Below are 57,671 nucleotides of genomic sequence, written 5' to 3'. Positions count from 1 at the left end.
TGAGTTCATAAAAAGTTAGTGAATGATGAGATTTGCGTTCCTAATTCAATGTGAAATTTATTTAGAATTTGGGGTTGTTCATTTAAAAAATGAATAAGCAAGGCGGAATCTTAACGTCTATTAATTCTATTTTAGGATTAACCTTCGGTTCGACCTACTTTTGTTTTGGCAAAAGTAGGCAAAACCATTTGTCATCCACGAAACCTGCCCAATTATTGTTTTTGATTTATTATCTTGCAAAAACAATAATGAGTTGATACCACGCAGGTTGTGGATGACATTTCCGCGTATCAGATAGCATCATGTTGTTATCAAAATTAGGATTGGCGTATTTATTATGCAATATACGTTTGATTATTTGGTTTTCATTGGCCGCTTTCAGCCATTTCATTTGGCGCATTTGCAAACCATTCAAATTGCGTTAGCACGTAGTCATTATGTGATTTTGGCATTAGGTTCTGCACAAAATGAGCGCAATTTAAAAAATCCGTTTTTAGCCAAAGAACGTGAGCAGATGATTTTGTCTAACTTTTCACCTGAGATGCAAGAACGGATTAAGTTTGTGCATGTCGTAGATGTCTACAATGATGAAAAATGGCAAAAACTAGTCAAATCTTTAGTCGGTGAATTGATTCAACCGCAAGATCGTGTTGGTTTAATTGGGCATTTTAAAGATGACTCGTCTTATTATTTAAAGTTTTTCCCTGAATGGGAGATGGTAGAATTAGACAGCTTGCAAGATGCCATGTCTGCTACGCCTGCACGTGAGGCTTATTATCGTGGGGAAATACAGCCTAATTTTTTCCCGCAAGGCACAATTGATTTCTTAACCGCATTTCAAAACACGGAAATTTATCGTCAATTACAAGACAAATACCAGCAGCAGGACAGCAGTAATTTGACGGAGTAATCCAGTTTTTAAATGAAAAAGGATGATTGAAAAAGCTTTCAATCATCCAGAACATTGTGTTTTTTTAGAGGCTGAAAATTAAGCCTGTAAAGCGGTTAAATCCGCAAGCACTTGCTCGGCATGTCCTGCAGCTTTGACTTTACGATATTCTTTCAGTAATTGACCTTGATGGAAAATAAAAGTAGAGCGTTCAATGCCCATAACTTTTTTGCCATACATATTTTTTTCTTTAATCACATCAAACAACTGACACAATACTTCTTCTTTATCGCTAATCAAGTTGATGCCTAAAGATTGTTTTTCGGTAAAGTTTTGATGGGCTTTGACTGAGTCGCGCGAAATGCCAATGATGGTGGTATTAAGCGCATCAAATTGTGGCTTTAGCGCAGTAAAATCGACAGCTTGTGTGGTGCAGCCTGGGGTAGAATCTTTCGGGTAAAAATACACCACTAACCAATCTGTACCAAGTTCGGTTAAATTGACTTCGCCTGTGGTTGCAGGAAAAGCTTGATTTGGTAATTGAATTGTCGTGCTCATATTTTTCTCCAAAATCATGCACATAAAAAACTAGCCACATAAAGTGGCTAGTTGAAATTGTTAAGAAAAATTATTTTTTCTCAGCCGCTTTCATTGCTTCTTCAGTTAAGGTTTTTAATTTACCTGTAAGCTGAGGACCAAAACAAGTTTGCAAATCTTTATTTTGCTTTTGTACAAAAGCTAAAGTCGCAGGGCTCTTTTTCTGGTTAATTGCGCTTTGAATTTCCCATTTTTGAGCGTTGGTTAATTTACCATCTGCTTCTACTGCACAAGTACAATATTTGCTTACTTCAGCTGTAGTCAGTTTTTTGCCTTTTGCAGTTTCTTCTTTACAAACATTAATTAAAGCTGCTTTTACATTGGTGCTTTTATATGCTTGTTGCAACTTGTCATTATTTGCGTGTGTCGTTGTTGCGAATAATGCAGCAACAGACATAATCGCAGAAACTATAATGTTTGATTTTAAATTTTTCATACACTTTACCTTGTTATGACGGTATATAACGCGTTGGGTCTGCAACACCGGCATCGGCAAAACCTTGTTTGCGTAAACGACAGCTGTCACATTTACCACAAGCACGTCCTTGGTCATCTGCTTGGTAGCAAGAAACCGTTTGACTATAGTCTACGCCATGTTCAATACCTAAGCGAATAATATTTGCTTTGGATAAATGTAACAAAGGTGTCTCAAATTTTAACGGTTTGCCTTCTACACCAACTTTGGTTGCCAAGCGTGCCATATTGGCAAAAGCATCAATAAATTCAGGACGACAGTCAGGATAGCCCGAATAATCTACCGCATTAATACCAATCACAATTGCTTCTGCATCAAAAACTTCGACAGCTGCCAAAGCATAAGACAGGAAGATGGTATTACGCGCAGGCACATAAGTCACAGGAATACCTTCTTGCTCATGATCAGGTACTTCAATGCTGTGATCGGTCAGGGCAGAACCGCCCAAGTTGCCTAAATCAATATTAATCACACGATGCTCAATGCCTGCATTTTTAGTCAAGGCACGTGCAGCATCTAGCTCTGTAGTCGAGCGTTGACCATACATAAAACTAAGTGCAATACATTCATAACGCGCTTGTGCCCATGCCAAACACGTGGTTGAGTCTAATCCACCAGATAACAATACAATGGCACGAGGGCGCATAATTGAACTCCAAATTTTAAAATATAGCGATAGAACTTGAGCAAAAGTGTGAAGATTGACGTCAATACGAATGGGGATTCGTGAGGAGATTAACGACCTGTTTCATCATTCCAAAGCAATTTATGTAATTGCAATTGGAAACGAACAGGGAGATGGTCGGCTAAAATCCACTGTGCCAAATCACGTGCAAGTTGTGGCAAGGCGACTGCACCTTTTTCGACAGCAAATGCAGGGGAGAACCACACTGTATCGACTTTTTTATGCAACTGATATTGCTCAACTTGCTGCTTCGCCCAAAGATAATCGTCATGATTGCAAATCACAAATTTGATTTGATCATGTGGGTTTAAAAAATCTAAATTTGATAATAAATTGCGTGACATTTCACCCGATGCAGGGGTTTTTAAATCCAGCACCTTCGACACACGGTTATCCACTTTAGAAATATCTAAAGCTCCACTGGTTTCCAAAGACACTTCACAACCTAAATCTGCCAAGCGTTGCATGAGTGGCAGTGCATTCGGTTGAGCCAGAGGTTCACCACCTGTCACACATACATACGGTGTTTTAAAATCTAGCGTGGTTTGGATGATGTCATCTAAAGATTGACGTTCGCCACCTTCAAAAGAATAGGTGGTATCACAGTAATGGCAACGCAATGGACAACCCGTAAGACGAATAAAGACTGTCGGTAAACCAGACGTATTGGCTTCGCCCTGCAATGAATAGAAAATCTCCGTGATGCGTAAACCCGCAGACGGATCAGAAACAGGAATAGCGGAAGATCGGAGGGTATTCATAAAATTCATCACAGTATGTAAAAAAACAAAAATCCCTACGGTCATTGCTGGCCGTAGAGATGGAGAAAACTAAAAAAGTTTAGTCTTCGCGTAATAAGTCGTTCAAACTGGTTTTTGCACGGGTTTTCGCATCTACTTTCTTCACAATGATAGCAGCATACAAGCTATAAGTGCCACATTTAGAAGGCAGGTTGCCAGAAACGACCACCGAACCTGCAGGTACACGACCATAATGGATTTCGCCAGTTTCACGGTCATAAATTTTGGTCGATTGACCAATATAAACGCCCATAGAAATGACAGAACCTTCTTCTACAATCACGCCTTCAACAATTTCAGAACGTGCACCAATGAAGCAGTTGTCTTCAATAATCGTTGGGTTTGCTTGAAGTGGCTCAAGTACACCACCAATGCCTACACCACCCGATAAATGCACGTTTTTACCAATTTGCGCACATGAACCTACAGTTGCCCAAGTATCGACCATGGTGCCTTCATCTACATAAGCGCCAATGTTGACATAAGATGGCATTAACACCACATTTTTGGCTTGGAATGAACCTTTACGTGCAACAGCTGGTGGTACAACACGTACACCTGCTTGTTTAAATTGCTCGTCAGTCCAGCCTGTAAATTTCGTGTCTACTTTGTCGTAGAAACGCAAATCGCAAGATTCAATCGGCTTGTTATCATTGAGTTTAAAAGATAACAACACTGCCTTTTTTAACCATTGATGAACGATCCACTCACCATTAATTTTTTCAGCAACGCGTAATGTGCCGTTATCTAAACCTGCAATCGCTTGTTCAACTGCCTGACGAATTTCAGTGGGACAATCTGCAGCGCTGAAATTAGCGCGGTCTTCAAATGCTTGTTCAATGATTGTGGAAAGTTGAGACATCGATGTTCTTACCAGAAATAAAATTTCCAAGATTTTACACTATATTGAGCGAGGAATAGATAAAAATTGGAGTTGATTGCAGTTTATCCTTCGCTAAATAAAACAAGTCAAATTGCGCACTAAATTGTTGAAGTTTTGAAAATAATTGCTTTTGCAATAAACAATAAAAATAAATTTGTATCAAAAGATAACATAAACCTAGCAAATCTTGCATAAATACTGAGTGCAATAAGCTCTATAGTTTTCACATGAAAAACGAACGAATGAAAATTCAAAAAGCTTTATTTTGAGGAGAAACACAATGAAAACTTTACACTCAATTTTAGCCGCATCGGTGTTGGCAGCTGTTGCAGGTTCTGCAATGGCAGACACAGCTGTGGTACAAGATGGTTATGCGTTTGATCGTAACCAACTCATTCCAACAGGTGTGCGTGCTGAAGTTGGTACAACAGGTTATGGCGGTGCCTTACTTTGGACTGCAAACCCTTATGTGGGCTTAGCTCTTGGTTATAACGGTGGCGATATTTCTTGGTCGGATGACGTAGAAGTTGATGATGTTAACTATGATGTTGATATGGACAACAACTTGACTTACTTAAATGCTGAGATTCGTCCATGGGGCGCAAGTCCAAATAAATGGGCACAAAGTGTTTATGTTGCAGCAGGTGTTGGCTACATCGATCAACAATACGGCTTACAAGCTCGTAATGATGGTGGAACCATTAAAGTTGACGGCAAAAATACAGGCTTAGACCAACTTAGCTATGATCTAGATTATAGCAATGACATTGCACCATATTTAGGCCTAGGTTTTGCACCAAAAATTAATAAAAATTGGGGTGTCTTTGGTGAAGTTGGTGCCTATTATACTGGTAATCCCACAGTGACAAATGTGAACTACCATGGTAAACAACCTTCAGATGCTGCTTTAGTTGAGGATCACCTTAATGAAGTTCGTAACGATGATAAATACGAATGGATGCCAGTTGCTAAACTTGGTGTAAGTTACCACTGGTAATATCTATTAGCTTGAGCTAAACCAAAAAACGAGCTTCGGCTCGTTTTTTTTATAGTTTAAAAGCGGTGTGCCAATTTTAAATTATAAACCCAAGCCTCACGTTGTTCGAGTGAAGAAAAACTTGAGATTTGCGTGATTAAGGACTGCGGCTGTAGCGTGTCTGGCTTAGTAAAGTGCAAATAAAGTAGACCTGCAATCATAAACGTTTTGGGGGTGAAGTGATAAACCGCGCCCGTACCAACACCAATATAGCCGTCTACGGGATTTAAGCTTGAGGCAGGATTACCTGCACCAGAATCCCACAATCCTTCCACCGCAGTGATCCATTTGGATGACCATTGATGGGCAACCCCCAAACGGGTCGACCATTGATTCTTTTGGTAATCAATCAGGTTGAACTGATTACCTAGTCCTTCAGATTGCAGAATTGCAGCAAATTGAGTGGGCTGAATTTTAAAATCTTGCCAATTGACCCACCGCAATGATCCATACAGAAAATTTTGCGCAGGTAAACCTGTGTGAAAATCTAAATTCACCGATTCTGGGGTCTGAATTTCCGTTGCTTGTTGTGGTGCAATCTCTAAAGGAAATCCCCAAATACTTTCGCTTGCATTGGTACTGTGCTTGATTTTAGAGCGATAAGTAATTGCTGTATTAAATGCATATTCAGGAATTTGGTAGCTTACACCTGCTAACCAACCCCATGCATGGTCTTTGGGGAAATTTACGTGATAATTAAAAAAGGTATAGTCAACTTGTGTACCAATTTTCAGATCACCTGAAAATGACTGGTAACTCAGACCTGTAAAGAGGTTCCAATGTTGTGTGGGTTGATAGCCAATGAGTGCCGTAATATTTCTAGAATCAAACTTAATATCTGCATTTTCTATAGGTAAGGGTTCACCTGAAAGAATAGGACTATAGTGATAATCCACATCAACAAAATAAGGTTGGTCAAATAATAACGCCACAGAAATTTGTGGATGTGGTTGTAATTTTAATGCAGCTTGAATGAAGTGTTGATTATTGACTAAATTGCCTGTTGAAAAATCTTGAACGCCTAATTCTGCAATATTTTGTTGATGCTGTACCTGACCTGAAATATTGGGATCCACTTGGAGCAAAGCGACTTCCGCATAATTACCTTTTTCAAATAATGCATGTACCGATTGAGCGCTACGTTCTAAAGCTGCGGCAGAGGCATAACTTAGCGGCAGGACATAAGCAATCCGACAAAAATGTGAAATTTCATGTTACGTCCTTGGTCTAAATTATAGAATCGTGTTTAAAATCAAATTAAGTTTTTTATTTTTTGATTATATTTTATTCATTTTTCTTATGAATTAAAATCATTATTTTGATTATTTCTAGGCATTTAGATCAGCAGGAATTTTGCCAGAGAACTAAAAGAGAGCCTAGGCTCTCTTATGTATTACTGTTTTATTCTTCGGGATAGGCGATACGTTTTAAAGCTTTAATATCGGCATTTGGTGCACATAAAGAAATAAACTCATAGCCATAGCCACGCAGTAAATGCCCTTTGCGAACCGCAATCCACGTGGTGTTTACCCCAAAAATATCGGTCTGGATTTGTTTTAGGCGGTAATCACGTTCTGCATCGTATGCCACATTGTTCACCACACCTACGCCCATGCCCAATTCAACATAGGTCTTAATAACATCGGCATCAAGTGCAGACATGACGATATTGACATCAATTCCTGCATCGGTAAATGCTTTGTCAATTTTAGAACGTCCCGTAAAGCCGCCGTGATAAGTGATGATTGGATATTCTGCCAAATCGGTCAGGCTAATCTCAGTTTTACTGGCTAAAGGATGATCTTGCGGGGTAATAATGCTGTGGCGCCAGTCATAATAAGGCACACTTGCCAAGTTCTCTTCAGTGGTTAGAGATTCGGTTGCAATACCAATATCGGCTTCACCTTGTAGCAGCATTTCGGCAATTTCAACAGGGCTGGCTTGTTGCAAAATCAAATGTACTTTAGGGAATTCTTTTTTAAACAAATTCACAATAGGCGGCAGCACATAACGCGCTTGGGTATGTGTAGTCGCAATGGTGAGCGTGCCTTCATCGACTTTATTAAAGTCATCGGCAAGGCGTTTAATGTTATCTGCATCAACCAACATGCGTTCGACAATACTCAGCAAAGCTTGTCCTGGCTCGGTTAAACCTAATAGACGTTTGCCTTTGCGCACAAAAAGCTGCACACCAAGTTCATCTTCAAGGTCTTTAATGTGCTTACTCACGCCCGATTGAGAAGTGTATAGTGCCGCAGACGCTTCGGTTAAATTAAAGTTTTGCCGAACGGTTTCTCTAATAATTCTAAGTTGTTGGAAGTTCATAGTGGTGCAACCCTAAAAAGGATGGAGCGGGTTAGGCTCCATCTTGATGTCCTTATGCGACTTGATTTTCAAATAAATGTAAAGTGGTTACACTTAACCAAACCGTTTGATTTGGGCGGAATTGGTGCAGTTTCGCTTCATCTGCAGTGAGTGCAATTTCAATTAAATTCCCTTGGCGATCTTGCAATTCTGCAACTACTTTACCAGCAATCCAAACCTCACGTAAGAAGGTCGCTTGAATGGTATTTTCCTGTGGTTGGGCATGAATATGCAACTCATCTGGACGCGCAAATGCAATCACTTTGCCTTGTGGTGCATTTGGTTGATTGAGAAGTTGTACGCGATCTTCACCAATTTGCACAACCCCTTGATGATGTTGTCCTTCAAAACGGTTGGCTTGACCTAAGAAGTCAAATACAAACGGAGTTGCAGGCTGTTCATACACTTCACGCGGTGAACCAATTTGTTCGACATTACCTTTGTTCATGACAATAATTTGATCGGCAACTTCGAGTGCTTCTTCCTGATCGTGGGTCACGAAAATTGAAGTGATGTGTAATTCATCATGCAAAGTTCTTAACCAACGACGTAATTCTTTACGCACTTTGGCATCAAGCGCACCAAAAGGTTCATCCAATAACAATACGCGTGGTTCTACCGCTAAGGCACGTGCCAAAGCAATACGTTGACGTTGTCCACCCGATAATTGTGCAGGATAACGGTCTGCTAAAAAGCTTAACTGTACCAAGTCGAGTAAACGCATAACACGCTTTTTAATCTCGGCTTCTGAAGGTCGGGTTGCACGTGGACGTACCCGTAAACCAAATGCGATATTGTCAAATACGGTCATGTGGCGGAATAGGGCATAGTGCTGGAAAACGAATCCAACTTGACGTTCGCGCACATGCACATCGGTTGCATCCTGACCCTCTAATATCACTTGCCCACGATCTGCCGACTCTAATCCTGCAATAATACGCAACAAGGTGGTTTTACCACAGCCTGAAGGCCCAAGCAGCGCCACCAGTTGGCCATCTGGAAAATCGAGGGAGATGTCTTTAAGTGCATGGAATGCACCAAAATTTTTTTCAATATTTTTAACTTGAATACTCATGCGGTCATTCCTTAAGAAACAGTTGAATCTTCATTGCGTTGGTTTTGCTTTTCTTGGCGAATTTCAACCCAAGTTTTTAAAATCAGGGTCACAATCGCGAGAAGTGCCAAGAGAGAGGACACCGCAAACGCAGCACTAAAGGTATATTCGTTATAGAGAATTTCGACGTGCAGCGGTAGGGTGTTGGTTTCTCCGCGAATATGCCCCGATACCACAGATACCGCGCCAAACTCACCCATTGCGCGGGCATTACACAGAATCACGCCGTAAATTAAACCCCATTTTATATTTGGCAAAGTGACTTTCCAGAAGGTCTGCCAACCCGATGCACCTAATACAATCGCAGCTTCTTCTTCCTCTGTGCCTTGCGCTTCCATTAAAGGAATCAATTCACGCGCCACAAAAGGTACAGTAATGAAGATGGTGGCAATCACAATTGCAGGTACGGCATATAAAACTTTGATGTCGTGTTCCATCAACCAGCCGCCCATCCAACCTTGTGTACCAAAAATCAGGACTAGCATTAAACCTGCAATGACAGGAGAAACTGAAAAAGGCATATCAATTAAGGTGGTGAGAATCGACTTACCACGGAAATTGAATTTCGCCACTGACCACGCTGCGGCAATACCAAATACCACGTTTAAAGGTACGGCAATGGCTGCAGTGAGTAAGGTTAATTTCACTGCCGATAAAGTGTCAGGATGCACCAATGCTTGTGCATAGACACCAATGCCTTGTTTAAAGGCTTCTACAAAAACCAAAATCAGCGGCAAAATCAGACAGCTTAAGAAGAAAATGAAGGCAATTGCAATCAGGGTATAGCGTACCCAAGTCGGTTCACGTGTTGCATCGCGTGATTGTAGTTTTTCAGCCAAAGCATTGCTGTTGGTATTTAAACTCATCGTGCAGTTCTCCCTGTGCGACGACTTGCCCATGCTTGTAATAAGTTAATTAAGAACAGCATGACAAAAGAAATCAGCAACATCACCACAGCAATTGTGGTTGCACCTGCGTAGTCATATTCTTCTAAACGAGAAATAATCATTAAGGGTGCAATTTCAGTTTTAAATGGTTGGTTACCTGCAATGAAAATCACCGAGCCATATTCACCCACGCCACGCGCAAATGCGAGGGCAAAACCTGTAATCAGTGCAGGCAATAAAATAGGGAAAATCACTTTGGTGACAATTTGAAAGCGGTTAGCCCCTAGCGCAGATGCTGCTTCTTCCAACTCGGTTTCTAAGTCACTGAGTACGGGTTGCACGGTACGCACAACAAATGGAATACCAATAAAAATCAGGGCAAGGGTAATCCCGATAGGGGTATACGCGACTTTAATGCCTAATGGTTCTAAATATTGTCCAATCCAGCCAGTCGGTGCGTATAAAGAAGTCAGGGCAATACCCGCAACTGCAGTAGGCAATGCAAAAGGTAAATCGACCAAAGAATCTATAATACGTTTGCCCGGAAAGCTGTATCGTACCAAACACCATGCCAATAATAAGCCGAAGACGACATTAATAAAGGCTGCAATGAGCGCAGCGCTAAAACTGAGTTGCAAAGATTTTTGGATACGTTCTGAACTTAAAATTTCCCATAAACCATCCCAACCGATACCCAGCGATTTAATAAATACAGCCGATAAGGGAATAAGAACAATTAAGGATAAATACGCTAGGGTAAAGCCTAGAGAAAGACCAAATCCTGGCAGCACTTTGGATCGCTGCGACATGATGACTCCTCAAAAGAGAGAATGAGTGTTTGAAAACAAACAGATAAAAGTAAAAGATAAATTCGGCACAAGCATAATTTGCGAAGATTAAATTGCAAATTTGAATAAATACTTGTTGTTATCAGAAATACTGATATGTGATTGCATATTTTCTGCAATCAAATAATCATAAATTTCAGGAAATGCCCCAAAGCCTGATGCAACATTAATATGACCCACTTGTCCTAAATTAATCGGTGTTAATTGCCATGCTTGGGCAAGTGCCTGTGCATCTGCAAAACTTAGCCATGGGTCATTTTCACTGATCAATAAGCGTGTCGGTACAGCCAATTTAAGTTGCTGAAAATAAGCCGAATAATTGCTTTGGCTGTGTTGTGCAAAACCAGATTCACCAAAACGGGCAGGGTTAGCAGGTGCAACCAAAACCACATTTTTAATTTTCGCCTGCAATTTAGGTTGCTGTGCTAAGGCTGCCACTGTGGTCAGACAACCAAAGCTGTGCGCCACAATTTGAATATCGTTCTGAATCGGGGCAACTGTTTTGACAAATTCAGCAACCCAGTTCTGTAAAATTGGGCTATTCCAGTCTGACTGTTGTACACGCGAGCAAGACATGAGTTGTCGTTGTAACCAAGATTGCCAGTGCGCATATTCACTGCCACCTACACCTGGAACAATTACGGTATGAATCATGTCGATGCTCCTTCGCATATTTCAGCCTGAAATAATGATCTGAATAACGCTTGAATATGAATTGAACCCATCATTTTCAGCTTTGGCTGTGATCACTTGGATTCAAAACTCAGTAAGATAATGCTGTAAAATTCATGTTTTAAATAATCTGCAACAAGGATAACTAGAGTTTCTATGCAAAAAAAATAATTAAAAATGAATTTTATATGAATAAAAGAGATATATGTGAATCAGGTAAAAATGCGTTTGTGAAAACACCCGCATTTTTCAATTTGGGTGTTTTCAGCTAGCGCTTTGGTATGATTTACCTTTCGGAGTATTATTTGGTTTGGTTGGCTTTGACAATCTGATCGAAAATGCCACCATTTTCAAAGTGTTGCTTCTGAACTTTGCTCCATCCACCAAACTCTTGATCAATAGTCACCAACTTCAATGGTTTAAATTGCGACTTATATTGTGCCAACACCGTAGCATTACGTGGTCGGTAATAATTCTTCGCAGCAATGTTTTGACCCGCAGGCGAATAGAGATAGTTTAAATAGGCTTTGGCTAAGTGTTGATTGCCATCTTTTTGCACATTTTTCTCTACAATCGCCACAGGCGGTTCAGCCAAAATAGATAGAGAAGGTGTGATGATCTCAAATTTACCCGGTTGTTCACGCACGGCTAAATAGGCTTCATTTTCCCAAGCTAACAAAACATCACCAATGCCACGTTCTGCAAAAGTGGTGGTTGAGCCACGTGCGCCTGAATCCAATACTTTGGTTTGTTTATAAATTTGGCGAACAAACTCTTGCGCTTTAGCATCATTGCCCGCAGGTTGATGTTTTGCCCATGCCCACGCTGCCAAATAGTTCCAGCGTGCACCGCCAGATGTTTTTGGATTTGGAGTAATGATTTCCACACCAGGTTTGACCAAATCGCCCCAATCTCGAATACCTTTCGGGTTGCCTTTACGCACTAAAAATACAATTGTGGATGTATAAGGGGGCGAGTTGTGCGGAAATTTCTTTTGCCAGTCTTTAGGTAATAGACCGCGTTTAGCAATTTCATCAATATCGGCAGCCAGTGCCAAAGTCACGACATCGGCACCTAGACCATCAATCACCGCACGTGCCTGTTTGCCCGAACCGCCATGTGATTGTTTAAAGTTAATGTTTTGCCCGGTGGCTTTTTTCCAGTACGCACCAAAATCTTTGTTAAAGTTATCGTATAATTCACGGGTTGGATCGTAGGAAACATTCAGAAAGTCTTTTGCAGAAACGCTCAAGGTTGTTGCCGAAAGTACTGCCGCCAGTAGTCCAATTTTCAGTTTTGTAAAGTTCATGTTTGACCTCAGGTATTAAATCTGTTGTTGAATGAGGCAAGCATATCGGTAGTCTATTTGCTGAAAAAATAATTTAAAATGCGGTGAATATCAGTAAATGATAAATATAAATTTCTTCATTGTTTTCTATATTTAGAGATAAATAACGAGTACTTCTTCCATGCAGTGTTATAAAAATGCCAAGCCTACCGAGCAGATTCATGTGTTAGATCGCGCGTTTCATTATGGTGATGGATGCTTTAGCACTGCACGTTTTCGCCAAAATCAAATTGAATTATTTGACCGCCATTTGGCGCGTTTGCAATATGCCAATCGCCAACTTTCTTTAAATGCCAATCTTGAGTTAATCACTGAAACGCTGACACTTTTAAAGCAGGCGCATGGCGAGTTAAATGGTACTTTGAAGATTGTTTTAAGTCGTGGTGTAGGGCAGCGAGGTTACAGTTTGCCTGATCATCCTGCCGATGTTTGGGTGTTTTTCTATCCACAAGTACAAGCGGCTTTAGATATGGCATATCATTATGACATCATTCAAAGTGGCGTCTTGACTCAAGCGATTGGACTGAGCATGCCGAATTTAGTTGGGCTGAAAAGTCTAAACCGAATTGAACAGGTATTGCTCAAACAAGAAGCCGATCAAAAAGGCTGGACAGAAGCTTTGGTTACTGATGTACAGGGCAGTGTGGTTGAAGGTGTGAGTAGTAATTGTTTCATTCGTATAAACAATACATGGATTACTCCGCAACTTGGTTATAATGGCGTGCACGGTGTCATGCGGGCAGAAATTTTATCGCGCATGCAACAACAGAATTTGCATTGTGAACAGCGTGATATTCATGCTGCGGAAATTGCGCAGATTCAAAGTCTGTTTTTCTGTAATGCTTTAACGCCCATGAAAATTGTCAGCCATTTAGGGCAGCAGGTTTTAGATGTGCAGCCGTGTGTGGAATTATTTAAGCAACTTCAACTGAATCAGATACATTCTTATGTCTAAACCTAAACGCCCATCAAAATCTAAAAAGAAAACTAATACAGTACAGTCTATGCGTGCCTTGAAAGGTGGCATCATTTTTATACTGGGGCTATTACTGGTGCTTGGCGTGATTTTATGGTCAAGTCTGTTTAGAGATTATCCTGTTGAAGGTCAAAAACAATTATTGGCGATTAATAATGGTGATACTTACTCACGTTTTATTGACCGTTTGGCAGAACAAGATCATGTGAATTTTCCAATTGTTTTAAAACTCTATCAACGGGTGATGATTCACGACAGCATGAAAAAAGGCGTGTATGAAGTCCGTCAGGGCATGAGTGTACGTCAGGTTTTGGAAATGATCGCCAATGCTGAAAATGCGCAAATGAACCGTATTTTGGTTATTGAAGGCACGACTTTTAAGCAATTGATTGAGGCATTAAAGAAAGATGATTTGGTCAGTAAAGAAGTAGTGTATTTACCTTATGCAGAATTGCTGAAAGCTTTAAATATTCCTTATGCACATCCAGAAGGGTTGTTTGCACCAAATACGTATTTTTTTGCTAAAGGTGAAACTGATCGTAAAATTTTAACCGATTTATATCAGCGTCAAATGAAAGCATTAGATGATGCTTGGAATAATCGAGCAGCAGATTTACCTTATAAAAATAAATATGAAGCCTTGATTATGGCCTCAATTATTGAAAAAGAAACCAATGTCGATGCTGAGTTGCAGCAAGTGTCTGGGGTATTTGTACGCCGTTTAAAACTAGGCATGCGTTTACAAACCGATCCAACTGTTATTTATGGAATGGGCGATAAATATCAGGGCAATATTACCCGTCAGGATTTACGCACGCCAACGCCATACAATACCTATACCATGAGTGGCTTAACGCCAACACCAATTGCCTTGCCAAGTCAAAAAGCCATTGAAGCGGCGATGCATCCAGACCAATCTGACAACATTTATTTTGTCGCGACAGGTAATGGTGGACATAAATTTAGCACCAATTTGCAAGATCATAACCGTGCCGTGCAGGAATATTTAAATGTACTGCGCGCGAAAAAATCAGGGGAATAAGCATGTTTATCAGTTTTGAAGGCACCGAAGGGGTAGGCAAAACGACACTCATTCGCCGTATTCATGATTATTTTACTGCACAAGGTCAAGAGGTGGTTTTAACCCGTGAGCCAGGTGGAACCCCTATGGCAGAGCAAATTCGTGCTTTGTTACTCGCGGTCAACCATGAAGAAAAAATGTGTTCAGACACTGAGTTATTGTTGATGTATGCAGCGCGTGCTCAGCATTTAGATCAGGTGATTTTACCAGCAATGGCTGCAGGAAAAACTGTACTATGTGACCGTTTTAGCGATGCCAGTTTTGCTTATCAATGTGCGGGACGTGGTTTAAGTGAAAGCAAGTTGATGACTTTAAATAATAACTTTGTCGCACGTATGCCTGACTTAACTTTTTGGCTCGATGCACCGATTGAACTGGGTATGACCCGTGCACGTGCGCGTGGAGCGCTTGATCGTTTTGAGCAAGAGAAAGCCACTTTTTTTGAGAAAGTAAGGGGTGGCTATCAATCTTTGTGGGAGCGACATCCTGAGCGGGTGAAGCGCTTAGATGCAACACAAAGTCCAGATCAAGTATTTGCACAAGCGATGCACTATTTGTAAGCGAAGGCATAAAACGCAAAGGCATATACAAAAAGGCATAACAAGCCATTGGGTTGTAGTTAGACATTTGATTGAATGGAAAAATCTTCTATAGTGGAAACGCTTTAGAAGATTTTTTAAAAAAATAGCGAATAGTAAGTATGACCAAAGAAGAAATTATTGAATTTTTAAAAGTAGAGTTTCCGCAAAGTCTGGAAAAATGTGAAATTGTGTCCATCACGCCACGTGGGGCATTGGTGAATTATCACATCGATGAACGTGATTTACGCCCAGGTGGTACGGTATCAGGGCCGACTATGATGACTGTTGCAGACTATGCACTTTATATCGCCATTTTAGGGGAGTTGGGTTTGGTGGCTTTGGCGGTGACCAGTAATTTAAACATCAACTTTTTACGTAAGCCCGCAGCAGGGCGTAATTTACGTGGTGAATGTCGCTTAATGAAAGTAGGGAAAAACCTCGTGGTCGGTGAGGTTTGGGTATATTCCGAAGGTGTAGATGATGCCGTGGCGCATGTCACAGGGACGTATTCGATTCCACAGATTGGCTGAGAATAAAGTCAGCTTTATCTTAATTTTAGTTACTTATATTTACCATGTGGTTACATATGTACACATACCACATGAAAATCAGGGTTTGATTGGTTAAAAAATAATCACAAATATTTCATTTTATGTTTTTCATATAGATCAAATCTGCTTTTGTCTAAGCTAGCAACCCGTAAGTGATAAAACAAGGGAGCTAAATGCTTAAATTTAAGAACAATATTGTTCATGGAGCAATCTTTGATATGGATGGAACAATGTTTGATACTGAACGATTACGGTTTCAAACATTGAAGCAGGCATCTCAGGAGCTCATTGGCGTTGAATTTTCAGACGTATACCTCATGCAATGTTTGGGTTTGAGTGCAAAGAGCGCTGAACAACTGGCGCAAGCAGAATATGGTGCAGACATTCCTTACCGTGAGATCCGTCAGCGTGCTGATGAACTAGAATTAGAAAGTGTGCGCAATTTTGGTGTGCCCATTAAAAAAGGTTTGTTGCAGGTATTAGAGCGGTTACGAAAGTCTGGCTTGAGAATGGCGGTTGCTACGTCTAGTCGTCGTGCCATTGCCGAAGAATATTTGATTAATGCCAATGTCTATAAGTTTTTTGATGTATTAGTTTGTGGCGATGAGGTGCAACAGGGCAAGCCACATCCTGAAATTTTTATAACAGCTGCACAAAAAATTAATCTAGAACCCAGCGAATGTTTCATGCTGGAAGATTCTGAAAATGGAATCAAATCTGCACATGCAGCGGGTGGCATAACCATACTATTTCGGGATATCAAAAAACCTAATGCTAATATGTTGTTACTCACGCAGCATTATTACGCAAGTATGCAAGCTTATTTAGATGACTTAAATCAAGTTATTCCTGTATTGGAAATGCCGAGTTTACAAGAGGCCTTCCCGCAAACTTTAAATCAGTTGAGTGTGGGGATTCATGGTTTTGGTGCAATAGGTGGGGGCTATTTGGCCCAAATTTTATCGCACTGGGATGGCTATACCCGTCCTAAACGTATTTATGCTTCTACACGGAATACCTTATATCGTTCTGCAGTAAACGCCTTTGGAACGTATTCAATTCGTTATGGACAATGTTCTTATGATGAACGAATTGAAAATATGCACATCATTGATGCGGAGAACTTGCAGCAGATGCAGCAAATGTATGTGGAGTCGAGCCTAATTGCATTATGTTTGCCTGAACATGCTTTACAGCAAGAGGCTAAAGTAATTGCGCAGGGCTTATATGCCCGTTTTATAGCGCAAGTTGAACTCCATCAGCCTTTAACTATTTTGGTAATTTTAAATAAAGTTGGGGCAAAACAGCTCTTGATGACGCATATTCATAAGGCGTTAGAGGCGTTGTTGGATCCCGATACGGCAGCCAAAATTATGGCGCAGCATTATTTTTGCGATACTGTCGTAAATAGAATGGTCTCTAAATTAAGCGATCAAAACTTATATCGCCAATTACGCATCAAGTATAATATTTTTAAGCAATTTCAGTTGGATGACGAAGCAGAGCCAATTGAAATTGAAGACAATACTCGATTGCAGCCTGAGCAAGAGCGTCAAGCCACCTTATATGTAGAAGATTTAAGACGCAATTTTCAGCCCAGTCACATTTTGCAAAGTATGGATTTAATTTTATTTCATGCTGAAAGTGACATGCCTATTTATGTGGAAAATGCCAGTCCATTATTGCAACACATGCGTCAAATGATTTTGGTAGATGATATTGCCGAAATCCAACTCATTAAAAATCGTTTATGGAATGGTGTACATGCCATGATGGCTTGGTTATCCAGTTTAATAGGGCATAACAGTATTGGTGTCGCAATGGCAGACCCATTGGTTGCAGATTTTACCCGCGCTGTTTCGGCACAAGTAGCGTTGGGATTAGCTGCACAGTTGCCGCATCGTCAGCAAAACTTAAAGCATCTGGCACAGAGCTTTCTGGACTCATGTGAACATGCCTATAAAGACCCGTGTCAGCGTGTGGCACGTGACCCTTTGCGTAAACTCTCAGCCAATGAACGGGTGATGGGTGCTTTGATTTATCATCTGCAGCATGATTTAGCTGCAAATTATGTGCAGAAAGGAGTGGTGTTGGGCTATCTGTATGCAATTAAAATGCAGCAGTTGGGGGCTCAAGCAGCATTACAGCATTTGTCAAAACAATTGCAAAATGCGCCTATAGACGAACAGACACGGCAGCAATTGCAGTACATAATTAGCCACCAATTACAGCAACTATTGGCTGGTCAAGTTCGCTTAGAAGCATTTATTCAAGATGGTACTCAAGTTGCAGCCGTAATCTAAAACTCAACTTGATGAATTCTTGGGGGGAGGTTTAGTAAGTTAACGTCATCATATTCAAAATGATAAAATATCGAATCGTGTTATGGAACACGATTCGGTGCTTTCTTGCATTAGAATTCAAATGCACTTTATTCACAGATACTTTTATGCAAATGCTGTTGTGTAACAAGCAATCAGATCACTCATTCACCAATGGAGTTTCCACTTGGAAATTTGGTGGAATGAGCACAGTTTTACGCAATTCAGGCGCAAGCTCTGGATAATCTAGCGTGAAGTGTAAACCACGTGATTCTTTGCGTTGCATGGCACAGCGCACAATCATTTCAGAAACCAGAACCAAATTACGCAGCTCAATCAAGTTTTTACTGACTTGATAGTCCTGATAATACTCGGTGATTTCACGTTTTAGCATTTCAATACGGTGTAAGGCACGCTCTAAACGCTTAGTGGTGCGTACAATGCCGACATAGTTCCACATGGTTGCACGTAGCTCATCCCAGTTTTGTAAAATCACCACATCTTCGTCAGGGTTCGTCACTTGCGAATCATCCCAAGCAGGAACTTCAGGCGAGCTATAATCTGCAGTGTAATGGGCTTCAATATGTTTGGCGGCAGCCATTCCATAGACAAAACATTCTAAAAGAGAGTTACTTGCCATACGGTTAGCGCCATGCAAACCTGTATAAGAAGTTTCACCAATCGCATATAAACCTGCAATATCGGTTTGACTATGTTCATCCACCATTACTCCGCCACAAGTGTAGTGGGCAGCAGGTACAACAGGAATCATATCGGTAGTGATATCAATGCCCAATTCCAGTAAACGTGCATACAGCGTTGGGAAGTGTTCTTTCACAAATTCTGCAGGTTTATGGGTGATGTCTAACCACACATGACGAATACCTAAGCGTTTGATTTCATAGTCAATCGCACGTGCTACAATGTCACGTGGCGCCAATTCTGCACGCTCATCAAAACGCAGCATAAAACGCTCACCATCGGGTAAACGCAAATATGCACCTTCACCACGCATGGCTTCAGTAATTAAAAACGAACGTGCTTGGGGATGATACAAACAGGTCGGGTGGAATTGATTAAACTCCATATTTGCCAGACGGCAACCTGCACGGTATGCCATGGCCATACCATCACCTGTGGCAATGTCTGGGTTAGATGTATATAGATAGGCTTTCATTGCGCCGCCGCAGGCAAGTGCAGTAAATGGAGCAAGGAAGGTATGTACTTTTTGAGTACTTTCATCTAGTGCATATAAGCCCAATGAGCGATTAGCTTCGTTTAAACCAAGCTTTTGTGAGGTAATCAGGTCAATGGCAATATAGTTTTCAAATATCGTGATGTTTTGCTGTTCTTGAGCACGTTGCACCAAAGTCGTGGAAATTGCACGACCTGTTGCATCGGCAGCGTGAATAATACGGCGCTGAGAATGGCCACCTTCACGGGTTAAATGCAATTGCTCTTGTTCGTCTAAGGTAAACTGCACACCATGTTTGAGCAGAAAATCTACCGAAGGTTTACCGCCTTCCACCGTTTGTTTTACGGCGTCAATTTCACATAAATGTGCACCTGCAATCATGGTGTCATCTATATGTTGTTCAATTGAGTCGGTTTCATCAAGGACTGCAGCAACACCACCTTGCGCATAGAAGGTGCTGGCTTCAGTTAGGGTAGATTTTGCCAAAACGGCGATTTTGAAATGCTGGGGTAATGAGAGCGCTAAACTCAAACCTGCACCACCACTTCCCACAATAATCACATCAAATTGATGTGTTGTGTTTAAATTAGACATGTCCATCAGCTAATTTGAAAAAAGTTGGATAATGACACCCCTTTTTGCAGAAAAACGCAAGTGCGAAGTGGGCATGAATAATGAAAAAAAAGAATAAACGGGAAACTTTTATGGAATATTCCAACTTTTATGACAATTTTGTCCAATCTATTTCAGATGTTGAGCTTTAAGTCAGATTCAGCATGGTTAAATATTCAATCTCATCAAACTGATTTAATTGCAATAAACTAAAAGCTGAAACTGAAAAGATTCAACATTTTATTACGCAAAACCGAGTAATTTTGTGATAAATAAGATGGGTTCAAAGTCATAATTATTATTGAGTGAATGCTATTTATGAAAAATCGCAATTTAAAAAAAGGTTTATATGCGGCTGTTTTTACTATGGCAACTGTGCAGACTCAAGCAGCACCACCAGTAGACTTTTCTAATTTGGTTGAGCAGGTGAGTCCTGCTGTTGTGAGTGTCAATGTTGTCAAAAAAATGAGTCAGGAAGAACTCTTACAACAACAAGTTCCAGAAATTTTACGCCGTTTTTTTGGCAATCAAGTCATTATTCCACAACAACAATTGCCACAAGAAAAAACAGGTTATGGCAGTGCATTTTTTATTAGTAAAGATGGATACCTTTTAACGAACCACCACGTGGTGGAAGATGCTTCAAAAGTTACAATTGTACTGAATGACCGCCGTGAATTAGATGCAACTGTGGTGGGTAGTGATGAACGTACTGATGTTGCTTTATTAAAAGTGCAAGGTGCGAGTTTCCCAGAGTTGCGTACAGGCAATGTCGATCAATTACGTGTAGGTGAGCCTGTACTTGCGATTGGTTCACCATTTGGCTTTGACTATTCTGCATCGGCAGGAATCGTGAGTGCCAAAATGCGTAATATGATGGGTGAAACTTCAGTGCCATTTATTCAGACCGATGTGGCGCTTAACCCAGGTAACTCAGGCGGGCCACTATTTAACCAGCGCGGTGAAGTGGTCGGCGTGAACTCCCGTATTTTTAGTGGTACGGGTGGTTATATGGGCTTGTCATTCTCCATTCCTATTGATGTTGCCATGGATGTTGCCGATCAGTTAAAGCGTAACGGTAAAGTGACTCGTTCTTATTTAGGGGTGAGTTTGCAAGATATTGACCGCAATTTGGCAGAATCTTATAAACTCAGTAAGCCTGAAGGTTCATTAATTACTCAAGTTGCACCAAACTCACCTGCGGCACGTGCAGGTTTGCGCGCGGGCGATGTGATTCTTAAATACAACGGCACACCTATTTCCAGAACGTCTGAATTGTTGAACTATTTAAACCGTTCAGTGCCAAATCAAAGTATTCAGCTTGAAGTATTACGCGATGATAAACGCCGTAATATTACCGCTACGGTGAGCACAGCACCTGACGACACGCCTGCCAAAAACAACCCTGATACCGCAGCCAAAGGCCCTGTTTTAGGGGTGTCGATTCGTGATTTAAGCGTTGCAGAACAACGCCAATTAGATATTAAAGGCGGTGTGTTGATTCAGGAAGTGCGTCGTGGTGGTTCGGCAGCTCAGGCACGTATTATGCCAGGTGATGTGATTGTGCAACTGAATAACACCACCATCCAAAATGCCAACCAATTTGTTGAAACAGTATCTACCTTGAAACAAGGTACAATTGCGCGTGTGGTGATTATCCGTCAAGGGCAACGTGCGATTATTGGCATGCGTATTCAATAAGTTGATGTGGCATAAAATCGTAAATCTATCTAAAATTTAGAATCTTGCTAAACTTTAAATAGCCACTTATTTTAAGGAAGTCGCTCTTGAATTAGGGCGACTTTTTTATGTAACTCGGTATTTTTGTTAGACTAGACCGACATCGCCGTTTTAGTTAAAAGGATGACATGAGCAGCATATTTGATTTAAAAATCACCGTACAGCCAGAACATATTGATATTTTAGGGCATGTCAATAATGTGGTGTATGTGCAGTGGATGCAGGATGTAGCATCGGCACATATCGAAACATTAGGTTTAGGGGTGCTGGAATACTTAAAACTAAAACATGCGATGGTGGCGGTGGAACATCATGTGCAATATCGTAAAGCGGCACTCGAAGGTGAGGAGCTGATTTTGCGTACATGGTTAAGTGATTTGAATGCGTTGTATTCATTCCGCCAATATGCGTTTTATCGCCCTCAAGATAAAAGTCTGCTGTTTATGGGCAATACACAATGGGCTTGTGTGGAAATTGCTACAGGTCGTCCAAAACGCATGTCACCGACATTTACGCAAGCCTATCAACCCCTTGCTGCTGATGTGAATCCGTTGGATTTTAGTGAGTATGATTAATTAAGAGGAATTGAAGCACCAAGTGTAGCGTCATTGAAAGTTGCTGCATGTTATTGCTGTCGATGTTGTTAAAGAGGGTATTCACCTGTTTCAAATAGCATGAAGTATTCTTCAATTCTCACTTTAATTACGACACACATCTCTGCATAAAAAGCCTAAAACTCTCGAATAAAAAGAAAAACGCGTGAGGCTGCAAAAGGAAGTCATTATTATGGATACATTGAAAAATCCATCTGCTATAATCCTTCGCAATTTCTATTCGGCTTTTGCTCTGCATGAATTTTGAGGTGCAGAGCGTGTTATTTTTCAAGGTAACCCATGGCGCAAGCTAAAAAAACTGTTGATATTAAAAACATCCGTAACTTTTCGATCATTGCCCATATTGACCATGGTAAATCGACTCTAGCAGATCGTTTCATTCAAACCTGTGGTGGTTTACAAGATCGTGAGATGCAAGCTCAGGTGTTGGATTCTATGGAGCTTGAGCGTGAGCGTGGGATTACCATTAAAGCCACCTCAGTGACTTTATACTACAACCATCCAAATGGTCAGGAATACCAATTAAACTTCATTGATACCCCGGGACACGTTGACTTTTCCTATGAAGTATCACGTTCTTTGGCAGCTTGTGAAGGTGCGCTATTGGTAGTCGATGCGGCACAAGGGGTGGAAGCGCAATCAGTTGCAAACTGCTATACCGCAATTGAGCAAGGCTTAGAAGTTTTACCTGTACTGAATAAAATTGATTTACCGCAGGCAGAACCTGAGCGCGTGATTCATGAAATTGAAGAAATTATTGGTATCGAAGCGCAAGATGCACCCACCTGTTCGGCTAAAACAGGTTTAGGCATCGACAATGTATTAGAAACCTTGGTGAATGTCATTCCTGCACCACAAGGTGATCGTGATGCGCCATTGCAAGCCTTAATTATTGACTCATGGTTTGATAACTATTTGGGCGTTGTGTCGCTGGTACGTATCAAGCAAGGTCGCGTGCGTAAAGGCGATAAAATGTTGATGAAATCGACAGGTCAAACGCACATTATTACCTCAGTTGGTATTTTTAATCCAAAACATACCGAAACAGGTATTTTGGAAGCAGGTGAAGTTGGCTTTGTTATTGCGGGTATTAAAGATATTTTTGGTGCGCCAGTGGGTGATACCATCACACTCGCAACTACACCAGAAGTAGAAACCTTACCAGGCTTTAAAAAAGTTAAGCCGCAGGTTTATGCAGGTTTATTCCCAATTGATGCCAGCGACTTTGAACCGTTCCGTGAAGCCTTGCACAAACTACAAATTAACGACTCAGCTTTGTTCTTTGAACCTGAAAGTTCAGATGCTTTAGGCTTTGGTTTCCGTTGTGGTTTCTTGGGCATGTTGCACATGGAAATCGTACAAGAGCGTTTAGAGCGTGAGTACGATTTAGACCTAATTTCATCGGCACCAACGGTTATTTATGAAGCCGTGATGAAAAATGGCGAAACGGTGTATATCGACAGTCCATCTAAAATGCCTGATGGTTCAACTGTAGAAGATTTACGTGAACCGATTGCGGAATGTCATATTTTAGTGCCGCAAGAATACTTGGGTAACGTCATGACCCTATGTATTGAGCGTCGTGGTGTGCAAAAAGACATGAAATTCTTGGGTAACCAAGTGTCCATTACTTTTGAAATTCCGATGGCAGAAGTCGTGATGGACTTCTTTGATAAATTGAAGTCATGTTCACGTGGTTTTGCATCGTTAGATTATAACTTTGTCCGTTTTGAAAGCTCATCTTTGGTTAAAGTAGATGTACTGATTAACGGTGAAAAAGTTGATGCCTTAGCGATGATTTGTCACCGTCAGGATGCACGTCACCGTGGTATTGCCTTGGTTGAAAAAATGAAAGACTTGATTCCGCGTCAAATGTTTGATGTGGCTATTCAGGCTGCGATTGGTGCGCAAATTATTGCGCGTTCAACCGTGAAAGCGATGCGTAAAAACGTACTTGCGAAGTGTTATGGCGGTGACGTTTCTCGTAAAAAGAAACTACTTGCCAAGCAAAAAGAAGGTAAGAAACGTATGAAGCAAGTGGGAAGTGTTGAAATCCCGCAAGAAGCTTTCTTAGCTGTACTTAAAGTCGAACGCTAAAATTATAAGGATAATAAACCCATGGATTTTGATTTTAATTTGATTCTCGTTCCTGCCACATTATTTTTTATTGCGGTGTGGCTGCTCGATAAATTTGTATTTAAGCAAAGAGCAACGAAAGGGCGAGGCAATGAAAACTTCATTATCACATGGGCTTATGATTTTTGGCCTGTTTTGGCAGTGGTGATGGTACTGCGTTCATTCCTGTATGAACCATTTAATATTCCGTCAGATTCTATGGTGCCAACCTTAGAAACGGGCGATTTTATTTTGGTGAACAAGTTTGAATATGGCGTGCGTTTGCCAATTATTAACAGCAAAATTATAGATGTGGGTTCGCCTGAGCGTGGCGAAGTTGCGGTGTTCCGTTATCCACCACAACCAAGCATTAGTTATATTAAGCGTATTGTCGGTTTACCAGGCGATCATATTGTTTATGATCATGGTCAGCTGAGCATTAATGGCGAGAAAGTAACGAAAACCCCAATCCAGTTTAGCCGTGAAAAAGACAGTCTAGATACACCTACTTCAATTTACCATCAGGAAACTTTAGGGGCGCATACATTTACCATGCGCGAGCTTGAAGGTGTAAACGTGGCGCGTCAGGCACCATTCCTGAACTATGTAGACAATGGTAAATATTCAGCAGAAAATGGTTTATATTGGGAAGTCAAAGTACCTGAAGGTCATTACTTCGCGATGGGGGATAACCGCGATCAAAGTGCTGACAGTCGTTTTTGGGGCTTTGTACCAGAGGAAAACCTAACAGGCCGTGCATTCTATGTCTGGATGCATAAAGAACCTGGGTTTAATTTGCCGTCATTTAGTCGTAACGGCAAAATTGATTAATAAAGCAGATTAGGAAAATAAAAAATGCGTCATCAACAAGGGGCATCCTATATTGCAATTTTAATTGCAATTATTGGTTTTGCATTTATGGCAAAAGTAGCAGTTGCAGTTTGGGCACCATATTTCGATGATCGAATGTTGGACAACCAAATTGAAGAACAATTGTTAAATGGGCCAAAAAATCTATCACCACAACAGTTTATTGGTGAAATGGACAAGCGTTTAAGCATGAACAACATTCGCGATATTAAATTTGCAGATGTGGCTCAAGTGACTAACGTCGATGGTTTAGAAGTGAAAAAAGAATATGAAATAAGAAAACCTTTCTTATTGAATATTGATATTGTAATGAAGTTCGAGAAAAGTTTTGATCAAAGCTCAGTCCAAGCTAAATGAGACCCGTCTAGCCAGCCGAATCGGTTATCAGTTTAAGCAACCTGAATTGCTTAAATTGGCTTTGACTCACCGCTCGGTGAGTCATAAACACAATTACGAACGTCTGGAATTTCTAGGCGATTCGTTGTTGGGAATGATTGTTGCCAATTATTTATATGTGGCTTATCCACATGAAAATGAAGGGCGTTTAACGCGCATGCGGGCAACACTGGTGCGTCAGGAAGCCTTAGGTAAAATTGCCAATGATTTAAAGCTCAGCCAAAATTTAATTCTCAGTACAGGTGAATTGAAATCTGGTGGTCATCATCGTGAGTCTATACTGGCGGATACCGTAGAAGCGATTATTGGCGCCATTTATGTCGATAGCGGTGATTTGAATTTGCTGCAAACGATTGTGCTAAAATGGTATAGCCCTTATTTAGATCATATTGAGCCAACCGATCAACTCAAAGACCCTAAATCACGCTTACAAGAGTATTTACAAGCACGTAAAAAACCTCTCCCGGTTTACGAGGTTGTAGATATTCAGGGCGATGCACCGAATCAGCATTTCATTGTGGAATGCCGAGTCGATAGTTTGCCTGTAATGAAGGGTGAAGGTTCAAGCCGTCGCTTTGCCGAGCAGGCAGTTGCGGCAGATATTTTAAAATTCTTGGAGCAAAAGTCTGAATGACCATCCATTCCGATCACGTAGATGCTGATCACGAGTCGAATAACGACGCCAATGACCTAATTAACCAATTCTTTAGCGGTCAGGGAACTGAAATTCCATCTGATTTCCGCAGTGGTTTTGTTGCGATTGTTGGTCGCCCGAATGTGGGTAAATCAACCCTCATGAACCATTTGTTAGGTCAAAAACTATCCATTACTTCACGTAAGCCACAAACCACACGTCACAAAATTGTGGGAATTGATTCACGTGAAAAATCTCAGGCTGTGTTTGTAGACACACCAGGGATGCATAAAAAAGAAGTCCGTGCCATCAACAAAATGATGAACCGTGCTGCATCGTCTGCTTTGCGCGATGTGAATTTGGTTTTGTTTGTGGTGGATGCACAAAAATGGACGCAAAATGATGAGTTAGTCCTAGAAAAGCTGAAAAATGCAGAAATGCCAGTGATTCTGGTGATTAACAAACTCGACACTTTTGAGAATAAAAATCAGGCTTTGCCGATTATTCAAGAACGTGCCAAGTTAATGAACTTTGCCGAAATTGTACCTGTATCGGCATTGCGCGGCGCGAACCTAGATCATTTGCGTGACACGATTGAACGCTATTTGCCATTCCAGCCACCGTTGTATTCGCTAGATCAAATCACAGACCGTTCAGAACGTTTCTTGGCATCTGAAATTATCCGTGAAAAGATCATGCGCCAATTGGGCGAAGAACTGCCTTACGATTTAACCGTGCAAATCGAATCATTTAAAACTGAAGATGCGGTTTTAAATGAAAAAACGGGTCGTATGAAAGCACCATGTACCTATATTGATGCCACTATTTTTGTAGATCGCTCTGGTCAAAAAGCCATTGTGATTGGTGAAAAAGGCGCGAAGCTGAAAAAAATTGGTATGGATGCACGGGTCGACATGGAAAAAATGTTCGAGCAAAAAATCATGCTGACGCTTTGGGTGAAAGTCAAAGGTGGTTGGTCTGATGATGAACGTGCATTAAAAAGCTTAGGATATAGCGATATCTAAGTTTGACGAAAAGGGAACTGTGATGATGAAAGTGTTGGCCATTGTGGCATGTATGTTTGTCTTGCAAGGTTGTATTCACAAAGTTGTGACAGTTCCCGTAAAAGTTGCCTACAAAACTACAAAGGGTGTGGTGAAAGGCACTGCTGCTGTAGTTGGTGCTGTCATTCCAGAAGGTGATGACGAAGAAAAATCCAAACAAGAATCCTCTAAAGAACAGGATTAATTGACGCTATCATGCGTAATGAAATCTTGCATGGTTATTTAATCCATCATCGAAAATACCGCGAACGTAGCCATATTGTGCACTTGTTTACCCGCGAACATGGGCGGGTTGATGGTATTTTAAGACAAATGCCACCGCCACAATATCAACCGATTCGCATACAAGCTTCGGGAAAATCAGACCTTAAAAATTTCACCAAGCTGGAAATTGTCAATCAACCGGTTTTCTTCTTTGGTGATGCATTTTTTTCAGGCTTTTATTTAAATGAAATCGTGCTGCGCTTATGTTCTGCCGAAGTGGAAATGCCAGAAACTTTTGTGCAATATCACCAGACTTTGGCGCATTTACAACACTTATCTAGTCAGGAAAATCCCAATCTATTCTTAAGACAAATTTTACGTCAGTTTGAACATGCATTATTGGAAGAATTAGGCTATGCGATTGATTTTTCAGTCGATGCGAACCAAGAGCCAATTCAGCCCAATCTACATTATCATTTTCAACTGAATGATGGTTTTATCCCTACCGCACAAGCATCACGGGCTAACTTAGTCGGTACACAGATCCTCAGTATGTGCGACTATGAAAAAGGTAGGGATTTTAACCCAGAGCAGTTACAATTACTGTCTCGGCTGTATCGACAAATGATTAGTTCACTGTTGGGTGATCGACCTTTAAAAAGTCGCCAATTGTGGATTCAGAATTCTCAAACCCAAGCGTAATGTAGGAACCTATTATGGCTTTACTCGGTGTCAATATTGACCATGTGGCAACTTTAAGACAAGCGCGTGGCACGAACTATCCAGACCCTGTGAAGGCCGCATTAGTTTGTGAACAGGCGGGTGCAGAGGGGATTACTTTGCATTTGCGTGAAGATCGTCGTCATATTCAGGATGATGATGTGCGTCGTATGCGTCCGTTGCTAAAAACTCGTATGAATTTGGAAATGGCAGTTACTGAAGAAATGATCGAGTTTGCCAAAGAAATTCGTCCACAGCATGTATGTTTGGTACCTGAGCGCCGTGAAGAAGTAACCACTGAAGGTGGTTTGGATGTAGTAGGCAATTTTGCAGCAGTTAAGGCCGCTACTCAGGAATTAACAGCAATTGGCTGTGATGTGTCACTGTTTATTGATGCAGATCTTGCACAAATTGATGCGGCCGTTGCATGTGGTGCACCGACCATTGAAATCCATACAGGCGCGTATGCCAATGCAGAAAATGAAGCTGCACAGCAAGCTGAATTGACCCGTATTGTTCAGGGCGTAGAATATGCAGCTAGCCGTGGCTTAGTGATTAATGCAGGGCATGGCTTGAACTTGGATAATGTAGGTGCAATTGCCGCAATTCCATACATCCATGAGTTAAATATTGGTCATGCTTTAATTGGTGATGCTGTATTTGTCGGATTGGAGCAGGCTGTTAAACGCATGAAAGCCGCGATTGATGCAGCGCGTTAATCTGTATATTTGAAATTGAAAGATAAAATTTGAAACGTTATGTCCAGCATAAATTATGATGAATTGATGCAGCCTGTAATAGCATTTTTAGGCTGTGAAACACCTAAAGAATGGTTGAATGAAGCATTAAATAATTTAGATATTTTGATGCAAGATCATGCCAACTGTGAGAAAAAAGCAGCAGGCACAGCCATGAACTTGATGTTTCGTTATAGCTTTTTTACCGATTTACAGGTCAAACTTGCACAGTTGGTACGCGAAGAAATGCTGCATTATGAGCAGGTGCTAGAGTTCATGGCAAAGCGCGGGCAAACGTGGCAAGGTTTAAGTGCAGGGCGTTATGCAGGTGGTTTACGTAAAGAAATCCGCACCTATGAACCCGAAGCATTGATTGATGTTTTGGTGATTGGTGCCTTTGTAGAAGCACGTTCATGCGAGCGGTTTTATGCGCTAGCACCACTGGTGGATGAAGAATTAGGTAAGTATTACCGTTATTTGCTTAAATCAGAATCACGTCATTATGAAGACTATTTAGCACTGGCTTTGGATGTTGCAAAAACGGAAAAACTGAAAAACCCTGAAGAAGATATTCAGGGACGAATTCAGCATATACGTGAAGTGGAAAAGAATCTGATTTTAAGTCCAGATGATTTGTTCCGTTTTCATAGTGGCGTGCCTGTGCAAGCCGCTTAAAACTTGTAGATGATCTAAGATAGAAAACGGAACTTCGGTTCCGTTTTTTTATCAATCAAGTTATTGCTTAGGTATTTTGATTGTGGATTGTTGCCTAAGTCACTTAGAAATGATCAAGGCTAAGATTAGGAATTACATTAAGCTGAATTGCCCAAAACAGTTACATTCATCTTTTTGAACGATTAAGGCATGAATCGCTGCTTGGTTATTTACAGACCACATCATCCATAAATTTTAGGCAATAAAAAACCCAAGTCGTTATGCTTGGGCTTTTTAGAATTTGGCTCTCCCACCTGGGCTCGAACCAGGGACCTGCGGATTAACAGTCCGTCGCTCTACCGACTGAGCTATGGGAGAATCTGAATGCGATTATAAGCAGATTTAAGCAAGGGTCAAGCATAAATTGTCATGTTTCTTTCATTTTGACTTTATATGCTTTTTATTTGAACAAAAAACAAAATTTTATTAAAAAATCACCCACAAGACTTGCGTTACACAAAATCGGTTGTTAGTCTGAGTGACAGAACAAAGCGTTTAAGTAGCATCTTAAACAGTGTGGATTTAACCCAACTTGCCAGCACTAAAATGGCTAAATCGGAGTAAGCGAATGAATACGCTCAGCATTTCTGACATTTTTTCTCAATTTTCTTATTATCAAGAACATTATCTTTCTATCTTGTCTACGCCTGAACAATACTACACTGCTGTAGAAGGCGCGTTTATTCATGTCTGGCCTTTGGCACCTCAAGATTTGTATTTGGGCGATTTATTGCAATTGTGGTTTAGTGAAAAATGGCTCATTCAATCGACCTGCCAATTGCTTTCAGACCATCCAGACAACGGCACAAAAAAACCATTGCAGCGTGATCATGATTTGTATTTGTACCAACTGGCGGGCAGCGCGCTTTCGGGGAGTAACCGTTCACGCGTGTGGTCTGTGTCTGAACAAAAACAATTGCGTGTAGAATTAGACTTTACTTTTCGCTATTTATGTGAATATAAAGGAACATCTCAACCTACAGTGTCTAAATCAGAACTGATTACTGCGTTGAAAAACAGTGTTTAATCTATGATGATTGATCATTGCCAGCCAAATAGATTTGCATTGAATCGAGTTAAATGACTCGCACCAAAATAGTGTTATAAACTGCGATAAAAATTTGCGAACAGCTTGAAAAGGATATTCAGCCGTGTGGATTAAAATATGCATTGCCATGCTCGCATTTGCTGCAAATTCTTTGCTGTGTCGTTTGGCATTGGCTGAACAGCAAATTGACCCTATGAGTTTTAGTTTGCTCAGGGTTGGCAGTGGGGCAGTGTGCTTAGGCATATTCTATGCTGTTTTGCAGGTTCAACAACCAATTCAATTCCAATGGAAATCTGCACTCAGCCTTGCTGTATATCTGCTCGGTTTTTCGTTAGCATATTTGCATATAGACGCAGGCATAGGCGCATTGATTCTATTTGGCGCAGTGCAAATCACCATGATCAGTTATGCGATTTTGCATGGTGAGCGCATGACTTTGCCGCGCTGGGTCGGGTTAGGTTGTGCTATATTGGGGATGGGTTTGTTGCTATTGCCTGAAGCCAGTACGCCAACGTTCAAATATGCGCTGATGATGTTACTGGCAGGTATTGCATGGGGTTTTTATAGCATTACTGCAAAGACGATGCAGCATGCTTTAACCAATACTCTATCTAATTTCATTCTGGCGACACCACTTGTTGCTGTATTTTTTCTTTGGTATTTACCCGAAAGTTTTATCACTTGGCAGGGGGTGGTTTTGGCGGTCTTGTCGGGTGCATTGGCTTCGGCTGGAGCGTATGTGTTGTGGTACAGCATTGTGAAAAAAATTGATCACATTACCGCAAGTACTGTGCAACTTTCTGTACCGTGTTTGGCGATTTTAGGCGGTGTGATTTTTTTAGGTGAACAACTCACCCTGTTGATGGTCGTGGCAACCTTGATCGTGTTGTGTGGTATTTTGATGGTGATTTTAACCAAACCTCGTGTATAAAACCGTTTAGATTGCTGTTGTTTTGATTTTTTTGTATTGGAATTTTTATATCAATCAAGAAATGATCTTGAGGCTTTTTAAAAGCGTTATTTGTGATCTCTCTCCTCAGAAAGAAGGGGAAATAGTGAGTGAAAAAACGCAATTAAAAACAAAAACCCACGATTCAATCGTGGGTTTTGTTCATCTAAACAGGTTTAGATTATTTTGCAGCTTTTTCAGCTTCGATTGAAGCAATCGCTTCATCTACACCTTCAATTGATTCAGCAGCTTTTTTGATACGTGCAAGCGCATCTACAAGTACTTCGTCTGCAGTTGCATAAGAAATACGCATGAAACCGCCTAAACCGAACGCATCACCAGGAACAACGGCAACACCAGTTTCTTCCAATAACCAAGCAGAGAATTCTGTGCAAGATTTTAAGCCTTTCGCACGAATCAATGGTTTGATGTTTGCATACGCATAGAATGCGCCATCTGCAGGTAAGCAAGAAATACCTTTGATGTCATTCAAACCATTTACAACTAAGTCGTGACGGCGTTTGAATGCTTCAACCATTGGCTCAAGTACGTCTTGTGGGCCGTTCAATGCAGCTTCTGCAGCAACTTGCGAAATAGAAGTTGGGTTAGAAGTCGATTGAGATTGAATTTTCTTCATCGCACCAATTAGTTTAGCAGGGCCCGCTGCATAGCCAATACGCCAGCCAGTCATTGCATAAGCTTTAGACACACCGTTTAATACGATTGTGCGGTCATAAAGGTCTGGTGCAACTGTTGCGATGTTATAGAACTCATCATCCCAACGGATTGGTTCATACATATCGTCAGATGCAATGAATACTTCAGGGTATTTACGTAGTACAGCAGCCAAAGCTTCTAATTCAGCTTTGGTGTAGATCATACCTGTAGGGTTAGATGGGCTGTTTAACACCACTAAACGTGTTTTGTCAGTGATCGCAGCTTCTAATTGTTCAGGCGTGATTTTGAAACGTTGTTCTTCACCACATTCCACAATGACTGGCACGCCTTCAGCAATAATCACCATATCTGGATAGCTTACCCAGAACGGTGCAGGGATAATCACTTCATCACCCTTGTTTAACAAAGCCAACGCCAAGTTAAAGAATGATTGCTTACCACCACAAGACACCAAAATTTGGTTCGCTTGGTAGTCAAGATTATTGTCACGTTTTAATTTTGCGATAATGGCTTTTTTAAGACCAGGCGTACCGTCAACAGCAGTATATTTTGTAAAACCGTTATTAATTGCTGCAATAGCTGCATCTTTGATGTGTTGTGGTGTATCGAAATCCGGTTCACCTGCACCCAAACCAATAACGTTATGACCCGCAGCTTTAAGTTCAGCGGCTTTATTGGTTACTGCAAGTGTTGGGGACGGTTTGATGGCATTGACACGATCAGAGAGACGTACGTCCACGGCATATTCCTTCTTATAGGGATAAAAAAATAAAAAGCATATTATCTTAGCCTAAATTCGATGTCTGCGTCGTTTAAAATTGCATCAAATTAATAAAAAATCACCAAATTAGACCAATTTCCTATGAAATCGTGATTAAAACTGCTGTGAGGTGGAAGTTTCTCGCATCGGGCGGCAAAAAACTTTAAAATAGTCCAAATTTTATAAGAGTGATGGTCATGAGTAAGCAGCAGCCTACTTCAAAAAAACCATTGGTGAATCTCCCATTCCCAATGCCAAACACAGCGCAGGATAATGATCAGGCGGTACATAATTCAGTGCGTCCTAAACCTGAGCAATATGCCGATAAGACTTGGCCACCGCCACGTGGTACTCGTCGTTCGATGGGTAAGCGCTAAAAAAATGCCACAATTACGTGGCATTTTTTATTGATGGGGATTTAAAAGTATTGAAATTAACGAACATGCTTACGCGCTTTGTTGGCAGGTTTTGGCGGCGAGATTTCACGTACGCCATGCCATACATCGCTAAAATCTTGCTCGTTGATATTATACAATTCCAATAAAGCCAAAATCGCTGCACCAAATAGCATTGGGCCTTCTGAATTATTTTGGAACTCGAATACCTTACCATTTAAGTTGTGCAAAATATCCTGAATTTCAAAGACCCGATCACGCCCATTGCTGTCAGTTGGGTACATTTGTGTATTCAATATGATTTTAGCCAAGGCTTTTTCATTATCGCTCAATGCCAAGACTTCAATTAATTCATCGGTGGCAGGGGTAAAAATCACAGAATCACGGTAAATGGTGTGTAGTAATTTTTGCGTTAGTTTAGGCAATGCTTTTTCGACAAAAGGACGAAACGACGCAGGAAAAATCACATTATGGGCAATGCCTTTAAACATAGGGGCAATTTCTTCAACCGTATAACCTGCAATACCACAACCAATTGAAGTTAAAAAATACTTCATTTTAGGATGGTTTTTGGCATAGATTTTAAAGTCATCCACATAGTGCTGAATTTGCGATAGTGGCATTTGTTGTAAATGTTCATTCATGGTTGGAATGGCAAAACTTTGTCCTGCCCAACCGCGCCCGACGCCTTCAACGGCACCAAAAAATTCTTTGGCTGTTCGTGCTGCACCACCTGCATGTTGTCCTGCCATGTTACTGCCAAATACGAAAACAGTATCTTCAGGGAGGCTTTTGATAATTGATTCGTCGTGATATTGGTAAGTCATGAATGTGTGCTTTTATGGTTGTCGTCCTGAAATTTCATGTTGCCTTTGAATAGCCAGTGGGTCAAGTCTTAAAGCAGTTTCCCCGTGCTCAATTTAGTCGTAGCACATCTTCGTTCTAACAGCGTCCAATACAGAATTAAAACCGAGCAATGGCTTTGTAGCTACGCAACATCGCCACAACATATTCGGATGTCCTGAGTGTAGGCAAATCTGCTAAAATATTAGGTCGCATCAAACCTGAGAGCTGCATTTGTGAGTGATAAGCAACCTTTCGATTTAGTCACCAACTATCAACCTGCGGGTGACCAACCACAAGCCATTGAAAAATTGGTTCAAGGGATAGAACAGGGCTATCATGATCAGCTATTACTTGGGGTTACAGGCTCAGGTAAGACTTATACCATGGCCAATGTGATTGCCAGAACACAGCGTCCGACCATTGTCATGGCACATAACAAAACGCTGGCAGCGCAGTTGTATGGTGAGTTTAAAGCGTTCTTTCCGAACAACGCAGTCGAATATTTTGTCAGTTATTATGACTATTATCAGCCTGAAGCCTATGTACCATCTTCCGATACTTTTATTGAAAAAGATGCGGCTATTAATGATCATATTGACCAAATGCGACTCTCGGCCACACGTGCTTTGCTAGAGCGTCGTGATGCCATTATTGTCGCATCGGTATCTGCAATTTACGGTTTGGGTGACCCCAATGCTTATATGAGCATGTTGCTGCATGTGGTGCAAGGTGATCGGGTGAATCGTGATGATTTGATCCGTCGTTTGGTGGAAATGCAATATAGCCGTAATGAGCTAGAGTTTTTGCGCGGTACTTACCGTATTCGTGGTGAAATTTTAGATATTTTCCCTGCTGAATCTGATCAGCATGCTATTCGCATAGAATTATTTGATGATGAAGTCGATTCGATTCGTTGGTTTGATCCATTAACAGGCAAATTGGTGCGTAAAGTGCCGCGCGTGACTATTTATCCTAAAAGTCACTATGTTACGCCTAAGGATAATTTGGAACGTGCGATTGGTACCATTAAAGAAGAACTAAAAGAGCGTTTGGTGTTTTTTCGCGAACATGACAAATTGCTAGAAGCGCAGCGCATAGAACAACGTACCCGCTATGATTTAGAAATGATGCAGCAATTGGGCTATACCAACGGCATCGAAAACTATTCACGACATTTGTCTGGACGACCTGCAGGCGAAGCACCGCCCACTTTGTTTGATTATGTACCTGATGATGCCTTGCTGATTATTGATGAATCGCACGTGACCGTTCCGCAAATTGGCGCGATGTATAAAGGTGACCGATCACGTAAAGAAAACTTGGTGAATTATGGTTTCCGTTTACCTAGTGCGTTAGACAACCGTCCAATGAAATTTGAAGAATGGGAGCGCATCGTCCCATCCACAATTTATGTGAGCGCTACACCTGCACAATATGAGTTGGAAAAATCGCAACAAATTGTAGAGCAAGTGGTGCGTCCAACAGGATTGATTGACCCAGAAATTGAAATTCGTCCTGTGTTAACGCAGGTGGATGATGTGCTGTCTGAAATCAATTTGCGTAAAGAATTGAATGAGCGGGTGTTGGTCACCACTTTAACCAAACGCATGGCTGAAGATTTGACCTCGTATTTAAAAGAATACGGCATTCAAGTGGCTTATTTACACTCTGATATTGATACCGTAGAACGCGTCAAAATTATTCACGAATTACGTACAGGCGTGCATGATGTCTTGGTTGGCATTAACCTGTTACGAGAAGGTTTAGACATGCCTGAAGTGTCTTTAGTGGCAATTTTAGATGCCGACAAAGAAGGCTTTTTACGTTCAGAACGTTCGTTGATTCAAACCATTGGACGTGCAGCACGTAACTTGAAAGGTAAAGCAATTTTATATGCAGATCGCATTACCGATTCAATGCAAAAGGCGATAGATGAAACAGAGCGTCGTCGTGCCAAACAAATTGAATTTAATGAATTGCACGGCATTACTCCACGTAGTGCAGTGCGTCAGGTGATTAAAGAAATCGACACAGGTGAAGTGCTGAACGATGAGCAAATTGATGAAAAAATCAATGCACAAAGCCGTGCTTTAAGTGACGATGAACAGCACATTTTGGCTGATCCTAAACTGTATGCCAAACATATTGCCAAACTTGAAAAAGAGATGTTGAAAGCATCTAAAGAACTGCAATTTGAACAAGCGGCTCGTTTACGTGATGAAATTTTGCGTTTAAAAGCGCAAATGTTGCAATCTGGCTAAATTGGGGCGAACTGCACTGTCAGTGTAAGTGCGAGTTTGCATACTAAACTTGCTATGTAAAATTTGAGTTGCAAAAATTACATATCCATACAGTAAATTGAAATGCTTGCGGTTATTTTTGAAGAAGATAAACAAAATTGACTGAACATTAGAGTTTAGAGGTTGGGACAATGGCTAAAAAACTTCCGTTTGCAGGTGCGCGACTTGCCAAAATTGCCCTTGGTGGTGTGGTGCTGATTGGTTTGGGTGCTGCGACTATGGCATATTCCAAAACCAATGAACCGATGAAAACGGTAGAAAAAGTCGAATTAGATAAATATTTAGGCGTTTGGTATGAGGTTGCAAGAAAGCCTTTATATTTCCAAAACAAATGCGGTTCAAATGTAACAGCAGCATATACATTGAATGAAAATGGCAATGTGCAGGTGGATAACCGTTGTATTGCAAAAGATGGCAAACAAATGCGTGCTTTGGGCGAAGCTTTTGTACAAAATGCGCCTTTTAACAGCAAACTCAAAGTTAGCTTTTTACCTGAAGTCATTCGTTGGTTGCCTGTAGGGCGTGGTGATTATTGGGTGTTAAAGCTAGATGATGACTATCAAACTGCCTTGGTGGGTGAACCACGCCGTAAATATTTATGGGTACTTTCACGTACGCCGCATCCTGATCAGGCTGTCGTGACTGAATATCTGAACTATGCCAAATCACTCGGTTATGACTTAAGTGATGTGATTTATACCAGACATACGCAAACTAAAAAGTCAGACTAAGTTGCAGCAGCTCCAGAGCTACTTATAGATATAAGCAGACAAACGTATGCAGACCAATTGACCACGCAAAAGCTGCGTGGTTTTTTATATCCTGTCATTTTAAATTTTGAACATTCGATCAATCTCTAAAACAACGTATATATGAGTATAATGCCGACTGATATAGGGGAGAGTCGGATGTATAAAGGCATTGCACTATCGGTTTTAGCATCGGTCACTTTTGGGGTGCTGTATTTTTATACCCAATTACTCAAACCTTTAGACAGCGAAGAAACTTTTGCGTGGCGTATGTTGGCAACTTTGCCATTCCTAACTTTGTTTATGTGGTGGTCGGGAGATTTAAAACATATTTCCGCGATTTTTCAGCGGCTCAAACAACAACCACAATTCATACTTTGGCTGATTTTTAGTTCTTTTTTATGCACTACGCAATTGTGGTTATTTTTGTGGGGGCCGATTAACGGGCGTGGTTTGCAGGTTTCTTTGGGTTATTTCTTATTGCCTTTGATCATGGTTTTGCTTGGCTGTGTGCTATATAAAGAAAAGTTATCGACTTGGCAGATGGCAGCAGTTGCCTTAGCCGTGCTAGGTGTCAGTCATGAAATCTGGCGCATTGGCACGGTGGCGTGGGAAACCTTATATGTGGCATTTGCCTATCCTTTATATTTCTTTTTACGTCGGGTCTTTCAAACCGATCACTTGGGCGGGTTTTGGTGGGATTTACTGCTAGTTATTCCTGTCGCGGTATATTTAGGCTTTTATTATAGTGACAGTGTAAATGTCATCGCAGCTTTTCCATATTTAATTTGGTCGGTACTTGGATTGGGCTTTTTAAGTGCATTGGGACTTGGCAGTTATATTTTGGCCAGCCGCCATTTGCCTTTTGTGATTTTTGGTTTACTGAGTTATTTAGAACCTGTGCTGTTGGCTTTTGTGTCTATGTTGTTAGGTGAACGAGTTGAAGCAGGGGAATGGCTGACTTATATCCCAATTTGGTTGGCAGTTGCATTATTGGTGGTTGAAGGGTGTTTGCATTTAAGAAAACAAAAAATGAATCAGCAAGATTTACAGCAGAAGATTCAACAGTCATCTGGACAATAAAAGCCGTCGCTGTGGTGAGATATTCAAATTTCCAAGAGGATAATCGAGTTTGGCATCATCCTCTTTTTCTTCTAAAAAATTGAACTTTTGTTGAAAAAACTAAAATCACAAAAATAATTACAACTATTTTATGAATTTATAGTGAATATATAGGAAAATAGTCGGGTCAGTACCAGCTTTTGATTCAATCTTGACGACAATTCCATTACAATTATCGGGTTTTGAAATTCATGCCTAGATATACAATTAATTAGAGGACGTATCTGTGAGCAAAGAGACTATCATCGCCCTACACGCAGAGCACCAAGGTCGCTGGAAAAACCGTGAAGAAATCGCGGAACGTATGATTGCTTTACTCGGTCAGTTGTACCGTGAAAAAAATATCATGGTTTCAGTTTTTGGTCGTTCTTTAGTTAACCGTTCTGTGATTCAAATTTTGAAAGCACACCGTCGTACTCGTATGATGGACGTAGAACTTTCAGTTGTTCACACTTTCCCATTGCTTGAAGCTTTGGCAAAAGTAGACAACATCGGTTCAGCAGAAATCGACTTAGGTAAACTTGCTGTTGAATATAAAGAAAAAGGCGGCGATGTAAATGCATTTGTTGCAGACGCTGTGAAATCTTTAGCGGGCAATCCAACAACTGTAGAAAGCAAAGATGTTGTACTTTACGGTTTTGGTCGTATTGGTCGTATCCTTGCGCGTTTAATCATTGGTCAATCTGGTCTTGGCCGTGGCTTAAACCTTAAAGCAATTGTGGTACGTAAATCATCTGATGGTGATTTAGAAAAACGTGCGTCTTTATTGCGTCGCGACTCTATTCATGGTCCATTTGCAGGCACTATTTCTGTAGATGAAGAAAATGAAGCAATTATCGCAAATGGTAACTTCATTAAAGTGATCTATGCATCTAACCCATCTGAAGTAGACTATACGGCTTATGGCATCAACAATGCATTAGTGATTGACAACACGGGTAAATGGCGTGATGCAGAAGGTCTTGCACAACACCTTCAATGCCCAGGCGCTGCACGCGTAATTTTAACTGCACCTGGTAAAGGTGACATGAAAAACGTGGTTTACGGTGTTAACCAAGCTGACATTCTTGATGAAGATACCATCATTTCTGCGGCAAGCTGTACAACAAACGCGATTACACCAACTTTAAAAGTGTTGCATGACAAGTACACCGTTGTGAATGGTCACGTTGAAACTGTTCACTCATTCACTAACGACCAAAACTTGATTGATAACTATCACAAGGCAGATCGTCGTGGTCGTGCAGCAACATTAAACATGGTTATTACCGAAACAGGTGCAGCAAAAGCAGTGGCGAAAGCATTGCCTGCATTACAAGGTAAATTAACAGGTAACTCTGTACGTGTTCCAACGCCAAACGTATCACTTGCAATCTTGAACTTAACGCTTGAGAAAGAAGTAGATCGCGAAGAAGTGAACGAATACATTCGTCAAATTTCAATTCACTCTAATCTTCAAGGTCAAATTGGTTATACCAACTCGACTGAAGTGGTTTCAAGTGACTTCATTGGTTCGCGTACTGCAGGTGTATTTGATGCGCAAGCAACCATTACTTCAGGCAACCGTTTAACTGCTTACGTTTGGTATGACAACGAAGTGGGTTATAGCTGCCAAGTATTGCGTATTGCTGAACAAATGGGCGGCGTAAGCTATCCTAAAGTTCCTGCTGAAACAAATGCATAATTTGTAGATACAGAATTTAAAATCAAAAAGAGCTTCAAATGAAGCTCTTTTTTTTGCATTTATTTCATTCTTAAATATAAGGATGAGTGTTGAAATTTCCACCTAATACGCTATCCTAAACTTACCAAAATAAAGTCTATGCTAAAAAGTAAGTAGATTTGATTTTGCTTTCAAGCTTTCAAAGCCTGAACAATAGAAATAACAGAAGGATACCGTTATGCAATATGCAACCAGTCACTTACTCGGGCAAGTCCTTGCTAAAGATTGTCCATCACGGATTCGTTTAGAACATTTAGCCAATAAATGGTCAATGTTGGTGTTGCATTGTTTAAGCGAAGGTTTGCACCGCTTTAGTGAGCTAAGACAGCGCATTGAAGGGGTGAGTGAAAAAATGCTGGCGCAAACCCTGAAAACTCTTGAGCAAGATGGGTTAATTTTACGTACAGTTTACCCAACGGTGCCGCCTAAAGTGGAATATCAACTCACTTTTGAAGGCTCACAAATTGCAGCAAGAGTGAATCAACTGATTGAGTATTTAGAACAGCATTTGCCTGAAACTTCACAGCAATCTTCTCACTAATGGATTACTCATCTTTTAGGGAAGTTGCTGTAGATGTTCCTACTCCAAAGCACATTCTGGATGATTAAATAGTGCGTCGATGTGAAAAATCATAACGATCAATCAGCAAAATCCCGATGGCAAATACCAAAATACTGACAACACAACCCATCCAGCCCCGGTGTTGCCATGCGTAGACCGCCGTCAGTGAACCAAGTGCTGCACCTGAAAAATAAATAGTCATATATACCGCATTAATGCGGGAACGTGCGGTGGCATCAATTCGGTACACCAAGTTTTGATTCAATACGTGAAAAGCAGTTAGACCAAAATAACTCATCAATACGCCAACGGCATAAGCCACAATATTCTGCTGTGCAAAAAAGAGTGGAATGCAAGAAAACAACATCAAGCCAATACATAATATTGCGACAAAATTCTCACGACCTTTGCCGACCGTTTTACCCGACCAACTTGACGAGAAAATTCCAATCACACCCAATAAACCAAAAAGCCCAATTTGAAAATCACTAAAATAATAAGGCGGATTGGCTAAAACAAAAGTCATGGAAGTAAAAACCAAGGACAAAATGGCAAAGCCCAAAGCGCCCGCGCACGCTCTACGAATTAAATGTGGTTGGGTTATAGCCAACTGAATTAAAGAACGATAAATGCCTGCCACAGTCAAATTTTTATTGGCAGCTGTAGAGGGAAGTTTTGTCCACATTAAGCCTGCAAAAAGTAGGGTGATGATGCCGCTGCTGAAATAGACAGCTTCCCAAGACCAATAGGTCGATACAAAACCCGCGAAAGTGCGCGATAAAATAATCCCCATTACCAAGCCACTCATCAATTTGCCGACAATGGCAGCACTCGATTCAGGTGGACTGATGCTAGATGCAAATGGAATAAGCACTTGTGCAGAAATCGCACCAAAAGTGGCACATACGGTAAAGAAATACAGCATGGCTAAATTGCTGCTAAAAGACAGCAAAATTTGCGAAAACGCAGCAAAAACCATCAGACTGACAATCAATTTACGCTTATTTAGCAAGTCACCTAAAGGCACGAGTAACATTAAACCTAGTCCATAGCCTATTTGTGCCAAAACCACAGCAAAGCCTGCCTGACTGGTGCTAATTCCTAAACTTTTTTCAATTGAATAAATTAAAGGCTGATTAAAATATGCCGATCCCGCACACAAGCCACAGGCGGTTGCTATGAGTAAAATAAATTTAGGCGATAAAGCAGGCGTGGTTGTGGTGGCAACAGCATTAGACATGGCGACAGAAAGCAAACAAGGGTTAAAGCACTATAAGAACTTAGATGAGGAAGGAGAAATAAGAAAAAACGATCATATCATTGCTAAAAGAAATGAGTGTTTTGAACAATCAAGGATAAAAAGCATCTACGCATACGATTGCATAAATATAATTCGAGAAATTCTCTAAAATATGGCAGAATATACGGCTTTTAAAGTTTTAGAGGATTGGCAAGATGCGCTTTGTTGATGAAGCAGTCATTACCGTAGAGGCTGGCGACGGTGGCAATGGCGTAGCCAGTTTTCGCCGAGAGAAATTTGTACCATTTGGTGGGCCAGATGGCGGTGATGGTGGTCGTGGCGGCAGTATTTTTATTCAAGCCGACGACAACGCAAGCACCCTTGTAGATTATCGTTATACCCGTAAATTTCGCGCTGAACGTGGTAAAAACGGTTCGGGCGCAAACTGTGCAGGTCGTGGTGGTGAATCTGTCGTTTTGACCGTTCCAGTGGGCACAACCATTGTTGATACAGACTCTGGCGATATTATTGCAGATTTAGTCGAAAGCGGTCAGAAAGTATTGGTCGCTCAAGGCGGTGATGGTGGTTTAGGGAATACTCACTTTAAATCATCTACCAACCGTACACCGCGTAAATTCACGCATGGTACGAAAGGTGAGTTTCGTGAAATCCGTCTGGAGTTGAAAGTCCTTGCCGATGTAGGCTTGCTAGGCATGCCAAACGCGGGTAAATCGACCTTTATTCGTGCCGTGTCTGCGGCAAAACCAAAAGTTGCTGACTATCCATTTACCACCATGGTGCCAAATTTAGGCGTGGTGGATGCAGATCGTCATCGTTCTTTTGTCATGGCAGATATTCCAGGACTAATTGAAGGTGCAGCAGAAGGCGCAGGTTTGGGGATTCGCTTCCTGAAACACTTGGCGCGTACTCGTATTTTACTGCACATTGTGGATGTTCAACCTATTGATGGTTCTGATCCTGCGTACAATGCCAAAGCAATTCTGCAAGAGTTGGAAAAATTCTCTCCAACTTTGGCAAAGTTACCAATCGTGTTGGTGTTGAATAAACTTGATCAACTTCCTGAAGATTCACGTGAAGAATGGTGTAAACACATTCTTGAAGAATTGCAGTGGGATGGTCCTGTGTTCAAAACTTCAGGCTTAATGTCTGAAGGTACACAGCAAGTGGTGTATTACTTGATGGATCAAATTGAGCAACAACGTGAACGCGAAGTTGAAGATCCTGAGTACGCAGCAGAAATGAAAGCATTCCGTGATCAGCTGGAAGCTGAAACACGTGAACAAACCATTGCCGCGAAAGAAGCGTATCGTGAGATGCGCCGTCAGCAACGTCTTGCAGGTATGTTGGGCGATGACGACGAAGACGATGATGGTGAAGATGGCGAAGTAGAAGTGTACTACGTACGCTAAGCGCTACAAAAAGTGACTGAGGACAAGATGATAGAAGTGGTAGATGGGCAACGTCAGCTCAAGGGTTGTAAACGAATCGTTGTTAAAATCGGATCATCTTTACTCACAGCCAATGGGCAAGGTTTAGATTTGGATGCAATCTCGCATTGGGCGGGACAAATTGCAGATCTACACAATGCTGGACACGAAATTATTTTAGTGTCATCGGGAGCTGTGGCTGAAGGTATGGTGCGAATGAAACTTGAGCATCGACCCACCGATCTACCCAGTCTTCAGGCATGCGCTGCCATTGGTCAAATGGGCTTGATTCAAACTTGGTCAAGTGTGCTGGAAAAACACCAGATTCAAACTGCACAAGTCCTATTAACCCATGATGATTTGGCAGATCGTCGTCGTTATTTAAACTCGTGCGATGCATTGCAAAACCTGATTGAATGGCGCGTGATACCAGTCATTAATGAAAATGACACAGTGTCTACTGACGAAATTCGCTTTGGTGATAACGACACTTTGGCTGCGATGGTGGCAGGGCAGGTACATGCAGATTTGTTGATTATTTTGACCGATCAGCAAGGCATGTTTGACTCCGACCCACGTTCTAATCCAAACGCAAAACTGTTCCATACTGTACGTGCTTTGGATGAAAGTCTGTTTGATATGGCGGGTGGTGGCGGCAAGTTTGGGCGCGGTGGCATGCTGACCAAAGTCCGTGCAGCGCGTTTGGCGGCTAAATCGGGTTGTCCAACTTTAATTGCCAGTGGTGAAAGTGACAATGTGCTTGCGCGTTTAATGGCGGGCGAAATGTTGGGTACACTGTTCATTACTGACAATGACCGTATTGCAGCGCATCAACAGTGGTTGGCGGCACATTTACAAACGGCAGGACGTTTGGTGATTGATGATGGCGCAGTCAAAGCCATTAAAGAAAATCATCGCAGTTTATTGCCTGTGGGTGTAAAAGCGGTAGAAGGGCATTTTGAACGTGGCGATGTGGTGGAGTGTGTAGATACACAAGGTCATCGTGTCGCTGTGGGACGTGTTAATTTTAGTTCACGTTCTGCAGATTTGGTCAAAGGCTTGGCTTCTGACAAAGTGCATCAGGTGTTAGGCGAGGCACGTTCGTTGGAGATGATCCATCGCAATCACATAGCGATTTATTGATGATGCTGTAAGTTATCATTCAATTGAAGTTATTAAAAAACCCGCTTGGAATATCTAAGCGGGTTTTTTATTACTTAAACAACGCAGGTCATGCTTCAAGTTTATTTAAACTGAATCGTTCCATTTGCATTGACTGTAATTTTAGATTCACCTGCTGCCATATCTTGATCAGCTACAGCCGTTTCTGCGACAGCAAATTTAGCCATACTCGCGCGCATAACAGGTTGCGGAAAAAAAGAATTGGTGTTTAGGTTCAAATTAACCAAGTTATAGCCCGATTTATTCCAAGCCTGACTTAACATTTGCGCACGTTGTTGAAAGTTTTTAGACGCTTCGACCATCAACTCGTTTTCAACTTTTTTGCGTTGTGCATCCGACACGCTAAAATTAATTGATTGGGTCTGAAAGTTTTGTTGTAGCTCACTCACCAACTGGCTTGCGGCTTTAAAATCGGTGCTTTGCACACGTACTTCTGCACGACCACGCCATTCTTTTAACTTACGACTGTCATTGTCGTAAATTGGATAGGTGGTTTGTGAGCCCGTTTCAACTTTCACTTGTGGATACTTACGTGCAGTTGCAATGGCTTGGCTCATTAACTGGTTAATTTGTGATGCAAGTTCAGCAGGCTGTTTGTGACTTTTTTCAATATATAACACAGCGTGCATTTGATCATTTGAAACTTCGCGTGTAGCTTCGGCTTGAACATTGACGATATTGTAATTTAAAGATTCATTTTGTTGGGCAAAAGCAGTGCTTGCAGCACCAACAGCCAACAGGGTAGCAGCGAGAGAAAGTAAGCGCATATTTTGACCTATTATTCAGGGGATCAGGATTTATGAAAAGCGTTTGAATTGATTTAAATAGTAACTTTGCTTTGTGAGGATTTTTAGTTGAATTTGTGGTGGCTTTGTAAAATATGCGTTAAAAATTGCAGCAAAAAAGCATTTATAAAATTCAATAAAAATAATGATCTATACTATTTTGAAAATAAATGCTGCATGACTTGAGAGATTGTGCAAAAAAACGTATAAAGGAAGTGGAAAGAGTTAAATTTTCTTTCCTTTGTCACAATGTAAGATGATAATTCAATCGAATCATCTGCAAGATATGTTTTTTCGATGAAATTAGGCAATATTTGGGTTAAACCTGTTTATTTTCTAGAAAAATTAGGTATTATCCCGCTTCCTAGTCTTGAAGAACAAAACTCTATCTCGCTAGATCAAAAAAGCACCGAGTCAAAGGACCGCAAGTCACCAGACTTATTTCTTTCAACCCATATCAGAGATGGTAATTCGATATGAGCGTTACTTCTGTAAACCCTGCCAACCATTCCACAAACGAATACTACTTGACTCGCCAAAGTCAGATGGAATCGAATGTGCGTAGTTATCCTCGTAAATTACCGTTAGCGATAGCGAAAGCACTGGGTTGTTGGGTTACCGATGTTGAAGGTACTGAGTACCTAGATTGTTTGGCTGGGGCAGGAACCTTGGCATTGGGCCATAACCATCCTGCGGTGGTTCAAAGCATCCAAGACACTTTAGCGAGTGGTTTGCCATTACATACCTTAGATTTAACGACACCTTTGAAAGATGCTTTTACTGAAGCGTTACTTTCACACATGCCTGGTGGTCAAGAAGAATACTGCTTGCAGTTCTGTGGTCCTACAGGTGCAGATGGCACAGAAGCGGCAATCAAACTTGCAAAAACCTATACAGGTCGTAGCTCAGTCATCAGCTTCTCAGGTGGCTATCATGGTATGACTCATGGTTCATTGGCGATGACAGGTAACTTGTCTGCAAAAAACGCAGTCAATGGTTTAATGCCTGGTGTTCAATTTATGCCATATCCGCATGAATACCGCTGCCCACTTGGTATTGGCGGTGAAGCGGGTGTAGATGCTTTAACGTATTATTTTGAAAACTTCATTGAAGATGTAGAAAGCGGTGTAACTAAGCCTGCAGCTGTGATTCTTGAAGCAATTCAAGGTGAAGGCGGTGTAGTAACTGCACCAATTAAATGGTTGAAAAAAATCCGCGAAGTGACTGAAAAGCACAACATCGTTTTAATTTTAGACGAAGTTCAAGCGGGCTTTGCACGTTCAGGCAAAATGTTTGCATTTGAACATGCAGGTATTGAGCCAGACGTGATTGTAATGTCTAAAGCTGTTGGTGGTGGTTTGCCATTGGCTGTACTTGCAATTAAACGTAAGTTTGACGCATGGCAGCCTGCAGGTCACACGGGTACTTTCCGTGGTAACCAATTGGCAATGGGTACTGGTCTTGTGGTGCTTAAAACCATTAAAGAACAAAACCTTGCACAAAATGCGCAAGAGCGTGGTGAGTTCTTACAAGCTGAATTGAAAAAATTAGCTGTTGAATTCCCATGTATTGGTAACGTGCGTGGTCGCGGTTTAATGATTGGTATCGAAATTGTAGATGAACGCCAAGAAAAAGACCGTTTAGGTGCTTATCCAGCAGACTCTCAATTGGCTGCTGCTGTTCAAGCTGCATGTTTTGACAACAAATTGTTGCTTGAGAAAGGTGGTCGTGGTGGTACGGTAATCCGTTTACTTTGTCCACTCATCATTACTCAAGAAGAGTGTGTAGAAGTCATCGCTCGCTTCAAGAAAGCAGTTGCTGAAGCGTTAGCCGCAGTTCGAGGCGCATAAGTTTATGGTAGATTTTGCAGAACATCGTAAAGCGTTACTCTGCAATGATGCTCAATCCATTGCTGACTACAGTGCAGCAATGGAACAAGCGACTCAAGCAGTCGCGGCATGGTTGCAAAATGACAAAATGTACACAGGCGGCAGCATTAAAGAATTGCGTGAAGCGATTTCTTTCCAGCCTGCAAAACAAGGTTTGGGTGTACAAAAGTCATTGGAACGCATGGTTGAGCTTTTCTTAAACAAAAGTTTAAAAGTTCATCATCCACATTCTTTGGCACATTTGCATTGTCCAACTATGGTGGCAAGCCAAATTGCAGAAGTTCTCATTAACGCAACCAACCAATCTATGGACTCTTGGGATCAAAGCCCTGCAGGTTCATTGATGGAAGTACAACTAATTGACTGGTTACGTCAAAAAGTTGGCTATGGTGCAGGTCAAGCGGGCGTGTTCACTTCAGGTGGTACGCAGTCTAACTTGATGGGTGTGTTATTGGCGCGTGATGCGTGTATTGCAAAGAACTGGAAAGATGAAAACGGTAATCCGTGGTCTGTTCAGCGCGATGGTATTCCAAGCGATGCAATGCGTAATGTGAAAGTCATTTGTTCTGAAAATGCACACTTCTCTGTGCAAAAGAACATGGCGATGATGGGTATGGGCTTCCAATCGGTTGTTACTGTACCTGTTAATGAAAATGCACAAATGGACGTGGTTGCACTTGAGCAAACCATGGCGCATTTAAAAGCTGAAGGTAAGATTGTTGCATGTGTGGTTGCAACTGCGGGTACAACCGATGCGGGCGCGATTGATCCACTTACAAAGATTCGTGACATCACCAATCAATATGGCGCGTGGATGCACATTGACGCAGCTTGGGGTGGTGCATTAATTCTTTCTAACAGTCATCGTGACATGCTTGATGGTATTGAGTTGTCTGATTCTGTGACACTGGATTTCCATAAGCATTATTTCCAAACTATTTCGTGCGGTGCGTTCTTACTGAAAGATGAAGCGAACTATCGTTTCATGCACTATGAAGCAGAATATTTGAACTCTGCTTATGATGAAGAACATGGCGTACCAAACTTGGTGTCTAAGTCATTGCAAACAACGCGTCGTTTTGATGCGTTGAAACTTTGGATGACGATTGAAGCATTAGGTGAAGAGCTTTACGGTTCTATGATTGATCATGGTGTGAAGCTAACCCGTGACGTTGCTGATTATATTAAAGCGACTGCAGGTTTAGAATTGTTGGTTGAACCACAATTTGCTTCAGTGTTGTTCCGTGTTGTGCCTGAAGGTTATCCTGCAGAGTTCTTGGATAGCTTGAACCAAAACGTGGCAGATGAATTATTTGCACGTGGTGAGGCCAATATTGGTGTAACTAAAGTCGGTAATGTTCAATCATTGAAGATGACGACTTTAAGTCCAGTGGCAACACTTGAAAACGTGAAAAACTTGTTAGGCCTAGTATTGGCAGAAGCAGATCGCATTAAAGATGCGATTGTCGCGGGTACTTATACGCCACCAATCGACTAATGCTTTCATTATTCAGATTGTTATGAAATACAACAAAAGAAGTCACTACGGTGGCTTTTTTTGTGTCTGATTAAAAATATTGCAGTGAAGTGTTGTACCGTTCTTGCTTGAATTTTGTGATGGATTGGGTGTTTTGGGCTCAAATAATGCACTGCGGATGTCATAAAAATTACGCAATTGGCGAATAAACCATCAATTTTGGTAGAAAAAACCATAAATAATGATGACATTGGCATGAATTATTACAATTTGAAATTTAAATACTGAAAAAAAATAAGCACTCTAGTGTTTTATTAGTTATTGATTTTAAATCATTTAAAAATTATTTCAGATACGAAAAGCAAATATAACCAAAGCGTAACAAAGCTGTAACATGGTTGTCATATTATAAAACCACAATGCAGTTATCGAAATAAGTACAAAACTTAATAACAAGTGACGTACTCCGAACTTGCATACTATGAGAGAGAACAGAATGCGCTTTACTAACATCGCCATTGCTTTAGCCGTATCTGCAGCAGCTGTAACAACTGCTAACGCAGCTCGTGACACCATCCAAATCGCGGGTTCTTCAACCGTTCTACCATACGCAAGTATTGTAGCAGAAGAATTTGGTAATACTTTCCCACAATTCAAAACTCCAGTTGTTGGTTCAGGCGGTTCTTCAGGTGGTTTGAAGCAGTTCTGTACAGGTGTGGGTGATAACACAATCGACATCGCGAACTCATCTCGTAAAATTAAAGATTCAGAATTAGCTGCTTGTAAAAAAGCAGGCGTAAACCAAGTTTTAGAAATTAAAATTGGTTACGACGGTATCGTATTTGCTTCTAACGCAAACAAAGCGGCTTACAAATTAAAGCCTTACCATGTATATGCAGCAATTGCAGCTCAATTACCATCTAAAGGTAAAATGGTTGCTAACCCATATACACGTTGGAACCAAATTGACAAAACACTTCCAAACGAGCCTATTACACTTGTAATTCCAGCGTCTAACCACGGTACACGTGAAGTGTTCCAAGAGAAAATGGTTGATGCAGGCTGTGAAGCTTATGCTGCAATCAAAGCATTAGACAAAGATGCGCAAAAGAAAGCGTGTACTACTTTCCGTAAGGATGGTCGTGTAATCGAAATCGCGGGTGACTACACAGAAACACTGGCACGTTTGAAAACTTCTCCAAGCGCAGTAGGTGTATTCGGCTTAGGTTTCTATGACCAAAACCGTGACCGTTTACGTGTTGCAACTGTAAACAACGTAGCGCCATCTGAAAACACAATTTTAAATGGTTCTTACCCTGTATCACGTCCATTGTTCTTCTACGTGAAAGGTGAGCACCTTAAATCAATCAAAGGTTTACCGCAATTTACTGAATACTTCTTGAGCAAGAAAGTATCTGGTAAAGGTTCTAAATTAGACAAAGCAGGTTTGATCTCTATGTCTGACAAAGAGCGTGCACAAGTTCTTGCTAACTTCAAAGCTGGTAAAGCGGTTAAGTAATTTGAGTTAAAGCAGCTGATGGCAGGGAACAACCTGCCATCGGCTTTTTGCTAAGAAATGTTTTTTCAAAAACACAAATTGAAAAAACAGTGGAGAATACATGAATCTGCTACTCATAGGTGTGTTATTGGCGATTATCGCCGTAGCCTATCAAATCGGGTTAAGCAAGAGCCGTAACCTAGCAGGTAAGGGAAATAACTCTGCAATGTTACATTCACGCCCAGGATATTATGGCGCGTTGGTAGCATTATGGTGTGGTATTCCTGCTTTTTTAATTTTGATTGTTTGGAACTTGGTTGAACCAAGTATTCTAGAGCAAGTGGTAATTAATAATGTGCCAGCGCACATTGCTGCAAGCCTAGACCCTGCAAGTACAAGTGTTTTGGTTGATCGCGTACAAGCCATTGCATCTGGTTTTGGTGTAAGTGATACACCTGCTGCATACGAAGTTGCAGCGGCAGAGCAATTAGCGAAAATTGAAACCATTGGTTCTTATGCCAAACTTGCGGTGGTGATCTGTGCGGCCTTATTTGGTTTGCTGTGGGCAAAGAAACGTGTTTCACAACAATTCCGCGCACGTAACCAAGTTGAAAAAATCATCAACATTTCTTTGGCATTATGTTCTGGTGTTGCGATTCTAACTACGGTTGGTATTGTGATGTCCATGTTCAGTGAAGCGATGCGATTCTTTAGTTTCGTTAGCCCACTGGATTTCTTCTTTGGTACAGTCTGGAACCCTGGTTTTAGCACCTCGGGTAGTGCAGATGGCAGTTATGGTTTACTTCCATTACTGTGGGGTACATTGATGGTGAGTGGTATTGCTTTATTAGTTGCAGTACCTATTGGTTTAATGATCGCCATTTACCTTGCAGAATATGCATCGCCTAAATTCCGTGCATGGGCAAAGCCGACCATTGAAGTTTTAGCAGGTATTCCGACCATTGTGTACGGTGTATTTGCCATGATGATCATCGGCCCGTTCCTTAAAACTGCGGGTGCAATCATTGGACTAGATATTAATGCCACGAGTGCATTAACCGCTGGTTTAGTGATGGGCATCATGATTATTCCTTTTGTATCTTCATTGTCTGATGACATTATTACGCAAGTGCCGCGTGCGCTGCGTGATGGTTCTTTAGGCTTGGGTGCAACCAAATCTGAAACCATTCGTCGCGTGGTGATGCCAGCTGCATTACCAGGGGTGATTGGTGCATTCTTACTTGCTGCGTCACGTGCAATTGGCGAAACCATGATTGTGGTGTTGGCTGCAGGTAATAGTCCTTTACTACACGCAAACCCATTAGAAGCGGTATCTACGGTTACGATTACGATTGTGAACCAATTAACAGGTGATACAGATTTCGCAAGTCCGCAGGCATTGGTTGCTTTCGCACTTGGTTTGACCCTGTTCGTGATTACCTTAGGTTTGAACATTGTTGCACTATACATCGTGCGTAAATATCGTGAGCAATACGACTAATGAGTACTTCAAATACATCGTCTTTGGATCAGTTAGATCCACAAGCTGCTGCCGAATTACGTGAACAACGTAAAAAAACCATCGCCAGTTCATTGGGTAAGCGTCATCGTAAGGAAAAAACCTTCCGCTTGATGGGTTTCTCGGCAGTTATTGCAGGTTTATTCTTTGTCGTATTGTTATTCGGCAGTATCTTATCTAAAGGTTTGCCTGCGTTCTGGCAAAGCAGCATGAGCCTTCCAATTTACTTCGATCCAGCGATTGTCAATGCAGGTCCAAAACCTAAGGCGATTGCAGGCGAGTCACCAGCACAATACGAAGACCGTATGATTGCGTGGCAAACCGAAATGGGTATGGTCGATTGGGATGCTTTAATTGTGAATGGTATTGTAGCGAAAGACAAAGCGCTAGAAGCTAAGCGTGATGATCTTGGTTACTTATATACCAGTTCTGAAGCATACCGTCTTCGTGACATGGTCTTGGCAGATCCTTCTTTAATTGGCCAAACCAAAGAAGTGAAAGTGCTTGCAGATGCCAACGTCGATGTATGGCTAGAAGGCAAGATTGACCGCAGCTTACCAGATGAGCAGCAACAATTAAGCCCTGAAGTACGTCAATTGGCAGATCAGCTCGAATCACAAGGTATTATTGAAAGTACTTTCAATACCAATATTTTTGTTAGCCCAGACTCACGTAGTTCTCCAGCGACTTCTGGTTTGGCAGGTGCATTCATGGGTTCATTATTCATGATGCTGATTGTGATCTTTATTTCGATTCCAATTGGTGTTGCATCAGCAATTTACTTAGAAGAATTTGCGCCAAAAAATGCGATTACTGATATTATTGAAGTGAACATCAATAACTTGGCCGCTGTACCTTCTATTGTATTTGGTTTGTTGGGTGCTGCGATCTTTATTGGTTGGATGCATTTACCATTGTCTGCACCATTGGTCGGTGGTTTGGTACTGAGTTTAATGACTTTACCAACCGTGATTATTACCACGCGTGCATCATTAAAAGCAGTGCCACCGTCTATTCGTCAAGCTGCTTTAGGTTTGGGTGCTTCTCGTTTACAAACTGTGTTCCACCACGTACTCCCACTTGCATTGCCGGGTATTTTAACGGGTGCAATTATTGGTGTCGCACAAGCTTTAGGTGAAACCGCACCATTGTTATTAATTGGTATGAGTGCTTTCGTTGCCAGTGTACCAGCAACTCCACTTGATCAATCTACTGCGTTACCTGTGCAAATTTTCTTATGGCAGGGTAATGAATTGCGTAACTTCTTCGAGGGACGTACCGCTGCAGCCATTATCGTACTACTTGCGCTAATGATTGGCTTAAACAGCCTTGCAATTTGGTTACGTAAGAAGTTTGAAGTACGCTGGTAATTGAGGGCAGAGAATATGAATGCTGTAGCAAGCACAGAAAAACAGAATTCCTTAGAACAGGATAAGCAAGTGAATCCACAACAAAGCCAATTTACATCTACCGATGTAGAACAGAAGCAATCATCGACTTCGTTTGTTTCACAATTTGATACGCAAACTTCAAGCAAAAAAGAAGCGAAATCTTCAAATGTAAAGTTAAGCACCAATGACGTGCATGTGTATTATGGTGAGTCTGAAGCCATCAAAGGTATTGATTTAAATATCTATGAAAATGAAGTGATTGCATTTATTGGTCCATCGGGTTGTGGTAAATCGACTTTCTTGCGTACTTTAAACCGTATGAACGACACGATTGATAGCTGTCGTGTGACGGGTAAAGTAATGTTGGATAACCAAGATATTTACGATCCGAACTTAGACGTGGTGTTATTGCGTGCACAAGTGGGCATGGTGTTCCAGAAACCAAACCCATTCCCAAAATCAATTTTTGAAAACGTAGCCTATGGCCCTAAACTGCATGGTTTAGCACGTGATAAGTACGATTTAGAAGAAATTGTAGAAAACAGCTTGCGTAAAGCAGGTTTGTGGGATGAAGTGAAAGATCGTTTGAATCAACCAGGCACAGGTCTTTCTGGTGGTCAGCAACAACGTCTTTGTATTGCGCGTACCATTGCGGTAAGTCCAGAAGTAATTTTGATGGATGAACCATGTTCGGCACTTGACCCAATTGCAACGGCAAAAGTAGAAGAGCTAATTTCTGAACTTTCTACTCAATATACGATTGCGATTGTAACGCACTCAATGCAACAGGCAGCGCGTGTATCTGACCGTACCGCATACTTCCATTTAGGTGATTTGATTGAAGTGAATGCAACTGAAAAAGTATTTACTCAGCCAGACCATCAATTAACAGAAGCATATATTACAGGTCGTTTTGGTTAATCTGCTTAAGTCCTGAAAGCTATTAAAACAGAATCTTAGGATTCTGTTTTTTTGTTATAGTATTGATTGTTTTGTACGCGCAGCGAAAATAAAAAATGCAGTTTCCTTCACAAGAAGAACGACAACAGGCAAAACCAGCACGCCAAGCCACGAAAAAAATAATCGATGCCTTGTTTGGATTTCAACATAGTGCAGAGACGATAGCAGCACTTTTGGTTTTGCTGAGTATTTTATTGGCAACGTTTTTTAACCATGATGGGTGGTTTCCAATTTCTCAAAGCCCCAATATGAGCAATTATCATCGTTGGTTGTATGATCAATTTGTGATAGTTTCAGGTGTGATAGTGCTTGTTGTTTATTTTAGGGTACAGCAGCAAGCAAGTGATCCCCATTTTCGGCAGGCTTGGCGAGACTATATTGATGCCAATGCTAAATTTAAGTTTTATCGCTATGTAAAAGCACAACAAAAAAATAAGTTACCGTTCTTGCACAGTGCAGTAGGTGAATTTCTTTGCGTAATGTGTTTCTGCGTAGGTTTAGTGTGTTTCTATTCAATGCTTACACCTTCAGATCATGAGCGTAGAGGTAGTTTTCTACTGTTTGGTTGGTGGCCGATCAACGCACTTATTATTGGGATTTGCTATCAGGGGCAAATTTGGTTTGCTGTACGTTTAATGGCTGTTCGGCAGATTTCTAAACGATATTTACGATTGATTCAAAAAGAAGCTGCTTTAAGATAGAAAAAGTATTGAAAAAGTCGAAATTGACCTAATGTAGTCCTAATAAACCGAATTAAATTGAGAACTCATTTTTATGTTATTTCATTTACCTAAACTACCTGCCGAAATTCGGATTAGTCATTTGAATGCGCGAATTAATGAACAACGAAAAAAAATTGCGCAAACCACGGCATCTAAACTCGAGCTATTACAACTTTCACAACAAATGGCACGTGAAGCGCGCGCCCGTAAAAAGAACAATCAAAAAATTTATGTGTTGGATTTTAAAGGTGATACTGCTGCGTCTGCTGTAGAGCAATTGCGTGAAGAAATCACCCTAATTTTGGCAACGGCCAAAGCTGGACGTGACCGTGTTGTGGTACGTTTGGAAAGTCCAGGCGGTATGGTGCATGGTTATGGGCTTGCAGCTGCACAATTGGTACGTTTGCGTGATGCAGGTTTCCATCTCACGATTTGCGTCGATAAAGTCGCAGCAAGTGGTGGCTATATGATGGCATGTATTGGTTCAGAAATTGTGTCAGCGCCATTTGCGATTTTGGGTTCTATTGGCGTAGTGGCACAAGTGCCTAACTTTAATCGCTTGCTCAAAGAAAAAAATATAGATTTTGAGATGTACACAGCAGGTCAATACAAACGCACTGTGACCATGTTTGGTGAAAATACCGAAGAAGGCAAGGCTAAGTTTGAAGAAGAATTGCAACAAACTCATGTACTATTTAAACACTTTGTCGAAAAATACCGTCCACAACTGAATGTTGAAAAAGTGGCAACAGGTGAGCATTGGTATGGTCAGGATGCACTGGATTTAAACTTGGTAGATAAGTTACAAACCTCAGATGAATACTTACTAAGTTTGTTGCCACAGCATGATATTTATGTGATTCAAACCCGTAAAAAGCCAACTTTGGGTGAAAAACTGGGTTTGCAAGCTGCACAAATGGCAGACAGTTTGATTCCTGCAGTGATGAATAAACTGGTTGATAGCCTCAGCAAAGCCAACAGCAGTTTGTTGCAAATCCGTGATCCTAAACTGTAATAGTGATGATCTAACTTCTAAAATTTATCTAAAAATTGCGCTCAATTGAGCGCAATTTTTTTATTCACTTTTATTCAAAAATATAGGGTCTTTGATTTAAGCATCTTAATTTTCATTTCAGCTTGATGTTATATCTTTGTGATAAGAACAAAACCACCTTGATAGATTGAATATGCAAACAAATAGTGTGCCCGCGAAGCAATCAACATCTACAGATTTAATGATTCGCTTTTTGCATGTGGTGATGCTGCTAAGTTTTACAGGGGCTTACTTAACAGGTGATGCGGAAGAATGGCATCAGTTACATATGGCTTTTGGCTATACGTTGGGGATTAGTTTAGCTTTACGAATCGTATGGCAGGTGTTGAGTATGTTGAACAGCACACAGCCGACAGGAATTTCTAAACGTTTAGGCATGATTCAACAATTTGTAAAACGCGATTGGAAACAGCCACAGCAGTTTTTTTCATTACCGTTTTTAAAGTCAGGCAGTTCCAGTGCGTTTCAATTCAGTATTTTGTTGATTTGGTTGGCATTGCCTTTAACTGTGTTGGTTGGATTTTTCACCGATTATACCCAAAGTCATACTTTAAAAGAGCTACATGAATTTGCAGCAAATTTATTCTTAGCTGCGGTATTGGTGCATTTAGCGAGCTTAACTTTAAGCAGCGTATTGTTTAAAAAATGGCTTGCCAAAACCATGTTTTGGGGGTCGGGTAAACCTGCAGTATTAACGGTGTTGATCTGGATGATTTCAGTCGCAAGTTTAGCTGGCTTCTGGTGGTGGTATTGGCAATAAATTTGGATTTAGTACGAAAGAGGCATCCTGTTAGGGTTTCTTGATCAAGTAGAAGCATCCCATCAGCATTGCTCCTATCGTTGCTAAAAGCATATCCATGTGTGCATCCCAAATATCACCTTGCTGACCATTATAATTTTCAGCATCTTCTGGCGATAAGCCAAGCGCAATGAGCCATTCCACCCATTCATAAATTAAACTGCTTGCCATGATAAATTGAATGACCAAAAGATATAAAACCATAGGTTTGTTTTTTGGAAACCAGACTTCAAACAAGCGCAATAAAACAGGATAGAGCAAAATACCATAAGCCAAATGCACAAAACGGTCATACATATTGCGTGACCAACCCATGCTCTGATCTAAATTGAAGCCAAAGCTGTGCAAAATCCAATCATTATAGGGCACATAAGAATACAGATAATGTGCTCCGACAATATGAATCAGTAAAAATATTAAATACAGCACAAAGCTAGAAAAACTCAGTCCTACTTTTTTAAATGCAATCAATAAAGCCGCGAGCATAAAAACTGTGCCTGCCTGATGCAGTAGATACGATTCAAATTCCAGTGGTTGAATACTGGCAGCAAGCATGGCGAGTATAACCAAGCCTAAAGCACAGTAATGTTGAATGCGGAATTGATTTTGCATGTGATGTTTAAGTTGGAAGATTTGTTTTATTCTAACCCGAATTACGGATAAGAAAAGCCCTTGAAAAAAAGGTAGTTAGAGCCATTTAGAAAGTTACGACACAACCCAAAGGCTCTAACTACCATGTACGATTTTACAGAAATTTTTTGTATTGTTGATGATTTTTTCAAAAAATTTGAACCCATCTATTGGCAATTTCTCAAGCAAGAAAACAAACGTCAACGTATCAGACAAGCAACG

General features: G+C 41.1%; 55 protein-coding genes and 1 tRNA gene. 37 read left to right on the top strand and 19 right to left on the bottom strand.

Annotation, left to right across the window (positions count from 1 at the left end):
- Positions 1–337: 337 nt before the first annotated feature.
- Positions 338–910, top strand: a complete 573-nt coding sequence (locus tag FTV52_RS04570) for a nicotinate-nicotinamide nucleotide adenylyltransferase (protein WP_096901115.1) — start codon at positions 338–340, stop codon at positions 908–910.
- Between the two features lie 78 nt (positions 911–988).
- On the opposite strand, the gene FTV52_RS04565 is transcribed toward FTV52_RS04570, so the two are convergent.
- The 5 genes from FTV52_RS04565 to dapD all read right to left on the bottom strand — a co-directional run bounded on the left by FTV52_RS04565 (position 989) and on the right by dapD (position 4,308).
- On the bottom strand, positions 989–1,447 hold the full coding sequence (locus tag FTV52_RS04565; protein WP_096901114.1) for a peroxiredoxin: 459 nt from the start codon (positions 1,445–1,447) through the stop codon (positions 989–991).
- Positions 1,448–1,517: 70 nt separating this feature from the next.
- Positions 1,518–1,922, bottom strand: a complete 405-nt coding sequence (locus tag FTV52_RS04560; protein ID WP_004971768.1) for a hypothetical protein — start codon at positions 1,920–1,922, stop codon at positions 1,518–1,520.
- Between the two features lie 13 nt (positions 1,923–1,935).
- Positions 1,936–2,607 carry a 7-cyano-7-deazaguanine synthase QueC gene (queC, locus tag FTV52_RS04555; protein WP_179990094.1) on the bottom strand — a complete coding sequence of 224 codons (672 nt, stop codon included), beginning with the start codon at positions 2,605–2,607 and terminating at the stop codon, positions 1,936–1,938.
- A gap of 89 nt (positions 2,608–2,696) precedes the next feature.
- The gene (gene queE, locus FTV52_RS04550; protein WP_179989039.1) at positions 2,697–3,407 is read right to left on the bottom strand and encodes a 7-carboxy-7-deazaguanine synthase QueE; all 711 of its coding nucleotides are present in this window, start codon (positions 3,405–3,407) and stop codon (positions 2,697–2,699) included.
- A gap of 79 nt (positions 3,408–3,486) precedes the next feature.
- Positions 3,487–4,308: a 2,3,4,5-tetrahydropyridine-2,6-dicarboxylate N-succinyltransferase gene (dapD, locus tag FTV52_RS04545; protein ID WP_179990092.1), complete on the bottom strand. Its 822-nt coding sequence runs from the start codon at positions 4,306–4,308 to the stop codon at positions 3,487–3,489.
- Between the two features lie 301 nt (positions 4,309–4,609).
- Here dapD and carO point away from each other — a divergent pair, with 301 nt between their 5' ends.
- Positions 4,610–5,326: an ornithine uptake porin CarO gene (carO, locus tag FTV52_RS04540; protein WP_179990090.1), complete on the top strand. Its 717-nt coding sequence runs from the start codon at positions 4,610–4,612 to the stop codon at positions 5,324–5,326.
- A 56-nt stretch (positions 5,327–5,382) separates the two neighbouring features.
- Here the strand turns inward: carO and FTV52_RS04535 are convergent, their stop codons facing one another.
- The 7 genes from FTV52_RS04535 to FTV52_RS04505 form a co-directional block, all read right to left on the bottom strand.
- Positions 5,383–6,441, bottom strand: coding sequence for an outer membrane protein transport protein (locus FTV52_RS04535; protein ID WP_373683411.1), 1,059 nt, complete (start codon positions 6,439–6,441; stop codon positions 5,383–5,385).
- Between the two features lie 325 nt (positions 6,442–6,766).
- Entirely contained in the window at positions 6,767–7,690 is a 924-nt protein-coding gene (locus tag FTV52_RS04530) for a CysB family HTH-type transcriptional regulator (RefSeq protein WP_096901109.1), read from the bottom strand.
- A gap of 52 nt (positions 7,691–7,742) precedes the next feature.
- On the bottom strand, positions 7,743–8,804 hold the full coding sequence (locus tag FTV52_RS04525; RefSeq protein WP_179990088.1) for a sulfate/molybdate ABC transporter ATP-binding protein: 1,062 nt from the start codon (positions 8,802–8,804) through the stop codon (positions 7,743–7,745).
- An 11-nt stretch (positions 8,805–8,815) separates the two neighbouring features.
- Positions 8,816–9,709, bottom strand: a complete 894-nt coding sequence (gene cysW / locus FTV52_RS04520) for a sulfate ABC transporter permease subunit CysW (protein ID WP_096901108.1) — start codon at positions 9,707–9,709, stop codon at positions 8,816–8,818.
- Positions 9,706–10,539: a sulfate ABC transporter permease subunit CysT gene (cysT, locus tag FTV52_RS04515; RefSeq protein ID WP_004971748.1), complete on the bottom strand. Its 834-nt coding sequence runs from the start codon at positions 10,537–10,539 to the stop codon at positions 9,706–9,708. Before cysT ends, cysW begins: the two co-directional genes overlap by 4 nt.
- 87 nt (positions 10,540–10,626) lie before the next feature.
- Positions 10,627–11,232 carry an alpha/beta hydrolase gene (locus FTV52_RS04510; RefSeq protein ID WP_096901106.1) on the bottom strand — a complete coding sequence of 202 codons (606 nt, stop codon included), beginning with the start codon at positions 11,230–11,232 and terminating at the stop codon, positions 10,627–10,629.
- A 319-nt stretch (positions 11,233–11,551) separates the two neighbouring features.
- Positions 11,552–12,559 (bottom strand): sulfate ABC transporter substrate-binding protein, encoded by a 1,008-nt coding sequence (locus FTV52_RS04505; RefSeq protein ID WP_179990086.1) that lies wholly within the window; start codon positions 12,557–12,559, stop codon positions 11,552–11,554.
- A gap of 160 nt (positions 12,560–12,719) precedes the next feature.
- On the opposite strand from FTV52_RS04505, the gene pabC reads away from it, so the two are divergent.
- From pabC to mtlD, 5 genes are all read left to right on the top strand, one after another.
- Positions 12,720–13,553 (top strand): aminodeoxychorismate lyase, encoded by an 834-nt coding sequence (pabC, locus tag FTV52_RS04500; protein WP_179990084.1) that lies wholly within the window; start codon positions 12,720–12,722, stop codon positions 13,551–13,553.
- Positions 13,546–14,616 carry an endolytic transglycosylase MltG gene (mltG, locus tag FTV52_RS04495; RefSeq protein ID WP_179990082.1) on the top strand — a complete coding sequence of 357 codons (1,071 nt, stop codon included), beginning with the start codon at positions 13,546–13,548 and terminating at the stop codon, positions 14,614–14,616. The genes pabC and mltG overlap by 8 nt, the downstream gene beginning before the upstream one ends.
- A gap of 2 nt (positions 14,617–14,618) precedes the next feature.
- Entirely contained in the window at positions 14,619–15,215 is a 597-nt protein-coding gene (tmk, locus tag FTV52_RS04490) for a dTMP kinase (protein ID WP_179990080.1), read from the top strand.
- 140 nt (positions 15,216–15,355) lie between these two features.
- Complete coding sequence (locus FTV52_RS04485) at positions 15,356–15,766, top strand: PaaI family thioesterase (protein WP_004971730.1); 411 nt, start codon at positions 15,356–15,358, stop codon at positions 15,764–15,766.
- 194 nt (positions 15,767–15,960) lie between these two features.
- A complete protein-coding gene (mtlD, locus tag FTV52_RS04480) occupies positions 15,961–18,090 on the top strand; it encodes a bifunctional mannitol-1-phosphate dehydrogenase/phosphatase (protein ID WP_179990078.1) in 2,130 nt (709 codons plus the stop codon).
- A gap of 178 nt (positions 18,091–18,268) precedes the next feature.
- Here the strand turns inward: mtlD and nadB are convergent, their stop codons facing one another.
- Complete coding sequence (gene nadB / locus FTV52_RS04475; RefSeq protein ID WP_179990076.1) at positions 18,269–19,903, bottom strand: L-aspartate oxidase; 1,635 nt, start codon at positions 19,901–19,903, stop codon at positions 18,269–18,271.
- A 330-nt stretch (positions 19,904–20,233) separates the two neighbouring features.
- Between nadB and FTV52_RS04470 the strand changes: the two genes are divergently transcribed.
- From FTV52_RS04470 to FTV52_RS04420, 11 genes are all read left to right on the top strand, one after another.
- Positions 20,234–21,616 carry a Do family serine endopeptidase gene (locus FTV52_RS04470; protein WP_179990074.1) on the top strand — a complete coding sequence of 461 codons (1,383 nt, stop codon included), beginning with the start codon at positions 20,234–20,236 and terminating at the stop codon, positions 21,614–21,616.
- A 167-nt stretch (positions 21,617–21,783) separates the two neighbouring features.
- Complete coding sequence (locus FTV52_RS04465) at positions 21,784–22,230, top strand: thioesterase family protein (protein WP_179990072.1); 447 nt, start codon at positions 21,784–21,786, stop codon at positions 22,228–22,230.
- A gap of 318 nt (positions 22,231–22,548) precedes the next feature.
- Positions 22,549–24,366, top strand: a complete 1,818-nt coding sequence (gene lepA / locus FTV52_RS04460) for a translation elongation factor 4 (protein ID WP_004971725.1) — start codon at positions 22,549–22,551, stop codon at positions 24,364–24,366.
- A gap of 21 nt (positions 24,367–24,387) precedes the next feature.
- The gene (gene lepB / locus FTV52_RS04455; RefSeq protein ID WP_004971724.1) at positions 24,388–25,215 is read left to right on the top strand and encodes a signal peptidase I; all 828 of its coding nucleotides are present in this window, start codon (positions 24,388–24,390) and stop codon (positions 25,213–25,215) included.
- A 24-nt stretch (positions 25,216–25,239) separates the two neighbouring features.
- A complete protein-coding gene (locus FTV52_RS04450) occupies positions 25,240–25,611 on the top strand; it encodes a DUF4845 domain-containing protein (RefSeq protein WP_178865619.1) in 372 nt (123 codons plus the stop codon).
- A complete protein-coding gene (gene rnc, locus FTV52_RS04445) occupies positions 25,583–26,284 on the top strand; it encodes a ribonuclease III (RefSeq protein WP_004971722.1) in 702 nt (233 codons plus the stop codon). The genes FTV52_RS04450 and rnc overlap by 29 nt, the downstream gene beginning before the upstream one ends.
- Entirely contained in the window at positions 26,281–27,309 is a 1,029-nt protein-coding gene (gene era / locus FTV52_RS04440) for a GTPase Era (protein ID WP_004971721.1), read from the top strand. The genes rnc and era overlap by 4 nt, the downstream gene beginning before the upstream one ends.
- Before the next feature lie 22 nt (positions 27,310–27,331).
- Positions 27,332–27,532: an NF038104 family lipoprotein gene (locus tag FTV52_RS04435; protein WP_179990070.1), complete on the top strand. Its 201-nt coding sequence runs from the start codon at positions 27,332–27,334 to the stop codon at positions 27,530–27,532.
- 8 nt (positions 27,533–27,540) lie between these two features.
- Positions 27,541–28,254 carry a DNA repair protein RecO gene (gene recO / locus FTV52_RS04430; protein ID WP_178865723.1) on the top strand — a complete coding sequence of 238 codons (714 nt, stop codon included), beginning with the start codon at positions 27,541–27,543 and terminating at the stop codon, positions 28,252–28,254.
- An 11-nt stretch (positions 28,255–28,265) separates the two neighbouring features.
- Positions 28,266–28,991: a pyridoxine 5'-phosphate synthase gene (gene pdxJ, locus FTV52_RS04425; protein WP_179990141.1), complete on the top strand. Its 726-nt coding sequence runs from the start codon at positions 28,266–28,268 to the stop codon at positions 28,989–28,991.
- Positions 28,992–29,030: 39 nt separating this feature from the next.
- The gene (locus FTV52_RS04420; protein ID WP_179990068.1) at positions 29,031–29,684 is read left to right on the top strand and encodes a tRNA-(ms[2]io[6]A)-hydroxylase; all 654 of its coding nucleotides are present in this window, start codon (positions 29,031–29,033) and stop codon (positions 29,682–29,684) included.
- A gap of 281 nt (positions 29,685–29,965) precedes the next feature.
- Here the strand turns inward: FTV52_RS04420 and FTV52_RS04415 are convergent.
- Positions 29,966–30,041 (bottom strand) — tRNA-Asn (locus FTV52_RS04415).
- 250 nt (positions 30,042–30,291) lie between these two features.
- On the opposite strand from FTV52_RS04415, the gene FTV52_RS04410 reads away from it, so the two are divergent.
- On the top strand, positions 30,292–30,750 hold the full coding sequence (locus FTV52_RS04410) for a hypothetical protein (protein ID WP_179990066.1): 459 nt from the start codon (positions 30,292–30,294) through the stop codon (positions 30,748–30,750).
- A 124-nt stretch (positions 30,751–30,874) separates the two neighbouring features.
- A complete protein-coding gene (locus tag FTV52_RS04405) occupies positions 30,875–31,702 on the top strand; it encodes a DMT family transporter (RefSeq protein ID WP_179990064.1) in 828 nt (275 codons plus the stop codon).
- A gap of 199 nt (positions 31,703–31,901) precedes the next feature.
- Here FTV52_RS04405 and FTV52_RS04400 read toward each other — a convergent pair whose 3' ends face one another.
- Positions 31,902–33,137, bottom strand: a complete 1,236-nt coding sequence (locus FTV52_RS04400; RefSeq protein WP_004971708.1) for a pyridoxal phosphate-dependent aminotransferase — start codon at positions 33,135–33,137, stop codon at positions 31,902–31,904.
- A gap of 218 nt (positions 33,138–33,355) precedes the next feature.
- Here FTV52_RS04400 and FTV52_RS04395 point away from each other — a divergent pair, with 218 nt between their 5' ends.
- Positions 33,356–33,535, top strand: a complete 180-nt coding sequence (locus FTV52_RS04395) for a hypothetical protein (RefSeq protein WP_004971707.1) — start codon at positions 33,356–33,358, stop codon at positions 33,533–33,535.
- Between the two features lie 56 nt (positions 33,536–33,591).
- Here FTV52_RS04395 and FTV52_RS04390 read toward each other — a convergent pair whose 3' ends face one another.
- Complete coding sequence (locus tag FTV52_RS04390) at positions 33,592–34,380, bottom strand: hypothetical protein (protein ID WP_004971705.1); 789 nt, start codon at positions 34,378–34,380, stop codon at positions 33,592–33,594.
- Between the two features lie 252 nt (positions 34,381–34,632).
- Here FTV52_RS04390 and uvrB point away from each other — a divergent pair, with 252 nt between their 5' ends.
- The 5 genes from uvrB (at position 34,633) to FTV52_RS04365 (ending at position 40,834) form a co-directional block, all read left to right on the top strand.
- The gene (gene uvrB / locus FTV52_RS04385) at positions 34,633–36,660 is read left to right on the top strand and encodes an excinuclease ABC subunit UvrB (protein WP_104851763.1); all 2,028 of its coding nucleotides are present in this window, start codon (positions 34,633–34,635) and stop codon (positions 36,658–36,660) included.
- A 170-nt stretch (positions 36,661–36,830) separates the two neighbouring features.
- Entirely contained in the window at positions 36,831–37,430 is a 600-nt protein-coding gene (locus tag FTV52_RS04380) for a lipocalin family protein (protein WP_004971700.1), read from the top strand.
- 177 nt (positions 37,431–37,607) lie between these two features.
- Entirely contained in the window at positions 37,608–38,531 is a 924-nt protein-coding gene (gene rarD, locus FTV52_RS04375) for an EamA family transporter RarD (RefSeq protein WP_154320882.1), read from the top strand.
- Positions 38,532–38,796: 265 nt separating this feature from the next.
- Positions 38,797–40,254, top strand: a complete 1,458-nt coding sequence (locus FTV52_RS04370) for a glyceraldehyde-3-phosphate dehydrogenase (protein WP_004971695.1) — start codon at positions 38,797–38,799, stop codon at positions 40,252–40,254.
- A gap of 217 nt (positions 40,255–40,471) precedes the next feature.
- On the top strand, positions 40,472–40,834 hold the full coding sequence (locus tag FTV52_RS04365; RefSeq protein ID WP_004971692.1) for a helix-turn-helix domain-containing protein: 363 nt from the start codon (positions 40,472–40,474) through the stop codon (positions 40,832–40,834).
- A 64-nt stretch (positions 40,835–40,898) separates the two neighbouring features.
- Here FTV52_RS04365 and FTV52_RS04360 read toward each other — a convergent pair whose 3' ends face one another.
- Positions 40,899–42,095 (bottom strand): MFS transporter, encoded by a 1,197-nt coding sequence (locus tag FTV52_RS04360; protein ID WP_167845911.1) that lies wholly within the window; start codon positions 42,093–42,095, stop codon positions 40,899–40,901.
- Positions 42,096–42,310: 215 nt separating this feature from the next.
- Between FTV52_RS04360 and cgtA the strand changes: the two genes are divergently transcribed.
- Both cgtA and proB read left to right on the top strand, forming a co-directional pair.
- The gene (cgtA, locus tag FTV52_RS04355; protein WP_004971687.1) at positions 42,311–43,525 is read left to right on the top strand and encodes an Obg family GTPase CgtA; all 1,215 of its coding nucleotides are present in this window, start codon (positions 42,311–42,313) and stop codon (positions 43,523–43,525) included.
- Positions 43,526–43,552: 27 nt separating this feature from the next.
- Positions 43,553–44,686, top strand: coding sequence for a glutamate 5-kinase (gene proB / locus FTV52_RS04350; RefSeq protein ID WP_004971685.1), 1,134 nt, complete (start codon positions 43,553–43,555; stop codon positions 44,684–44,686).
- A 101-nt stretch (positions 44,687–44,787) separates the two neighbouring features.
- Here the strand turns inward: proB and FTV52_RS04345 are convergent, their stop codons facing one another.
- The gene (locus FTV52_RS04345; protein WP_179990062.1) at positions 44,788–45,492 is read right to left on the bottom strand and encodes an SIMPL domain-containing protein; all 705 of its coding nucleotides are present in this window, start codon (positions 45,490–45,492) and stop codon (positions 44,788–44,790) included.
- A gap of 494 nt (positions 45,493–45,986) precedes the next feature.
- Between FTV52_RS04345 and FTV52_RS04340 the strand changes: the two genes are divergently transcribed.
- The 9 genes from FTV52_RS04340 to FTV52_RS04300 all read left to right on the top strand — a co-directional run bounded on the left by FTV52_RS04340 (position 45,987) and on the right by FTV52_RS04300 (position 56,780).
- The gene (locus tag FTV52_RS04340) at positions 45,987–47,360 is read left to right on the top strand and encodes a diaminobutyrate--2-oxoglutarate transaminase (protein ID WP_179990060.1); all 1,374 of its coding nucleotides are present in this window, start codon (positions 45,987–45,989) and stop codon (positions 47,358–47,360) included.
- A gap of 4 nt (positions 47,361–47,364) precedes the next feature.
- Complete coding sequence (locus tag FTV52_RS04335) at positions 47,365–48,897, top strand: aspartate aminotransferase family protein (protein ID WP_179990058.1); 1,533 nt, start codon at positions 47,365–47,367, stop codon at positions 48,895–48,897.
- A 475-nt stretch (positions 48,898–49,372) separates the two neighbouring features.
- Positions 49,373–50,395, top strand: coding sequence for a substrate-binding domain-containing protein (locus FTV52_RS04330; protein ID WP_096901088.1), 1,023 nt, complete (start codon positions 49,373–49,375; stop codon positions 50,393–50,395).
- Between the two features lie 100 nt (positions 50,396–50,495).
- Complete coding sequence (pstC, locus tag FTV52_RS04325; protein ID WP_004971674.1) at positions 50,496–51,875, top strand: phosphate ABC transporter permease subunit PstC; 1,380 nt, start codon at positions 50,496–50,498, stop codon at positions 51,873–51,875.
- Positions 51,875–53,263 (top strand): phosphate ABC transporter permease PstA, encoded by a 1,389-nt coding sequence (gene pstA, locus FTV52_RS04320; protein ID WP_167845916.1) that lies wholly within the window; start codon positions 51,875–51,877, stop codon positions 53,261–53,263. Before pstC ends, pstA begins: the two co-directional genes overlap by 1 nt.
- Positions 53,264–53,278: 15 nt before the next feature.
- A complete protein-coding gene (pstB, locus tag FTV52_RS04315) occupies positions 53,279–54,205 on the top strand; it encodes a phosphate ABC transporter ATP-binding protein PstB (RefSeq protein WP_004971671.1) in 927 nt (308 codons plus the stop codon).
- A 95-nt stretch (positions 54,206–54,300) separates the two neighbouring features.
- On the top strand, positions 54,301–54,945 hold the full coding sequence (locus FTV52_RS04310) for a hypothetical protein (protein WP_179990056.1): 645 nt from the start codon (positions 54,301–54,303) through the stop codon (positions 54,943–54,945).
- A gap of 73 nt (positions 54,946–55,018) precedes the next feature.
- On the top strand, positions 55,019–55,981 hold the full coding sequence (sohB, locus tag FTV52_RS04305; RefSeq protein ID WP_004971667.1) for a protease SohB: 963 nt from the start codon (positions 55,019–55,021) through the stop codon (positions 55,979–55,981).
- A gap of 172 nt (positions 55,982–56,153) precedes the next feature.
- Complete coding sequence (locus FTV52_RS04300) at positions 56,154–56,780, top strand: cytochrome b/b6 domain-containing protein (RefSeq protein WP_004971665.1); 627 nt, start codon at positions 56,154–56,156, stop codon at positions 56,778–56,780.
- 30 nt (positions 56,781–56,810) lie between these two features.
- Here FTV52_RS04300 and FTV52_RS04295 read toward each other — a convergent pair whose 3' ends face one another.
- Entirely contained in the window at positions 56,811–57,431 is a 621-nt protein-coding gene (locus FTV52_RS04295) for a DUF2238 domain-containing protein (protein ID WP_179990054.1), read from the bottom strand.
- Positions 57,432–57,671 lie beyond the last annotated feature (240 nt).

The organism is Acinetobacter sp. YH1901141 (assembly GCF_013416935.1).
Classification (GTDB): domain Bacteria; phylum Pseudomonadota; class Gammaproteobacteria; order Pseudomonadales; family Moraxellaceae; genus Acinetobacter; species Acinetobacter towneri.
The sequence above is the reverse complement of the archived record's forward strand: the minus strand, read 5'-3'. Positions and strand labels throughout refer to the sequence as shown.

Coding starts and splice junctions, on each gene's coding strand:
- FTV52_RS04570 (WP_096901115.1), top strand. CDS start 338: ATGCAATATACGTTTGATTATTTGGTTTTCATTGGCCGCTTTCAGCCA.
- FTV52_RS04565 (WP_096901114.1), bottom strand. CDS start 1,447: ATGAGCACGACAATTCAATTACCAAATCAAGCTTTTCCTGCAACCACA.
- FTV52_RS04560 (WP_004971768.1), bottom strand. CDS start 1,922: ATGAAAAATTTAAAATCAAACATTATAGTTTCTGCGATTATGTCTGTT.
- queC (WP_179990094.1), bottom strand. CDS start 2,607: ATGCGCCCTCGTGCCATTGTATTGTTATCTGGTGGATTAGACTCAACC.
- queE (WP_179989039.1), bottom strand. CDS start 3,407: ATGAATACCCTCCGATCTTCCGCTATTCCTGTTTCTGATCCGTCTGCG.
- dapD (WP_179990092.1), bottom strand. CDS start 4,308: ATGTCTCAACTTTCCACAATCATTGAACAAGCATTTGAAGACCGCGCT.
- carO (WP_179990090.1), top strand. CDS start 4,610: ATGAAAACTTTACACTCAATTTTAGCCGCATCGGTGTTGGCAGCTGTT.
- FTV52_RS04530 (WP_096901109.1), bottom strand. CDS start 7,690: ATGAACTTCCAACAACTTAGAATTATTAGAGAAACCGTTCGGCAAAAC.
- FTV52_RS04525 (WP_179990088.1), bottom strand. CDS start 8,804: ATGAGTATTCAAGTTAAAAATATTGAAAAAAATTTTGGTGCATTCCAT.
- cysW (WP_096901108.1), bottom strand. CDS start 9,709: ATGAGTTTAAATACCAACAGCAATGCTTTGGCTGAAAAACTACAATCA.
- cysT (WP_004971748.1), bottom strand. CDS start 10,539: ATGTCGCAGCGATCCAAAGTGCTGCCAGGATTTGGTCTTTCTCTAGGC.
- FTV52_RS04510 (WP_096901106.1), bottom strand. CDS start 11,232: ATGATTCATACCGTAATTGTTCCAGGTGTAGGTGGCAGTGAATATGCG.
- FTV52_RS04505 (WP_179990086.1), bottom strand. CDS start 12,559: ATGAACTTTACAAAACTGAAAATTGGACTACTGGCGGCAGTACTTTCG.
- pabC (WP_179990084.1), top strand. CDS start 12,720: ATGCAGTGTTATAAAAATGCCAAGCCTACCGAGCAGATTCATGTGTTA.
- mltG (WP_179990082.1), top strand. CDS start 13,546: ATGTCTAAACCTAAACGCCCATCAAAATCTAAAAAGAAAACTAATACA.
- tmk (WP_179990080.1), top strand. CDS start 14,619: ATGTTTATCAGTTTTGAAGGCACCGAAGGGGTAGGCAAAACGACACTC.
- FTV52_RS04485 (WP_004971730.1), top strand. CDS start 15,356: ATGACCAAAGAAGAAATTATTGAATTTTTAAAAGTAGAGTTTCCGCAA.
- mtlD (WP_179990078.1), top strand. CDS start 15,961: ATGCTTAAATTTAAGAACAATATTGTTCATGGAGCAATCTTTGATATG.
- nadB (WP_179990076.1), bottom strand. CDS start 19,903: ATGGACATGTCTAATTTAAACACAACACATCAATTTGATGTGATTATT.
- FTV52_RS04470 (WP_179990074.1), top strand. CDS start 20,234: ATGAAAAATCGCAATTTAAAAAAAGGTTTATATGCGGCTGTTTTTACT.
- FTV52_RS04465 (WP_179990072.1), top strand. CDS start 21,784: ATGAGCAGCATATTTGATTTAAAAATCACCGTACAGCCAGAACATATT.
- lepA (WP_004971725.1), top strand. CDS start 22,549: ATGGCGCAAGCTAAAAAAACTGTTGATATTAAAAACATCCGTAACTTT.
- lepB (WP_004971724.1), top strand. CDS start 24,388: ATGGATTTTGATTTTAATTTGATTCTCGTTCCTGCCACATTATTTTTT.
- FTV52_RS04450 (WP_178865619.1), top strand. CDS start 25,240: ATGCGTCATCAACAAGGGGCATCCTATATTGCAATTTTAATTGCAATT.
- era (WP_004971721.1), top strand. CDS start 26,281: ATGACCATCCATTCCGATCACGTAGATGCTGATCACGAGTCGAATAAC.
- FTV52_RS04435 (WP_179990070.1), top strand. CDS start 27,332: ATGATGAAAGTGTTGGCCATTGTGGCATGTATGTTTGTCTTGCAAGGT.
- FTV52_RS04420 (WP_179990068.1), top strand. CDS start 29,031: ATGTCCAGCATAAATTATGATGAATTGATGCAGCCTGTAATAGCATTT.
- FTV52_RS04410 (WP_179990066.1), top strand. CDS start 30,292: ATGAATACGCTCAGCATTTCTGACATTTTTTCTCAATTTTCTTATTAT.
- FTV52_RS04395 (WP_004971707.1), top strand. CDS start 33,356: ATGAGTAAGCAGCAGCCTACTTCAAAAAAACCATTGGTGAATCTCCCA.
- FTV52_RS04390 (WP_004971705.1), bottom strand. CDS start 34,380: ATGACTTACCAATATCACGACGAATCAATTATCAAAAGCCTCCCTGAA.
- FTV52_RS04380 (WP_004971700.1), top strand. CDS start 36,831: ATGGCTAAAAAACTTCCGTTTGCAGGTGCGCGACTTGCCAAAATTGCC.
- rarD (WP_154320882.1), top strand. CDS start 37,608: ATGTATAAAGGCATTGCACTATCGGTTTTAGCATCGGTCACTTTTGGG.
- FTV52_RS04365 (WP_004971692.1), top strand. CDS start 40,472: ATGCAATATGCAACCAGTCACTTACTCGGGCAAGTCCTTGCTAAAGAT.
- FTV52_RS04360 (WP_167845911.1), bottom strand. CDS start 42,095: ATGTCTAATGCTGTTGCCACCACAACCACGCCTGCTTTATCGCCTAAA.
- cgtA (WP_004971687.1), top strand. CDS start 42,311: ATGCGCTTTGTTGATGAAGCAGTCATTACCGTAGAGGCTGGCGACGGT.
- proB (WP_004971685.1), top strand. CDS start 43,553: ATGATAGAAGTGGTAGATGGGCAACGTCAGCTCAAGGGTTGTAAACGA.
- FTV52_RS04345 (WP_179990062.1), bottom strand. CDS start 45,492: ATGCGCTTACTTTCTCTCGCTGCTACCCTGTTGGCTGTTGGTGCTGCA.
- FTV52_RS04340 (WP_179990060.1), top strand. CDS start 45,987: ATGAGCGTTACTTCTGTAAACCCTGCCAACCATTCCACAAACGAATAC.
- FTV52_RS04335 (WP_179990058.1), top strand. CDS start 47,365: ATGGTAGATTTTGCAGAACATCGTAAAGCGTTACTCTGCAATGATGCT.
- FTV52_RS04330 (WP_096901088.1), top strand. CDS start 49,373: ATGCGCTTTACTAACATCGCCATTGCTTTAGCCGTATCTGCAGCAGCT.
- pstC (WP_004971674.1), top strand. CDS start 50,496: ATGAATCTGCTACTCATAGGTGTGTTATTGGCGATTATCGCCGTAGCC.
- pstA (WP_167845916.1), top strand. CDS start 51,875: ATGAGTACTTCAAATACATCGTCTTTGGATCAGTTAGATCCACAAGCT.
- pstB (WP_004971671.1), top strand. CDS start 53,279: ATGAATGCTGTAGCAAGCACAGAAAAACAGAATTCCTTAGAACAGGAT.
- FTV52_RS04310 (WP_179990056.1), top strand. CDS start 54,301: ATGCAGTTTCCTTCACAAGAAGAACGACAACAGGCAAAACCAGCACGC.
- sohB (WP_004971667.1), top strand. CDS start 55,019: ATGTTATTTCATTTACCTAAACTACCTGCCGAAATTCGGATTAGTCAT.
- FTV52_RS04300 (WP_004971665.1), top strand. CDS start 56,154: ATGCAAACAAATAGTGTGCCCGCGAAGCAATCAACATCTACAGATTTA.
- FTV52_RS04295 (WP_179990054.1), bottom strand. CDS start 57,431: ATGCAAAATCAATTCCGCATTCAACATTACTGTGCTTTAGGCTTGGTT.